Source organism: Mesorhizobium sp. M0408 (genome assembly GCF_040321495.1).
Lineage (GTDB): Bacteria > Pseudomonadota > Alphaproteobacteria > Rhizobiales > Rhizobiaceae > Mesorhizobium.
In genome coordinates this window covers 1-57,671 of the sequence record NZ_JAMYRO010000028.1, presented here as the reverse complement: position 1 = coordinate 57,671, position 57,671 = coordinate 1, and the positions used below count along the sequence as shown (strand labels likewise).

Here is a 57,671-nt window from a genome sequence, read left to right as displayed (position 1 = left end):
GACGGCGTTCGGCATGTCGCAGGTCAGACCGACTTTCGGAATTTCTCCGGGCCGAATGTCAGTTGCTTTTACCGCAAGCCAAATGGCCTAACCCTGTACGAGGGGGTGCTGGCGAATGAGGATCTGCGGGGTGGGACGACCGCCAATCATATGGTCGGAGGCTTGTGAACGACGCCGCGGTGGAGTTGCCGCGGGCATCTGGATTCGCCGGCGGCACCGATGCGGTTGGATTGGACTTAATCCAAGTTGGCAAGCGGTTCTACACGTCGCCGTTGCACGAACTTGATAGGGCCGCTTCTAGATGGCATCGTTTCTCGCAGTCTTGGTTTGTGCAATTCGTGGTGTCCCAATAGGCAAGACACTTCTCACCGGAAATCAGACGAGCAGAGGCCCCGCCTACGGCGCGCATCTGGCCGAATGCTTTGGCTTGCCAGCGGTACCCACTCATGTTCATCACACGCTGCAGCGCGGCATGCTGGCAGTCTCTGAGTTGAAATCCCGAGTGCCCCCGGCGGACCCAAACCCGTCTCGCGGCTATAACGAAGCCTATCAGGTGATCATGCAGTTCAAGATTATCCGGCGGGAGCTCTGGCTGAACGGCCCGTTCACCTCGAGCGATGCCCTCCGTGCCGGGGAAACCTACGGCCGGGCCTTCAAGAGCTCCACGGGCGTTGCGCCGCATCAGTGGCAACTCGGTCGTCGCATGAAGCGGGCGCAGACGCTGCTGACGGGCTCGTCGCTTTCGATCGCGGAAGTCGCTCTCGAATGTGGGTTTTCGAGCCAAAGCCATTTCGCCACCGCCTTTAAGGAAAATATCGGCGCAAGCCTGGGCGTTGGCGTCAGTTAGATCTTGGGGACGGAGTTCGAAAATTGACTCAGACAACCAGAGGCCGCGCCTACGGTTCGCAATTAGGCGAACGCCTCGGTTTGCCGGAGCCTCTCAGTCACGTCTATCGCACGTTGAATCGAGGTACGCTCGCTATCACGGAATTGCAATCCCGAGCGCCGCCGCGGGATCCAACCCCGTCGTTCGGCTATGACGATGCCTATCAGGTAATTATTAACCTCAAGCATATGCGGTTGGATCTTTGGTTGAACGATAGGTCCCCCTTGAGTGAGACCATGCATGCGGGAAAGACCTACCTTACCGATCTAAGACGGGAACCGCGGGTCCTCATACAGGATCCTTTCCACACCGTGAATTTCTACATGCCGATTACGGCCCTGAAGGCGTATGCCGAGCAGAACGACATGCCGATCTTCACAGAGTTTCTTCAATCTCCCACTGTTGGCCAGGACGATCCGGTGATGCGTCAACTTGCCGGGGCGGCGGCGGCAGCATTTGCCCATCGTCACCAGGCGAGCGGACTCCTGCTCGACACGATCCTCGATGCTGTCTGCGCCAATGTGCTCGGGCGGTATGGCACCTCGAAAAGCGCGGCATCAGTCCGGTTCCATGGTCTGGCGACTTGGCAGGAGCGTTGCGCGAAGGAACTCATGGACGAGCGCCTGGACGTGTCAATGACGGAACTGGCCGAGGAATGCGGTCTTTCGGTCGCCCACTTCGGCCGGGCCTTCAAGCGCTCCACCGGTATTGCGCCGCATCAGTGGCAACTCGGCCGTCGTATGAAGCGGGCGCAGGCGCTGTTGACGGGCTCATCGCTTCCGATTGCGGAAATCGCTCTCAAGTGCGGATTTTCGAGTCAAAGCCATTTCGCCACCGCTTTCAAAGAGAATATCGGCGTTAGTCCCGGGCATTGGCGTCGATCAACAGCCACCGGGATTGGCGACTTGGATACTGACTGAACGGCCAATTCGGCCAACGACCGTGCTTACGAAGCCCCCCGTACGGGAAGACGTCATATTTTCACAATCTGCATCCGTTTTTCGGAAGACAGGTCTGTCGTTCCTTCAACATGCTCGTCAAACTGTAGGCGCAGAAGCGGGGAGCGATGACAGGTCAAGCGATCGCCCGGACGGACAAGGTCTTGCTTGTCCCGCCGCATGTCGAAGTTAGCGCGCACGCTCCGATATCGTTCGGCAGCTTTCGCCTGGATCGGGCGCAGCGGCTACTCCTGCAGGATGGCGAGCCTGTTCGGATCGGCTCGCGCGCCCTTGATTTGCTGATTGCCCTTATTGACCGTGCCGGCGACATCGTCAGCAGGCATGAGTTGCTGGAACTCGTATGGCGAAACGTTGTCGTCGACGAGGCGGGGGTGAGGGTCCACATGGCTTCGCTTCGCCGGGCTCTAGGTGACGGGCGAGATGGGGCACGATACATCGTGAATATCGCCGGCAGGGGCTATAGTTTTGTCGCTCCAATAGCACCCAACGAACCGGATCCGCAGCCGCCTCCACCGGCGGCGTCTTTGGCACCCCGATCCACAGGCCGTGTGCCACCGCCACCTCGTTCGCTGATCGGCCGGGAAGCCGTCATCACCAGCCTGAGCGAACTCCTTTTGGCGCGCCGTTTCATCAGCATCGTCGGACCGGGAGGCATCGGCAAGACGACAGTGGCTGCGGCCATTGTCCAGAGGCTGCAAAGTGCATTCGACGACACGAACGTCATATTTGTCGATTTCGGCGCCATGACCGAGGGCCGCCTGGTTCCCGGGGCCGTTATCGCGGCGGTCGGCTGTGCAATTGGAGGCGCGGATCCAGTCACCGAACTGGTGACCTTCCTCGCGGACAAACGCGTGCTGATCATCTTCGACAGTTGCGAGCATTTGGTCGATCCGACGTCACTCTTGGCCGGCGAGCTCTTTCAGCGCTCGCCAGGCGTGCATCTGCTGGTAACTTCCCGTGAATCACTGCGTGTCGATGGAGAGACCGTCCATCTCTTGAGCCCTCTGGCCTATCCGGCCGACGAGTTTCCGACAGCGCCCGAGGCGCTGGCGACACCGGCGGTGCAACTCTTCATGGATCGGGCAGCGTACAGCGGGTTCCACGGAGAGTTAACTGACAGCGATGCGCCCGTCGTCGGTGAGATCTGCCGCCGCACCGATGGCATCGCGCTTGCAATCGAATTGGCAGCCAGTCGAGTCGGAACTTACGGCATCCGCGGCGTCGCCAATCTTCTGGCCGGCAATGCGAAATTGCGCTTGGCCGGCCGGCGCAATGTCGTTCCACGACACCAGACGCTCGAAGCGATGCTCGACTGGAGCTTCGAGCTGCTTGCAGAACTCGAGCAGCGGGTCCTCTCCCGCCTCTCCGTCTTCGTCGGACTCTTCTCGATAGAAGCGGCGTGCTCCGTTGCTGGCTCGGCCGGGGATGACGGTAAGGCGACAATGGTGTCGATAGCAAGCCTCGTCGACAAATCCATGCTCTGGGTCCAGCCGGTAGGTAAGGTCGTCTTCTATCGCCTTGCCGATGTGACCCGCGCATATGCAGCGACGAAATTGCAGGAGGTCGAAGAGCTTGAACCTATTTCCCGGCGCCACGCTCGTTACTTTGCCAGCCTGCTCAAGGGGGTTGCGCTCGAACATGGCGCCTATGCCGATATGCGACCATATGCACCACACATCAGCAATGTCCGAAAGGCACTCGAGTGGAGCTTTTCAGACCCGGAATCGCATGCTGTAGCGGTCGAGCTGGCAGCCGATGCTGTACCTCTATTTCTCGGGCTTTGGCTACTTTCCGAAGGTCGGCATTGGTCGCGTTTAGCATTGAGCGCGAGCGATGAAATCAAAGAACTCCCTCGGCGCGAATTGCGACTGCCGGAGGCACCGGCAGATTCTGCCCAGAACACACAAAACGATGCGCAGGAATTTCCTGACGCGATCGAGCCGGGACCGAATCTATTAGAGGCTGACGGCGGCGAAATGACGCGATTTCGTCTTTTGGCTGGTCTTAATAGCTTCCTGACGACGCTCGGTGACTTCGAAGGTGGGTTGGCTGCTGCAAAGAGGTGCGGCATCATCGCAGAGCGGATCGGAGCGCTCAGCGACCGAGTCATTGCCGAATGGATGCTCGCCGCAGCCTACCACCTCGGAGGCGACCAGGCCGCCGCCATGACACATTGCGAGCGCGGCTTCGCGCTTGAGGCCGAGATCGGCCACCCGGAGTTCCGTCTATTCGGCTACGATCATCATTTGCGTGCCGAACTTGCTTTGTCGCGCATCCTTTGGCTCAGGGGATCTCCCGCGCGTGCTTGCAGGCTGGTCCTGGAAGCCATGGAGGGCGCCGCGCTGTCGTCCCTGCACAGTAACTACAGCATGGCCGCTGCTAACGGCGTCGCGGTTCTGCTCTGGAGCGGCAATAGCCGGGAGTCGGGCACCCACATCGACCGCTTGATAGCGCATGTAGAGACACATCCCTTCAAGTTAAACGCAGCTGCTGCCTTGGCGTTGAAAGGAGAATGGCTCGTGATGGTTGGAGAACCTCTGGCAGGCATCGCCGCACTGCAAGAAGCGCTCAAGATGCTTAACCGGGAGCAGTTTCAAATGGTTGTGCCAGGCGCAGCCAGGGCTCTGGCCGACGGGCTCGCTCAAAGCGGCCAGTATCGCGAGGCGCAAACGATGATCGATGAGGTTACTTCTTCCGCGGAACGAATGGGGCAAAAATTCTGGCTGCCCGATCTGTATCGGACAAAAGGTGAGATCAACCTGAAAGCACCTTCCCCTGATGTCGAGGCGGCCGAGCAGGCTTTCCTCGTGTCTATCAAGCTTGCGGGAGAACAGGGAGCCATCGGCTGGGAACTAAAAGCTGCGATTCCGTTGGCGCGCCTATTAATAGGCCGGGAACGCGCCGCCGACGCAATCGCGCTACTCACCCCGATCTATGAGGCGCATTCGGAGAGAACCGGCACCACTGATCTCGCGGATGCCAAGAGCCTACTGGAATCTTTGCGATGATCGTCCCCGATCCGGCGCGGCGCACAAGGCCGGATCGAGAAGCGGTAGTTAAGGACGCCGGCTCCTAATGCCGGTCGACTTGCAGCAGAGAAGCATTTCAAACGATGGTAGGCGTGGCGCCCGCCATCGATGACGGTGGCTAGATCGCCAAACCGCCGGATACCTCGATGACCTGCGCAGTGACCCAGCGATTGTCGTCGGAGAGCAGCGAAGCGATCATCGGCCCGACATCGTCGGGAACTCCTGCTCGGCCGAATGCTGTCATTCCGGCGACCTGCTTGTTGAGTTCCGGGTTGTCACGAACCATGCCTCCGCTGAAATCCGTCTGGATCGACCCCGGCGCTACTGCGTTCACGGCGATACGGCGCGAACCGAGTTCCTTGGCCTGATAGCGGGTGAGAACCTCGATAGCTCCCTTGAGCGCACCATATGGGGCGCTGCCGGGAATGATGATGCGTGCGAGGCCGCTCGAAAGGTTCACGATCCGCCCACCATCGTTAATCAGCGGCAACAGTTTTTGGGTGAGAAAGAACACACCTTTGAAGTTCACCCGATAGAGCGTGTCCAGTTCGTCCTCGGTCGTCTTCTCCACTGAATTGTGATGCGAAATGCCGGCGTTGTTGACGAGATAGTCAAAGCGTTGGGCGCCAAGCCTCACCAGCGTGTCGCGAACTTTCTCTGCGAAGGCATCGAAGGTCGACGCTTGTCCGACGTCGAGCTGCAAGGCGATGGCCTTGCGTCCGATCGCGGCAATCTCTGCCGCTACAGCTTCCGCTTCAGCCCGGGCCAAATTGTAGGTGAAGATGCTGTCAACACCGCGGTGCGCGAGGCTGACCACTGTGTTGCGGCCAAGACCGCGGCTTCCTCCTGTTACAAGCGCAATTTTATTTTCAGGTTGCATCATTCGCCTCCACAATCGAGAGCCGGATCCGTTCCAGCGTTTTGCCCTGCGAGCCTAATTTCGATGGTTATGGCGGCGCCAGTAAATATTTGAAAAAAATGGCAAAGAAGAGAGCGATTTGCCAAATAATCAACATTTATAACGACGAAGAGATTTCAGTATTTTTCAATATATACGTTTTGGATTGATACAAAAGCTGTACATATATTCGCATTTGGCAGCAACGGGAGAAACACCATGAGCCTGCAGGAAAAAGTCGCGCTGGTAACCGGCTCGGGTCGCGGCATCGGTCGCGCAATTGCGGAACGCTACGCCGCGCGCGGCGCAAGAGTTGTGGTAAATTACGCGAACAACAGCGCGCTGGCCCAGGACGCCGTCGCAAAAATTGTGAGCGCGGGAGGCAAGGCCATTGCCGTCCAGGCGGATGTCGCCCGCGTCGATGACATTAAACACCTCTTCGATACGGTGCTGGACACCTATGGGCGGCTCGACATCGTCGTCGCCAACGCGGGTATCGAGCTGGTCGCCCAATCCGTCATCGACTTCACCGAGGCAGACTTCGATCGGCTATTCGCGGTAAACGCCAAAGGCGCGTTCTTTACGCTTCAGCAGGCTGCGCGCCACGTCGCCGACAACGGCAGGATCATCTACATAGGCACGAGCAATACAGCGTTCCCCCTGCCTGGCCGCGCACTGTATGGTGGGAGTAAGATCGCAGCTCAGTTTCTCGTCCAGGTGCTGGCCAAGGAGCTCGGCCACCGCGGCGTCGCGGTTAACTCGATCTTGCCGACCGCCATCGAGGGAGCCGGCGTTTTCACAGACGGCGTGCGTTCTGAAGTCCGTGAGTTCGTGAAGTCATTCCGGCCGATGCAACGGATGGGTACCGTCGAGGACGTCGCAGACGCTGCCGAATACCTGGCCGGTGATTTGTCGGGTTTCGTCAGCGGTCAACATCTAATGGTTAGCGGCGGCGGACCGGCGTGAACTGAGAACCTGCTGCTGACATCTGAGTGATCGATTAAGCTCGGGTTGTCCGCGATCGTATGAGCCACCGCAAGGTGGAGCAGCGGCTCCGATATACCGCTCGTTGAATCCAGCATTCGCAAAACGCGCTTTACAGCCTTTTGCAACGTTAAACTGGCGCCTTGATCGATACGGGTCGATGCTGAGGCCTGAATACAGATAGCAACAACTCCGCAGAAAGTGGGGATGATGTACAGGCTGGGCGAAACTGCGCGATATTTCGAGCACGAGTTAAGGCAGCCGCTTGTTTCGGCACCGCCCGCTCCGGCCAGCCTCCTTGCAACCGATCAAAAGGCATCCAGCCTGGCAAGTCATTTTGCGCACATCCGGGCGAGCAGGAGTGTTGGCGTGCACGTTGGCGATTCTGCGGTGAGAATAAAGCTGCCCTTCATGGACGTCGTGCTCTCACTGTCCGCATGTGCCTCCAATGGGGCAATGGACGTTCAAGAGTTCGCCATGCCCGCGACCTCGGATGCCATTTCGGCCGACCCGGTTTTGCAGCAGTTACTCGAGCAGTTCCGCCGCTCCGAGAGCGACGATGAGGATGGGCTTTATTCTGATGCCATCCGGCTTGCTCTCGCCGCCCGATGGCTTCGTCTGCGTTCAAACGGGCAGAACCAGCCTGTCGATGGATTGCAGCAGTGGCGGTTAAAGCGCGTGACGGCCTACATCGACCAGCATATTAACGAGGCCATCTCGCTTGCCGACTTGGCTCAAACAGCTGGCCTTAGCCGAATGTACTTTGCCGCGCGGTTTCGTGCAGCGACGGGCCTGCGTCCTCACGACTATATCTTGCGGCGGCGAATCGAGCGAGCCAAGGAACTGCTTCTACAAAACGAACAGTCCCTGGTCGACGTCGCCCTAGACGTTGGGTTTCAGACGCAAGCCCATTTCACGACTGTCTTCAAGCGCCTGGAGGGAACGACGCCGGGCCGTTGGCGGGTTGCAAACTATCAGCCCGTTCAATAGACGTGCAGTGTCCGTAGGATAAGTGGGGCTTCCGATTTGGAAGTACCAGGAGCAGAGAAACTGACGACCAGGCTGCGCACTTGAGGCCCGGCCAGGCGCGATTTGCCCGACAGCCGAACTATATGAGATCGGCGATGTCAACATGCGATTAGGCGCGCGCAAGGCGTCGCGGTGAAGGCTCGCGAGCTTTCCAGGTGGTTCACTGAACCGAAATTCCGGGGCATGCAGTTCCCAGCCTTCGGCCAAGCGTCGCGCAATGGCTCTCGTTGGTGAGCGAGGGTTTGCAGATCTTTACAACGGCTGTCGGCGGAGAACTCGCGCAGTAAGGAATCTGCTGCAATCCTTCGGGCAGTGCTTCGATGATCAGGACGGCGTCGTGAGGACGCCTCCGGTTGATTTCGGGCGCCTGCATGGTCCTGGATTTCTACCTCGGCCCAGGCCGGTGCAGATGTCAGCCGGGTCAGCGTTGAGGTTAATTCGATGATGCAGCAATAGGTGCTCGTGATCGCTGGACATAGCGAGGATTCAACAGTCATCCAGACAGACAAAAACAGGTGCCTACAGGAAATACGTTGGCCTGATCGATGTATATTTTATAGGTGTGCCAACGTGGTTGTCGTTGGGGATATCGCTTAACTCAGAAGGAACATGTCCAATGAACATCAAAGCTATTTGTCTCCGCGTAACATTTGCTCTTTCCGCTTTTGGTGGTCAGGCGTCGGCCGGCGCACTGGATGAGCCGGACACCATGGAACCATTCTTCACCGATTCCAGCATGAAAACCATGAAGCCCATGGAGGAATTCAAAGCGGTCTTCTTTGCCATGCCGGCTGAAAAGCAGGCACAAATGAAGGGTGAATGCGCACGTCAAGTTCAGCAGCCGTACACGGACTTCTGCGCGAATGTAAACACGCTCGGTGGTCACAGCTAAGACAGCGTTTGAGCCACCAAATAAAGGTGCGGCTGAGAAAATCGGAAAAATCGCCGTACAGCAAATAACTGCAACGAGATGGGCACCCATCTCGTTGCTGACTTAGGTCGACGATGGCGACTGTTTCGATAATCCTTTGGGTGTCGCTGGCGGTTGAAGGGCGGCTATGTCCCGCTTGCGGGAAGGTGTCGCGCTTACGCTGCGGTCCGCGTCGTCTCGTAAAGAAACCAGCTTCGGCGTTCGGTCTCGTCGATCCAGACTTCTAGGAGGCTCGTCGAGGCGACGTCGTTATAGGTTTCGCATACGGCATGCGCTGCCCGGAGGAACCCAGTCAGCCTGCGGTTGTCGTCGGCAAGCTCTGCCAGCATGTCCTGCGGCGTCACGTAGTCGGCGTCGTTGTCGAGCAGCCGCTGGATGCGGGCAATGTGTCCGATCGACCGCAATGTCGTGCCGCCGACCTTGCGGGCGCGCTCGGCCAGGGCGTCAGTCATTGCGAAGATCTGATCGCTCTGCTCGTCAAGCATGATGTGATAGTCGCGAAAATGTGGCCCCGACAGGTGCCAATGGAAATTCTTAGTCTTGAGGTAGAGGGCAAACGTATCTGCGAGCACGCCGGTCAGTGCGGCGGCGATGTCTGTCGTTGCCTGTGCCCCGAGATCGGTGGGCGAATGCAATGCGGCTGCGTTGCGGGTTTGGAACAGAATGTCCTGCATGGGTCTCTCCTTACATTGCGTACAGGGCCGGCGCCGCCGGATTCTGTATCGATGTGACGCAATAAACAATACTAGCCGCCAGCAGCCACAGATATCGGTACAGGGTTTATGTGGTTCATACATGAGGATGACAGCCTCGGCCGTCACCAACCCAACGTATGATTTTCGTAGCATTCATCTCCACATAGCGTGCCTAGCCAAATGCAGGACAGGTGCGGAGAGACGGTATGTCTAAGGCAGATGCAGACGATGCAACAGCGCTGGCCAACATGTCGCTTCTCGCAATGTCCAGGATCATGGCGGTTGCAGGCCACGACCTGAAGCAACCCCTCCACGTGGCTATGCTGTCGATGGCGCGTGCAGTCGAGGAAGGCGTGCCGGCAGCTGCCGCCTATCGGCTGCGCGTCGCACTCGACGCGATGATGCGTCTGAACAGCGAACTCAGCGACATAGCCCGGCTGTCGCAGATGGACGGCGCTCTGCAGCCAAACCACCGGGTAGTGCGGGTGGCTGATATTCTGTCACGAGTCGATCGAGACTGGCGTTTTTACGCGGAGGCGTGCGGGATCGATCTGCAGGTGTGTTCGTCCGATCTCCTCGTGGAAACCGATCCGGACATGCTGCACAGCATAATACGGAACTTTATCGGCAACGCCTTGAAATACAGCGGTCCAGGTGGCCATGTCCGTGTAGAGTGCCGGCTCCAGCGCGATCGGCTCAACATCGATGTGGAGGACGACGGCTGTGGCATTTCGGCTTCGCGGTTCGAAAGCATCTTCAACGCGTTTGACCGGGGCGACCAAGCCGGCCGAACCGAAGGCCTCGGCCTTGGCCTGACGATAGTGCGTCAGACCGCAGACCTGCTGCGTCACCAAGTCACTGTGAGGTCGGTCGAGAATAAGGGCTCGATCTTTTCGATCGAGCTGCCCCGTCACCTTCCGGACACCGGCGGGCTCGACCGTACGGAAACGATCTGAGGAGGTGCGAGCCATATCCTTCATTCGCGATTGCATCTTTCAAAAGGCAGAATCGACCTGCAATCCTCACTGGATATTTCGTCTGTGTCCGGCAACGCCATTGGCCTGGGGTGCAATAGTACATGGCGTTCTACTTGCGTTCCGGTTCACTGTATGACTCCCGTAAATCAGCGCTCCCGAGGCGACACATGAGCACGAGCGCGTGCCGCTTGGCCGCCGCGTTGCTGGCGCTGTGCATCTTCCTGTTCGACGTGCTGTCGCCGCTCGAAGGAGCGGTCGCGGTGCTTTACGTGCTGGTGGTGCTCATTGCGGCCCGCACCGCGTGGCGAAAAGATCTGTTCGCCGCTGCCGCCGGCGCCATCGTTCTGACGCTTGTTGCCTATGCCATTTCCCATGGCTTAGAGAACTACGGATCTCCGGCGCTGCGTGCGATCGTCAGCATCGCGGCAATTGCCATCGCCACGATGCTTGCCTTGCAAAACCAGTCTGCCATGGCGACCTTGGCAGCGCAGGCCCGATTGCTGAACCTGTCGCATGACATGATCTTCATGCGCGACATTGAGGGCGTGATCGACTTCTGGAACGATGCCGCCGAGCAGGTATACGGCTGGTCGCCCGCAGAAGCCTTCGGCCGCGTCGCGGACGAACTGCTTCGTACAAGATATCCGGCGGAACGCGCGACGGTTGAGGCCGAGCTCCTCCAGAACGGGCGATGGGAAGGGGTGCTCGAGCAGGAGACGCGATCCGGCGCTCGCCTCGTCCTGGACAGTCGTTGGGCGGTGCAGCGGGACCGGCTCGGGAAGCCCATGGGCGTGCTCGAAATCCATACTGACATAACAGAGCGCCAGGCTGAAAATGCCGCGCTGGTCAAGAGCGAGCGCCGCAATCGCCGTATGTTCGATTCAAGCCGGATCGGTGTCCTCGAGGAAGATTGGAGCGCGGTCAGAAAGGAACTTGCAAGCATCCAGGAGAAAGGGATTCCGGTTTCCGACTATCTCGCCGGCGATCCGGATTTCGTCGCCCGAGCCCGGCGGCTCATCAGGATCGTCGACGTCAATCCGGCCCTCTTGTCCATGGTTTTCGTGGAGGATCCCAACCAGTTTCTGACCACCGTGGACGATGTCCTGAGCCTTACCGACAGGACCTTCGTCGGTGCGCTGGCTGCCTTCGCGCGCGACGATGCGTTCTACGAGGGCGAGACTGAGATGGTCGGCAGCGATGGTGAGGTCATACCCGTGCTTTTCGCCATAACCTTTCCAGCCTCGGCGGACGACGGCGACAATGTTCTCATATACGTGGTGGACATCACCGAGCGCAGACACGCGCAGGATACGATCCAGCAGGCGCAGGCGGAACTCGCGCATGCCGCCCGGGTCGCCACGCTCGGCGAATTGACCGCATCGATCGCGCATGAGGTCAGCCAGCCGCTGATGGCAATTGTTACGAACGGCGAGGCGGGGATGCGCTGGCTCCGGCGCGATCCGCCCAACCTCGAGGAAGTCGAAACGGCGCTCGGACGCGCGGTCGCGGAGGGACGCAGGGCAAGCGGTATCGTCAAGCGCATCAGGGCCTTCCTGAAAAAGGCGCCGTCACACCGTGGCGAAATCGTCCTGTCGGCGCTGGTCGAGGACGCTACGGCGCTTGTCCAGCGTGAGCTTGCGAGAGCCAATGTTCAGCTGCAGGTCGATATCCAGGCCGGCATTCAGAATATGCGCGGCGACCGCATTCAACTGCAGCAGGTCCTGGTAAATCTCATGATCAACGCCGCACACGCAATGTCTGCGCAGACGAGACCGCGGCTGCTTTTCATCGGTGTTGTGCAGAACGCCTCGAAGAGCATCGAGATTACTGTACGGGATACCGGGCCAGGGGTATCGGAGGAGCATCGGCAACGGCTCTTCGAACCATTCTTCTCGACTAAGCAAGATGGCATGGGCATGGGTCTTGCGATATGCAGGACGACGGTCGAGGCCCATGGCGGACAGCTAGTGATCGATAGCCAGCCCGGCGTGGGTGCGACCTTTCGAGTGACCCTCCCGGTGACTGAAGGAAGCGCGGCAGGATAACCGGTACGATCAGGGCGATTTGGATGAAAGCTGGTCTGGCCCCCGCAGAACTTCCGCCGTTCGTCGCCATCGTCGACGACGATCCGGGCGTGCGCGACGCGCTCGACAGTCTGTTCCGATCGGTGGGAATGACGACCCTTGCGTTCGGCAGCGCGGCGGAAATGCTTCAGGCCGATCTGCCGCAATCGTCAGGCTGCCTGATCCTGGATGTCCGGCTGCCCGGACTGAGTGGACTGGACTTTCAAGTGCAACTCGCGAGGCATGGCATAGATCTCCCCGTCGTGTTCATGACTGGACACGGCGACATTCCCATGACTGTGCGCGCAATGAAGGCGGGCGCGGTCGACTTTTTGTCGAAGCCGTTCCGCGACCAGGACATGCTCGACGCCGTTACCAGCGCGATCGAGCGCGATCGCCTGAGACGGATTGAGCGCGCCGCGGCGGACGGCCTGCGCGCCGGCTATGACACGCTGACCCCGCGCGAGCGCGAGGTGATGGGCCATGTCGTTGCCGGACTGATGAACAAGCAGGTCGCGGGTGTGATCGGCCTGTCGGAGATCACGGTCAAGATCCACCGAGGCAATGTCATGCGCAAGATGGGCGTTCGGACGCTTGCCGATCTCGTTCGCAAGGCCGAGGCGTTGGGCATCTCCGGGCGTTGACGGGTGGGCAGCAAACCTCCGTATGATTTCCTTTCGGTTCAATCTCCCCCATTTAGAGGAGGAGCCTCGCATTGGAGATACCCTGCGGTGAGCAAACCGGCACCTTTCACCATGTCCAAGATAGCCGCGATTGCGATCGTCGATGACGATGAGGGAGTCCGAAGCGCTCTCACCAGCCTGCTCAGGTCCCTGGGCTACGAAGTCCGCAGCTATGCCTCGGCGCTGGAATTCCTCGGCGACGACGCGGCCGGCGATCCCGGCTGTATGATAACTGACATTCAAATGCCCGGCATGACCGGCGACGAACTCCAAGCGGAACTGATCGCACGAGGCCGGGTGTTTCCGATGATCTTCATGACCGCTTTCCCGACCGAGGCGACGCGCGCCCGGGTAGTGGCAGCTGGCGCTCTCGCCTATCTGGACAAGCCGGCCGATGGCGATGCAATCGCGCGCTTCACCGAACGCGCCTTCTCATAATTCGTCTCGGACTAGGCGGCGGCGCGAGCCGCCGCTTAGGCAGGCCTTGGACTGGCAGGATCCCGCAAGGCAGGTCGCATTGCGGCCTGAGACATACGCCAGGGATGCTGTTTCAAACCTTGGTATAAGCCGCCGAACCAAGCGTACGATTTTCCCGCGCCGCGCCTCTCCTTAGCTTCCCTCCTAAACAAGCACACCAACTGGAGGCAGCTACGAACGCAGGCATGCTCGAACCAGCGTTTCGGCTGAACCGTCGCGAACCGGTCGCGGGGGCCGCATGGATGACAATCGCGGCACTGCTTCCGGCCGTCGCATCGGCACAAATGACACCTCGGCTTTCGAAAGGAGAATTCGACATGGGCAGCGGTTACATCGCCACCAAGGACGGCCCTCAGATTTTCTACAAGGACTGGGGTGACAAGGGTGCCCAGCCCATCGTGTTCCATCACGGCTGGCCACTCAGCTCCGACGACTGGGATGCGCAGATGCTGTTCTTCCTTGCGAACGGTTATCGCGTCGTCGCGCACGATCGTCGCGGCCACGGCCGATCGACTCAGGTCGATACCGGAAACGACATGGACCACTACGCCGCCGATGCCTCGGCCGTCGCCGAGCATCTCGACCTCAGGAACGCGGTCCATATCGGCCATTCAACCGGCGGCGGCGAGGTGGCGCGCTATGTCGCCAAATTCGGCGAACCGCAGGGACGCGTCGCCAAGGCGGTGCTCGTCAGCTCCGTTCCTCCGCTCATGCTCAAGACCAAGGAGAACCCCAGCGGTACGCCGATCGAGGTCTTCGACGGCTTTCGCAAGGCGCTCGCAGCCAACCGGGCGCAGTTCTATGTCGACGTGGCGTCAGGTCCCTTCTACGGCTTCAATCGGCCGGGCGCTAAGGTTTCACAGGGCATCATCGACAACTGGTGGCGTCAGGGCATGATCGGTGGTGCGCTGGCGCATTACGAAGGCATCAAGGCCTTCTCCGAAACCGACCAGACAGACGACTTGAAGGCGATCACCGTGCCGACCCTCATCCTGCAGGGCGACGATGACCAGGTCGTGCCGTACAAGGACGCCTCGCTGCTCCAAGCCAAGCTGATCAAGAACAGCACGTCAAAGATCTATCCCGGCTTCCCGCACGGAATGTTGACCACCCATGCCGACGTGATCAACGCGGACCTGCTCGCCTTCATCAGAAGCTGAGTCGAGGGCGGGACGGATGCAATCATCCAAGCGTCCGTCCCGCGACAACGGGTTGCGCCGCTTCCGTTACACAGCAACACGGCGATCGGGGGAACCAACCATGAGTACTGCCAAGCAGAAATCCCAACATGTCGCATCTCTCGCGCGGCAGACGCCGCGTTTCGAAAGTCCCGAGGGCTCTGTCAGCCACGTGGATTCCAGCGATCTGCCGGTCCTGCGCCGGCTTTCGATCCGACGTCTGCTTCTCGGCGTGCAAGGCGTGCGCGAGCCCCATTGGCATGCCAATGCCCATGAACTCGGATACTGCCTGCACGGCCAGGCGCTGGTCACAATCGCCGGCAGTCATGCGCAGCGCGAAAGCTTCATCGTCGCCGCCGGCGAGATGTTCTTCGTCCCCTCCGGCGCCATGCACAGCATCGAGAACATCGGCGAGCACACCGTGGAATTCATTTTGGCCTTTTCACATGAAAAACCCGAGGACTTTGGCATGAAAGCCGCCTTCGGTATGATGTCAGATGCCGTGCTCGGCAATACCTACGATCTGGCTTCTGCCGCGTTTTCCAGCTTCGACCGATCTGCGAGAGCTAGCGAAATCCTCAGCATTCCCCGTCAGGCAAGCGTCGAGGACCAGGACCGCCACCTAAACGCCTATAAATACAGCATTGAGGCGACGCCGCCGCAGATCGATTTTCCCGCCGGCACTGCACGCACCGCCAAGGCTGCCCTCTGGCCGGTCCTGCGCGACATCGCGATGTATTCGGTGACCATCAGCCAAGAGGGAATGCGCGAACCCCACTGGCATCCGGAAACGGCCGAGTTGGGCTACATCGCATCGGGAACGGCTCGCATGACCGTCCTCGATCCCGACGGAAGCACCGACACCTATGTCATCAGGCCTGGCGATACCTATTTCGTCCCGCGCGCCTATCCCCATCACATCGAGAATGTCGGCGAGGGGACGGTTCATCTCCTCATCTTCTTCGACCAAGCCTCACCTGGCGACGTCGGCTACAGGTCGCTGATCAACGTATTTCCCCGCAGCGTGATCGCTGAGGATTTCGGGATGAAGGAATACGACCTGCCGGTCTTTCCCTTCACCGAGATCGACCCGCTGCTGGTGCCTCGCTGCAATCCAATTGATCCGGTGCCTTGAAATTTAACGCGCCCGCAGGCGAGCTTGAAGATTGCCCAGGAGAACAGGAACTGTCGGGCAACAAATCCAGGAGAAATCCATGAACGTCGTCATTGATCCCGCAAACTTGAAAGCGGATGCTTCGCGCCCGGCCTCTTTGCCATCGGAAAAGTCGAGCATGTCGCCCGTGCGTCGCGTGTTGTTCGGCGTCGCCGTGGTCGCGGCGCTCGGCGTTGGGGCAGGGCTCGGCTGGGAATACTGGACCGTCTGGAGGTTCGAGGAAACGACAGACGACGCCTATGTTCAGGCTGACATCGTCGCCATCGCGCCACAGGTTGCAGGATATCTTGCGAGCGTCGCTGTTTCCGATAACCAGCATGTCAAAGCTGGCGATATCCTGGCGACGATTGATCCTCGCGACTATCAGGCAGCCGTCGACCAGGCCAAGGCCAACGTTGCCGGAGCCGAAGCCACCATCGAGAGCGTTGAGGCGCAACTCGGAGAACAGCAGGCCCTGATCGAAGAGGCGAGTGCCACGCTCGATGCCGACCGGGCGACCGAGACCTATGCCGGGCAGAACAACAAGCGCTTCGGTACGCTCGCTGGCACCGGATATGGCTCGGTGCAGAATGCCGAGCAGGCGGCCTCCCAGACAGCTACGGCCTCGGCGGTGGTCGCCAAGGACAAGGCAGCGCTCGACGCCGCGCATGCTCAGGTCGGCACGCTCGCTGCGCAGCTCGCAGGCGCCAGAGCCACGCTGCAACGCAGCAAGGCCGTGCAGGCACAGGCCGAATTGAACCTTGGTTATACGGTGTTGCGGGCGCCCGTCGACGGAGTGGTCGGAATGCGCGAGTTGAGGGTGGGCCTTTACGTGCAACCTGGAACGCAGCTGCTCGCGGTCGTGCCGCTCGCAAACATCTATATTATCGCCAACTACGAGGAGACACAGCTTGCCAACGTGAAGCCGGGCCAGCCGGTAAGGGTCGACGTCGATACATTCGCGGGCACTCCGGTGCGCGGCACCGTCGACAGCATTGCGCCGGCGAGCGGACAGGAATTCGCGCTGCTGCCACCCGACAACGCGACAGGCAATTTCACCAAGATCGTGCAGCGCATCCCGGTGCGGATTGCGATCGACCGGACCGATCCGCTGGCTGGACGCCTCCTGCCCGGCATGTCGGTCACCATTACGATCGATGTTCGACAGACCCAGCGGGCGAAATAACCGGAGGATGGTATGGCTGGGTCGGATCAGGCAGACGCGTTACGGGCGATGATGCCGAAAGAGCGTGACGCCAGCTTCCGCGAATGGGTATCCGTTTTTGGTTGCATGGTCGGCGCGCTGATAGCCGTCCTCGACATCCAGATTACCAACTCGTCGCTGCCCGAGATCGAAGGTGGCATCGGCACCGGTTCCGACAACGGAACCTGGATATCGACCGCCTATCTGATCGGCGAGATCATCATGATCCCGCTGACCGACTATTTCAGTCGCGTCTTCACCGTTCGCCGCTTCCTTCTGACGAGCGTCTGGATGTTCCTCGCGTTTTCCGTCGCCTGCGCGTTCGCGACGAACCTGCCGCAGATGATCGTGCTGCGCGGCTTGCAGGGATTCTGGGGCGGTGTGATGATCCCCATGGCGTTCGCGCGCGTCCTGACCACGTTGCCGAAGCGCCAGCAGCCGGTCGGGCTTGCCGCGTTTGCGCTGACGGCCACATTCGGACCATCGATCGGCCCGACCATCGGCGGCTACCTGACTGAGAACTATGGCTGGCAGTACATCTTCTTCATCAATCTTGTTCCGGGCGCCTTGATGCTGGCGCTGCTCTATCCGACGCTCGAGCACCAGAAGATGAATCTCGGCCTGCTGAAGCACGGCGACTGGTGGGGTATAGCCTTCATGAGCGTCGGCCTCGCCTGCCTGCAGACCGTCCTCGACGAAGGCAACCAGGACGGCTGGTTCGGCTCCCCATTCATCGTCAGGCTGTCGATCATCGCCGCAGTGGCGCTTGCGATCTTCGTCGCAATTGAGCTGAAAGGCCGTAATCCCGCAGTCCAGCTAAAGCTCCTCGCGCACCGCAATTTCGCACTCGGCACGCTTGCCAATATCGGACTCGGTATTGCGCTGTTTGGTTCGGTCTATGTGCTCCCCGCCTATTTGCAACGGGTGCAGGGCTACAACGCCGAGCAGGTCGGCTTCGTGCTCGCCTGGGCAGGCCTGCCGCAGCTTCTGATCATCCCTTTCGTTCCTCTGCTGCAGAAGCATTTCGACGCGCGCGCCATTGTCTGCACCGGGCTCGTCATCTTCGCCGTCAGTTGCATCATGAACGCCCATCTCAGCGCGGACAGCGGTGCGGATCAGTTCATGTCGTCCAACATAGTTCGGTCGCTTGGCCAAGCGATCGTGCTTGCCCCGCTAGCGGGTATTGCTGTGATCGGCATCCCGAAAGAGATGTCAGGCGCGGCGTCGGGCGTCTTCAACATGATGCGGAGTTTGGGCGGCGCGATCGGCACGGCGGCGCTCGCTACAGTCATCACCAAACGCGAACAATATCATTCAAACATCATCGGCCAGTCCGTCACGGCTTATGACGCTACCGTTGAGCAATTCCTAGCGGAAGCACAACATAGGTTCCTGCAGCAAGGAACGGGCGATCCTGCCCTTGCCCGTCATCAGGCCGAGGCTCTGCTGGGCAGCCTGGTCGAGCAGCAATCCCTTGTCATGGCCTTTTCGGACACATTTCTCGCGCTGGGATGCACTTTGCTCGCTGCGGCGGTGGCGGTGGTCTTCACGCGCACCCGCGAAACGGTCGACTCAACCTGATGATCGTGCAACTCCGATACCTGCCGCGTGAAGCAGGTGGGGCGGATACGGGCTTTGTCGACAGCGTCGGCAATTGGGACGTCCTTGCAGCTCACGTACCGCGTTTGCTGCATGCCTTTGGCGCGCTTGTGGGGACCCACCAGCTTAGCTCATGCACTGCGACCTCGTTTTAGCAATTGCGCCTGCTGGACGTGACGCCGCAATCTCACCCTGCGATATTGAAATGGCAGCGGTGTTCTCAAAAGACGTGGGCGGCTCCTATGGCGAGTATCGCGGCAGCCCAGGCATCGGCATGGTCCACGCCGGAGAGCCCAAGCGCATTTGCCGTCCATCCCCAACGGCAAGAGCGATCCCCGCAGGAGCGCATCGCATTCCCCTCCCAATGCGAGTCTCCGTCCGACGGATGCGATCGGCCGATGCCTGAGCTACCGCTTCCTATGATGGGTTGCGGCCTGGCCTTGAAACAAGACAAGATAAGCCCGAGAAGAGCGTCGTCCATGCAGCTGATCTCGCGTCAAATCTCCTTGTCCCAGGAGCCGTCGGGCTCTCGCGCTCGCATCGTTCCGCAATCCCGACGCGACGGCCGAAGGCGCAATCAACGCCAATTCACGCCGCTCTAAGATCCAGGTCCCAAGAACCCTGGGTTCCGTCCTTTCTCCTGTGCGCAGTAGTGGAGAGTCTGGAACATTGCGACATAGAGCGCGGTCGAGTTGCTTGAGGGGTCGTCCCGAATGTGCGCTCATAATCCCGGCGCCGATCAGGACGACCGGTGCTCATGCGTGCGGCTCCTCTTTCGCGGGGACGAAGGCTCGCGCAGGGCAAAAGCTCCGCCAGCAACGCAGGCATGCCATCGGCGGCTCCGAAGGCGGGTCGATTGCGGAATGGCAGCTTGTTAGTTCTCCCTACCAAAGGCGACACTCTGCTTCCGGCCCAAAGCCGCCTGGCGGAAACGCGCTGTGAGATGACCTCTGCCGCCGGTAGTCGCCACCATGACCGGTGGGCGGCAAAGTGAAGTCGGCATCGTCGGCCATGACGGCATGACCGGAGTGGCCGTTATCCTCGGCCAGGACAGGTCTCCCAATGAAACCTATATCCAGGTCGCCGGCAATGGCTGGATCCTCCCGGTTGAATCCCTTCGCTCTGCGATTGCGGCGAGCCAATCCCTCCGCGAGTCACTGCTGCGCTATGCCCACGCGTTCCTTATCCAGTCCTCCCGGACGGCACTGGTCAACGGCCATTCGAAAATCGAGGAGCGGCTAGCCCGCTGGTTGCTAATGGTCCAAGACCGCGTCGAAGGAAATAGGATCTACCTGACGCACGAATTCCTGGCGACCATGCTTGGCGCTCGGCGTCCCGGCGTTACCACCGCGCTCCAGATGCTTGAATATCGCGGGCTGGTTCACGCCAAGCGCGGAGAGATCACGATTGTCGACCGCGTTGGAATGATACAACTCACACATGGTGCTTATGGCGAGGAGGAGCAAAGTCACTTCGGCCTGGCCTCCGCCTAATTGTCCTGAATCGGACAAACCCTTGCAGGCTGCCGAATTCCTGCCGTAAATCGTGTTGAGGGTTTTAGGGAGGCATTCTCGATGACCAGCACTTTTCACACAGTCACGGTTGAAAAGGCGGCAGAGGCCTATGTCCGTTCCAGAGGCAAGGCCCAGTTCCTGTCCATCGCACAGGCGATCCGCGCTATTAGAACTCTCATGCCCGCATGCAAGGCTACCGACCGCGACCTGGAGGAGTTGCTGGCAGCGGCATCCATCATTCACGGTGTGCCCGTCGCTTTCGATGCAAAAACAGCCGATGGCGTAGAGCCACGGCTCCATTCGTAGGCCATAGATGCCTGCGCTCGCGCAGAGGCCTACCTTGTCGGACGTTCGCCAGGCGATTGTCCGCTACCTTATCGACGGTGTCGTCAGGCCGTGCATTTCGATATCCGAGGTTAGCCACGCCGTAAGGGGAACATTTCCGCTTTGCGAACTTACGGATTGGGAACTTGGCGATCTTATTGCGCGAAGTGCCATCGACGCAGGATTCGCGATTGAGTTCGACGGGGATTCTTGAGACACCTGTTGAGGCATGTGTCGTCGACGATTTCGTGCGACAAGGGCACGATAGACAATGACCTCTCCGCCGCATCGGAATGCTAGCCTACCCATCGACTACATCAGGCAAAGTATCTTCGACGACGCTCAAATTTCGATCGAAAGCCTCGGTGTCGGATGCGTGAGCTCGGAGAGATCGCACGTTGTTCAGGATCGCCGCAACGGCCGCTTCTTTCTCGGGCGCTATGCTTGTTATCACAGCTTTGGCCGCCAACGCGGTAAAATCTATGGCGGCGTAAGCTGGTACGGCTGCAGCGTCGGTTACTTTCGGCCGTTCTTTTGCGATTGTGCGCCGGCCGCGCGGCGGAGCCATACGGCCGGCTTTTGCTGCGAATGTCGCGCCGCGCCGTACGCGGGTCTGCAAGAGGCCGGAGCGGTACGCAGGTGCTGTCGGCACAATCGTCGGGAGCGCAGGAGATGGAACCGCCGCAGAGGAGTCCAACGCAGGGCTTTTCGTCCGCGAAACGTCGGTAGAGGCGGGCAGGGGCATGAACGCGCGTTTGGCGAGCTGGCCGTCGGCGAAATAGAAATTTCGCGTGCCGAGGATCGGCAGTTCGCCGCGCGGCAATATGATGACCTTGTTCCTGTCGAGGGTGCGGATTTCATCTGGCCGCATCAGGGGCCGTCGCACTTCCTTGCGGTGCTCCGAGCGCGTGTAATAAGTGTCGAACAACGTTGCCTTGGTGCGCGTCACGTCCTTTTGCACGTCCGACGTTTCGCCGAGCTGCTCGGAAACGTAGCGCAGATCGTCAGCATCCTGCGCGCCGAAAAAGATCTGCACGCGAGCGGCGTTGATGAGCGTCTTGCGCCCTTCGTGGCGATAGATCTCGTCTACAGCCTTCAGCGACTGCACGAAAAACCACATCGAAACGCCGTTACCGCCGAGCACGCTCGCCATTTCGGTCACGTTCTCGAGCTTGCCGAGGTTCTGGAACTCGTCGAGCAGCACAAGCACCGGATGCTCGTCCGGACGCTGCATGGTTTCCGACATGAAGTTCATCATCTGCGTGATCAGGACGTTGAACAACGGTCCAAGCGACGTAATCTGCTCGCGCCGCACGTCGAGATAGAGGGAAATCCCGTCGCGCTTGAGCTTGCGAATATCGAACGTGCTGCGCGAGGTAGCTCGCATCAGGCGCTCGTTGAGAAAGGGGGCCATGCCGGTCCGCACGCCGGCGTAGATTCCGGAAAACTGCCGCTCAGACATCTCAAAATAGGGCAACAGGGTTTGCAGCGTGAAATGCGAACATTCGCGGCGGCGTTCCTCGCGCAGCGACCCAATGAATTCGAGGAGCGGCTGCTCGGCACCGTTCATGATCTCGAGGATTGTGGCAAAGGTCTTCTTCTCGTTTAGGATCGCAGGCGATTCCATGACGAAGGACGCAATGCCGGTAAAAAGGAGGCGGGCATCGTTGACCCAATAAGGGTCTGCATTTGAGGGTGGACGCGGAAACAGCGCCGCAGCGATATTGCGAAGGTCGATGTCGCGCTGGGCCGAATCCAGCGAGATGAAGTCCATGGGATTGTAGCATGCGGTATTGCCGTCCGGATCAGCCGGCGCAAAACGCACCACGCGGCTGATGGTCGAGCGGTAGCCTGCGGTCGCCGCATAGGTCTCGCCGCGCAGGTCGAGAACCACGAGCGAATGCGGCCAGGTCAAGGCGTTCGGGATGATGAGAGACGTGCCTTTGCCGGAGCGCGGCGGCCCTATGACGAAGCCGCCGACATCATCGCCATCAATCCACAATTTCTTACCGCCGATCAGCTTGCGCTGGGTCAAGCGGATCTTGCCTGAGTGCTGATCGCGGCGCGGCGACAAAATTTCGGCCAGCCTGCCGCCGGCTCGACCGACGAAGACGCCGCCAGTTTTTGTCAGGCCGGTTTTTGATACGTCGCTCATGGTCATGAAGCGAGAGTCATTGCGCTTTCTCGGACGCATGAGAAATAGGCCAACCAGTGGCGAGAGAAACCCTAATGCTCCTGCTGCAACGGCGTATTGGACCCGGCCAAAATCCCTCGCCATCGTGTCCGCCCAAGCCTGACGAACGACCGGCAACGGATTGGCGTTCAGCTGGTCGAACAGGACGTGGGAGCCGGTCCGGTACCAATCAGTCGCCGCATAGGCGACCGTGAAAAGCAGGACGCCCAAGGCCATCGCCATGAGCATCATGAAAATTGCTGTTGCGATTTTCTGCATGGGTGGCCCCGCTAGATCGTCTCCGCCTTGGTGAACTTGATCTCGCTGATGCCGCGCCGTCCGCCTTCGGTGCGGACCATCTGGACGACCACCGGAATGACCTCGCGCAGGTAGTCGAGGATTTCGCTTCGTGAGAGGCCTGAACTGCCCTGCATGACCATCAGTGCCAGCCGCTCGTAGGCGGACCGGGCGGAATTGGCATGAACGGTGGTGAGCGAACCCGGGTGGCCGGTGTTGATCGCCTGGAGGAACGCGAAGGTTTCAGCGCCGCGCAACTCGCCCAATAGCAGACGGTCGGGCCGCATGCGAAGCGAGGCTTCGAGCAGCTGTTGCGCGGAGACCTTGGCAAGGCCCTGGTCGCCCTTCGAGGTTATCAGGGTGACGTTATTGGGAGCCGGCAGCCTCAGTTCGCGGGTATCTTCGATCGTGATGATCCGTTCATGAGCCGGGATCTCCTTCAAGAGTGCATTCAAGAACGTCGTCTTGCCGGTCGACGTACCGCCAGAAACGACGATCGAGACTCGGTTGACCACCGCATACTGCAGGAACTCCATCGGCGATGTGTCGTGCAGCATTTCGACGAGGCGCTTTTCTTCGGTTGAAAGCGCCAGGCCGCTGCCCATCGCCGTGTTTTCGAATGCGCCAAGATCGTTGTAGGCAGCAAGGCTCATATCCATGATGACTTGCTTGCGGATCGAAACCGCGCCGCCTTCGGGAGCTGCGGGGGGCAAGATGCACTGGATGCGCTCGCCCGAAGGTAGAGCAGCCGACAGGACCGGCTTTTCTTCGTTGATGACCTGATTGGTCGCCGAGGCAACGCCGGTCGAGATATGCCTAATCCAGCCGGGCGTGACCTCGCGCTTGACGACGTGCTCCATTTCCTTCGCGCCGAGGCGTTCGATGAACAATTCACCCGGCCTGTTGATCGCAATCTCGGACACCGCATCTTCGTTCAAATAGGACCATATCGGCTCCAGATGAGCGCGCAGGACCGGGGCTCTCGCCCAAGGGTCGGGGAGGGGATGCACGGCGTTCATTTCACCGGGCTCCCATAGCCGGGATAGAAATGATCCTTCGGCGTGCCGTAGAGAGGCGTCGGATCGATCGCCGTCTTCGGCCGCCCGCCTGCCTTCAGGCGTGCAACTTCTTCCTGAACGGGATCGGCGTACAAATCCGAGAAATCGAGATCTCGCCGCACCAGCACGACGACCGATGTGCCCTGGTCGACGTAGACCGTCGGGCCAATGTTCTGCGTATCGCGAAACGCCTCTTGCGCGAGTTGCTGCAGGGCGGTCGATGACTTATCGAAGGCGATGCTGCGGGCGTCGCGCTGCGAGCCATTGCCACCATAAGTTACGGTCGTGGTCTCACCGGTTACCGGATCGACCGTCGACACCTGGCGCTGTTGTCCATTCTGGCTGCCATCGGAAAGCGAGGACAGATATTCAGAGACACCGCCAACGACGGAAAGCATGATGGCGTTGCCGTAGCGTTCAAGCCAGTGCGTATCGACACGGCCGCCCATGCCACCGCGGCCGAGCGCGTCTGCCCCGGGGGACTTGATATCAACGGAAATGCCGTCCGAGCGAATGACCCTGCTCCAGACGATGAAAACACGCTTTTGACCGCGCGCGAGCCCTGAGCGGTATTCCCCGGTCAGTCGCGAGCCCTTCGGAATGAGGATCCGCCTGCCGTCGAGCGAGAAGACATTCTCACGCACGACAGCGCGTACGGCGCCGGGAAGGTCGGTGTTAACAGCGGTTTCCAAATAGCCGCGAATGATCGTTCCTTCGGGGATCAACGCGTCGGTACGCCGGAAGGCCCTGGCTTTGACGATGCCGGAAGAACTTGCCTCAGACTGCGCCAGGAATGCCTTGTTGGGATCACTGTCGGCGCCGGGGACCGGGACGATCTGACCGTCGGGCGCGATTTCGACTTGCGTCGCTTGGGCGCCGGCATCCGTCGAGCCGGTTTGATCATTCGTCACCATCTGGTTCGACCGCAGGCGTTCCCACACCGCTTTTTCATGCTCGGCGGCCTCCGCTTTGCGGCGAGCCTCTTCGTCAGCCGCGGTCTTGCGTCGGGCTTCGTCCTCCTCGGCCTTGCGGCGAGCTTCCTCGGCCGCCATTTGCGCCTCCAGCGCGCGCCGCTGCGCATCGAGATCCGCGCCCTCCTGCACGGTCTGATCGACATTATCGGCTTGTTGCGTGCCGTTCTGGTCGGCGGCCGGTGGCGGCACCACGATCTGGTCGATCGTGCCGTCGGCAGGTTGCGGCGGTTCGTTCAAGGCCGGCGGGCGGAACTCGGGCGGGTTGAAGTTTTCCTCGCCATCGCTGCGAACATCGCGCGATACCGGCTCCCGGGGCCAGTTGAGCCATATCAGCGCGCCTACCAGCACTATGCCGAGGCCGACCAGTGCAATCCTGGTACCCACGCCCGCACCACGGCGCGCGACCGTCGGGCTCCCGTCCAGTTGGTTATAATCGATCTGGGACATCAGCGCCCTCCGCTGGATCCGAACAGGGTGGAACCGCGTGTCAGTTTCGTTGGACCGTAGACTTGCTCGACGGGATCGATGGCGTTGGGTCGCGCCCGGTTGTAGAGGCAGAGCGTCTTGCCATCGGCCCGCAAGGTGAATTGCCGTGCGACCTTGTCGATGACGGTGTATTTGCCCTGCGTGCGAACGTTGACCAGCGACTCCTGACGCTTGTCGTCGACAACGAAGATCGCCGGAATGTCGCCCTTGAACTCCAGAAACACCTTGGTGCCGTCGTCGAATACGGTGCGCGGCTTCAGGCTATCGTCGCCCTTGTAGGCGTAGTCGTAATTGAGATCGGCATAATTCAGATCCTTCAAATCCGGATCGGCGGCGCTCTCTTTGGCCTGTGAGAGCAGGCGCGCGTTGATATCCTCGTCCGGGTATTTGAACCGGACCTGGAAGGATGCCCGGTCACGGCTATTGTCAGTCGCCTGCAGCAGCAGGGAATAGACGCGCCGGTTGGTGACCACGTTGACGTTGGTCCACGCATCGCGCTCCAGCGGCTTCACGAAGAGGAATCGCGACCCGCGTTTGGGGATGATCGACCAGCCTTTCGTATCGCCAGCCGACACGGTTTCGATGACTTCGGTCGGGCTGAGCTCGACCATCGTGGAAATGCCAAGTGCGGCGCGCACCGACGTCACGTCGTCATTGTTGAAGGTGACATATCGGATGCGGCCGTCGCGCGCGGCCGCGCTGTGCATCGCGCCGAGCAGAAGGGCGGCCGACAGGGCGAGGCCCGCGCGCCATCTCATTGGAGGCTCCCCGCGGCCGGGACCGATTCCTGATCGCGGCGGTAATCCGTAACCTGAAATCCCAGCGGATTGTCGAAACGCCATTCGTTCTTGAGCGGCGTTGAGGTATAGCGGAATTTTATCACCGCCACCCAGTTGTCGGCCGTGGACGAATTGTCCCGCCGCGTCGTCGTGGCAAAGCGCACCGAGGCGGTGTTGCGATTGAGCAGGGAAACCGATTTGATCTCGACCGAGACAGTAACATTGCGGCCTAAAATCTTGTCCAGTGATTGCGGGTTTGCAGGCGTGAACAGCCATGTCAAATCCTTGGACGCGGCATCGGTGGAGTAGAGCTGCGCCAGGTCGTAATTCTGTTTCAGTTCACGGGAATCATAGGTTTCGCGGGCCCTGATGTAGCGCACCAGATTGGCCGCCGTGACGGCTTCGTTCTGGGACAAATCTCCAGGCTTGAGCGCGCGCATGATCTCGAGGTAGCCCGTCGATTTGTCGACCTCGACAACATATGGTTCGAACTGCCGGAGCGGCAGGATAAGCACGAGCGCCAACAGCGACAGCACAGCAACCAGCCCTGAAATGCCGCTGACGATCCAGGCCAATGTACGCGATCGACGCATGGACCGGTGCGTGTCGTCTTCCCAAGTCGCGCCCGCCCTGTAATAGCGCTTGTCGACGAGTTCGCTGCTGCGTTCAGCAGCTGTTTCCACTGGCATTATCACGTTACTATTGCCTCGTTTGCGCGACGATCCTGACCCAGAGCCGCGATTGGTGATCGTTGTGTTCTTGTCTAGGCCAGAGGCCTGGAGTTATCGCGCGCACCTTGCTGGATGGCGGTCCGGGTTGCGGCGTCCGCCCTGGCTGCTCGCGAAGATCGAAAACTGTTTGTCGCGAGCTGCCGGGCGCCCCGGGCGGCGCGGCCTGCGGCCCATCGCGCGCCGGAATAGCGCACGGCATTCCTGCCGAACGTCCCATATGAGTAGCGAGCGCCCATGGTGCTAAGATACCCGCCGCCATTCAAGATCGAAGCAATCGAAGGTATTTGCATGAGAACGTAGATGCCGATGATCGTCACCAGGACCAGAGGCAGCACCAGCGACATTTTGCTGTCCATGGTCGCCCCGCCGGACGTGGCGGTGTTCAGCGCCGCATTGACGAGCGAGAAGTAGAAACCGAGAAAGCCGTAGATCAGGATTTGCTGGATCATCAGGAAGGTGGTCAGCGAAAGAAAGCCTTCGCTCATGCGCGAGGACCATCGGTAAAGCCAAAGGATGATCCATATCGGCGCCAAGGCCAGCGTGATGAACAACATCACTTTGGCGGCGATGATCGCGGCAATGGCAAGCGCTGCGAAGATGATGGCCGACAGCAGAACGAGCAGCGACAAGAGCGCACCAAAAATGTCATAGAAGGATCCGCTGTAGACCTGATTGGCGACGTCCTGGGCCCCTTGGTAGAGGTTGTCGATAAGCGCTGGAATTGCCGCCTGGTCGCTAAGCTGATTGCCGGTGGCCCGCGACACGGCGCCGACGATCACCTTACCGACCTCGTCTGGAATGCTTTGCACGAGCTGATAGATCGTCGGGGAAAACGTGCCCCATCCGGTCAGCAGCAGATAGATGATGACGGCGCGGCCGAGCCGATAGGCCGCTTCGATTGGCGAAATCGACTCTCGCCCGCTCAGGATCGAATAACCCCACCACACGATATAGAGGGTCAGCATCAAGGTGAAGACGTTGCCCATCGCATTGCCCAACTGCATATAGACGGTGCGAACGAAGTCCTCGCCGATGTTGTCAATGCCACCGAGGATGCTTTCGGCAAGACCGTTCATGGATCCTCGTCAATGATGCTGGCGAACGGCGTTGAATTGACCGGCTTCAGCGCACCGCATTCGTCGGCGTCGGCATACGCCAAAGGCCCGCACGGCGCTTTCCGTTCGCGATTTGCGCATCCGAAAAGCACTGCGCCGAGCCCAATCACAACGCACATGAGCAGGACTCGCCGCGACAAGCGCTCAGCCTCCGCTCTTGCCGAATTCCGCGAACGGATTGACGGTGCGCGGTGTCATCATCTTCTGCACCTGGCTCTGGCGAAGAAGATCTCCCTTCAGCTTCTCATTCAGGGCCGCGACCGCACCGTTCTGGACGCCGATCAGTTCGTTGACGGCGCGCGCGTTTTCCAGCTGCATTCGTGTGTTCTGGTCCACCGAACCCTTGACGTCCTGCGACTGCCCGATCTGCCCGCTCGCTGACTGCAGAGACTGTTGGCGCTGGGTAACGCCCTGCGAAGCCTGGGAGGTCAATGCGCTTAGCAGCGAGGCCACATTGACGCTGCCGCCGTAGGCCGTGTTGACGGCGCTGGTCTCCTTGCCGGCAATCTGCTGGAGCTGCTTCACCAGCTGGAGCCCATTGATGACGGCGCCGGCGATTTTCTGGATTTCGGGCGACAGGCCACCAAACGAAAGAGCCCCGCCGTTCAGGATCGATCCGAACGACGGCGCCTGCGCAATCGACATGTTGCCGCCGAGGCCCATCTGTCCGATACCGAGGGAACCGTCACGACTGCCGCTGAGAGCCTGCAGGATCTCCTCGCTCTTTTTCAGGATATCCTTGTTCGAATCCATGATGGAGTTGGTATTGTCCGCATTCTTGCGGGCGACATCGAGATTGGCGCCATCGATGACGGCAATCTGTGCGTGGGCCGTGCTTGCCCAAAGCGTCAGACTGGCGGCAATTGCGAATTTCTTCATGTCAGCCTCCTATTGCTGTAGCGAATCGAGCACGCTGGCAGCACCAGCAGGATCACTGGTGATGATCATCGAGCGGCTGTCGGCTGAGCTTGCCCTCCGGTTCTCAAGTGCACATGGTAACCACCGGCCGCGATCGATCTTCGACTGTTCCAGTTCGGCGGGATCACAAGAGAACGGGTTTGGAGAGCCGCTCTTTGGCTGTTGCACCAGTTTGGCCGACTGCGATGCCTGAACGTTCTGCAACGATAGAAGTTGGCCCAGCAACGCCGTAAAATCCCCCGCCTGGGCGAGGTACTGGTTGGTGACATCGGCGTTGATCCCACGAGCCGACGAGTTCTGCTCCCATGCGTCCTTGTATTCGGTCACCTGGCCAACGTTGCCCGCCAGCGCGTCGATCGCCGCGGCGTTGGCGCCCATCTGCGATGAGCTTGCATCAAGGCCGCCAGCCGCCTTCCTCACCGTGCCCATGGCCGCGTCCTGAGCCGTGCCGCCTGCGCCGTCGGCCGGTACGATCGAGAATGGTGGCGGCGCGGCGGCCGGAGCCTTGCCGCTCCCTACATATTCGTTGAAGTAGCTGTTCCAGCGGCCGACACCGCCGGCCCATTGGTTTTGCTCGCCTGCGTTCGATCCGTTGTAGAAGGAGGCGAGACAGCTGTAATTCGTCGCCCCGCATTGCTTCACACCCATTCCGAGATATTTGACGCCGCCTTCGACATTCTGCTCGTTCACGTCGCGGTCCAGTCCCATGGACTTGCCTGTGCCCTTGGTCAGCTGCATGACGCCTTTGACGCCGGTGTGGCTCCCGGCGCATGTGTCGAAGCGCGATTCCTGATAGGCGACGGACAGTGCCAGGCCTTCAGGCACGCCGTATTTTTGCGCATAATAGCGGATCATCTTCACGTTGCCCGCGTCGCGCTGCAACGCTTCGGCAGGCGACCGGCGAAACATCTGTGAGCGGTATTTGTTCGAATAGGTGCAGACGACGCTTTTCTTCTTGTCGGTTTCGTCCTTCTTGGCCTCATCCGACTTCGTGCTGTGCTGCTCGTCCTCTTGCCGCTTGTCGAGGTTCGGCCCATCGATCACCGCGATCTGAGCGATAGCCACGCTCATGCCATCCGCCGTAGCGAGAGCCACGGCCAGACAAGCGCTGCTAAGCCGCTTCGTCATGCTCGTTCTCCCATCCGCAGAAGTATGGCAGCCACATCTCCGGCTCGTCGCCGAAGGTCTCCCGGAGCCGTGCGCATTCCTTGCTGTTGGCTTCGTTCGAGGACAAGACTTTGATGAGATCGGGCATCGCCGACAAATCGAGCTTGGCTACGATCGAGTCGCTGTCGTGCTTGACCAGGAAGGTGCGTGTTTCCTTGGCGGTGCGGCGCACGAACTCGAATTCCTTCGCTGTCAGCGAGAAGCGCTCCATGTAGGACTCCTTGCTCGCCTTCGGGTTGGGGAAGAAAATATTGGTCTTCGTTTGCTCGATCAGCGACGGCGAAATGGAGGAATTGACGACGTCTTCCGCTGTCTGCGTGCCAAAGCCGACGACGCCGTTGCGGCGACGAATGGTCTTCAGCGTCTCGTTGATGAAAGCGGCGAAAACCTCGTCGTCCAACAGCTTCCAGCCTTCATCGAGGAAGAGCATGATCGGCGAGCCGTCGATGACGTCCTCAAGACGGTGGAAGATGTAGAGCAACGCCGCCGAACGCAGCTTTCGGTCACTCAGGATCCTGGTCATGTCGAACCCGACCACCGGCTTCGAGAAATCGACCAGATCGACGGGATTGTTGAAAAGCCAGCCCTTGTCCTTGGGGTCGAGCCAGGGCTGTATTCGCGCGGCCAGATCATTCATGCCAGGCATGAGCGAGCCCCGCAGCACTTCCGGCAGCAGGTCGAAGGTCCGTTTTTCGCGTGGGATCTTGTAGATCATATCGACGGCGGCGTTGATGACGCGCATCTCCGCCACATCAAGCGCGCCGCCTTCCGGCGTCAGAATGTAGAGGAGCAAATCTTCCAGGAAAGAACGGTTTTCTGCCGTGTCCTCGAGCTGCAATGGCGCGAACCCGGTCGGCTGAGAAGGTTCCATCACCTCGTAACGACCGCCGAGCGCCCGAACGAAAATCTCAGCGCCGCGCATATAGTCGAAATAGACACATCGCGGCCGCGGCATGATGCGCATGGCCTGCGCCATCAGGAACGACAGCACGACGGTCTTGCCCGAGCCGGTCGGGCCGAACACCGTGAAGTGGCCGACATCGTGAACGTGGAAATTGAAATAGTAGGCCGTCTGGCTGGTCGTTTCGAGCAAAGCGATAGGGCGTTTCCAATGCAGCCGCTCACGTTGGCCGGACGGGAAATTGTGTCCTGAGAAAAGGCCGGCGAAGTTAAGTGACGAGATCAACGCACGTCGCGCGATGTAGCTGAAATTTCCCGGCAATTGCGCCCAGAAAGCCAGTTCCGTGTTCAGCGTCTCGCGAACCGGCACGATCGACATGCGCGAAAGCTCGGCCGTAATATCGGAAAGCGCACGGTTGAGCCCGGTCATGTCCGGTGCCAAGGCCATGACGCTCATGTGGTGTTGTCCGAAGACGACCTCACCGCCGGCCAGCTTGTTGGCGCCGTCGTGGACGGACTCCTCGACCGTCGTGCCCGCCTCGTCGGAACCCTCAACCTGGTTCGCGATGGTGTTGATCCGGCGCATCGCGGTTACACGGTCTTCGATCGCGAAACTCTGCGTCAGGACAAACTCATGTGGCAGGCGCAAGAGACCGTCCAATGAGCCCGGAGCGGTGAACGGTGGGTATTCCTTGATCGACACCATGGCGCCGAGTTTGGCGGCGTCCGGCCCCCGAAGTTCCAGCGCGGATTTGCCGAAAAATAGCTGTCGTGTCGCCAGTACATCACCAAGGCTCATGCGCGGCAAAGGCATTTCCACGTCGAGGCCGCCGGCCAGGATCTTCGCCAGAAATTCCGCCGGCTCGGAAAAGAAGCTGTCGCGGCGCTTCACGACGCCGAGAAGACGCGCCCCATAAGCCGTGAAATCCTTGACGACGCCGTCGAGAACATCACGCAATTCGGCCATCGCCTCTTCACGGGTTTCTTCGCCCGCGGTACTGATGCGGAACGCATTGAGCGCCTTGTCCACCCAGCCGACGCGGCCGACCATCGGTCGGCGTATGACCGTCAGATACGCTTCGTTGACGAAAAGGTTTTTCGCCCCAAGCTCATCCATGTAGCGGGCGTCGAGCTCGGCCACGAAAGGATTGTCAAAGTCGCCTTCGATCTCCGGCGTCACGTGGCGGCGGATGATCGTCGTGTAGACGGCAAAGCGAGAGGTCGAGAGATTGCGGAACGTCGTGTTGCGGTTGAACATTCGGCTGTTCAACTCGGCCTGGTCCATCGTCTGGAACGGCAGGCCACTGAGCTGGATGACGCCGACCAGAAAGCCGCTCTTCGTCACGATCAGATTGTCATCGGCATGGTGAAGGTAGGGGATGTGCATCGCCGCGGGCTTTTCGCGCCGGCGCTCACGGCCAAATTTCAGGTCGGCATCGAGGCTCATGGCGAATAGCTCCTCGCCCCCCAGAAAGTAAGGTTAGCCACCGCTCCGCGTTTGGAGACGCGCCGCTCGAAAATATGAAATATGTAGGGGTCGCGCTGGCACAGATATGCGCTGACCATATGCACCACGCCGAACACGCCAAGACCGAGCATGAAGCTGCTCGTGGCGATAAAACCGATCACCGCCAGGATGCCGTTCAAGGCAAAAACTTCATATCGCACCCCCCATTTCATAGGGGGGCGTGTCAGTGGCAGGCTGACAGGCTCGACATAGACCTCCTCGTCGTCCATGTCTCAGCTGCCTCCGGCGGTCGCGCGAACCGCATCCACAAGCTGGGCGGCGCCGAAGATCAGAGCGATGCCAATGATGATGGAGAATGCCATCATCCATGCCAGCCGGCCTGTCATGGCAAGGAAGCCGAGAAAACAGACCGCGATGATGGCGAACGAACGCGCTATGTTGCCCTGCAGAACTCCGACGAACCACTCCAGCACATTTTCGACTGGCGCTGCCGACTGGGCATACGCAGTGGCTGGCGCGAGCGCTATTCCGACCGCTGAGGCCAAGGCCAGTTTCAGGGCAAATATGCCGGCTTTCCTGTATTGCACCCTTGGCTCCTTTCAGTTGCCGAAATCCATGACATGACCATCCTGCCAAGCGTCCTCGCTTGCTGGCGGCGCGGCCGCGAGCGTCTCGGATTTGCTCAGCGCGGACTTCTTGACCACACCGCCGAACTTCCAGCGATTCAGTATTTTCACGATGTATTCCGCCGTCTCCGGATTCACCGGAATGCCCTGCGCCTTGTAGACGCTCTTGGGCCCGGCGTTGTAGGCCGCAAGCATCAGCAGCGGATCCCCGAATTCGTCATACAGTGACTTCAGATAACGAAGGCCAGCCCGGACATTTGCCTGTGTATCGCAACGGTCGCTCACCCCTAGATCGGCCGCCGTACCCGGCATCAGCTGCATGATTCCCAGGGCTCCGGCCTTTGAGGGACCCTGACTGGCGCCGAGATCGCTTTCGGCCCATGCAATTGTCTCGGCCAGATCGGCGTCGAACCCTTCCTCTTGCGCGATTGAACGCACAAGTTGGGAGACCTCAGCACGATTTGCGTTCTTACACGCTCCGGGCCTTTGCGCCCCGACCGCGGCAAGGGCTTGCGCCGGCGTTGCAAAGGCGATTGCCACGCGGTCTGATGCCAGGTCCCGGCCGTGCGCTTGCAACGGCCACGTGGCGCAAAAGAGGGTGAGCAGAAGAGCGAATCGAGTGTTCATACTGTCGCCAAGATTTAACACTTTACTATGGCTACACGCGGCCCTAGTAAAGTGTCAACGCGATATCGATCACAAGGACGAATTTCGATGAAACAGACGGCCCTTTGCACGGTCTTGCTGCTCCAGGGCACCGTGGCTTATGCTGCCGGCGCCGACGCCCCGAGCGCCTTCGCGCAACCCTCGGAGCACTACCTGCTCCAGTTTGCGAAGCCGGGCGAAAAGGTGTTCGTCTATGAACGCTACGATGGGAAAGGCGCGCTGTTTCAGCGCGATGCGGCCGCTCTCATCGGGCGGGTTAAGGTGCCGTCGGCGACCGAGCGCGTCGTCAACGGCGTGACGTATCGACTGCGCGGCCTTACCGGCTGCCCAAAACCGAAGATTGCGTACAAGACGCAGCTGTGGGACTGCACGAAAGCCGCGCAGGACTATGAAGAGGCAATCTACAACGATCGTGCAGCGGTCGTGCTTTGCAAAACACTTGTGCTGCAAAGCAAGAAGGGCGAGCCCGACGCTGTGTCGTGTTTCTCTCTCGTGGGTGCGGGAAATGCAAACGACCCGTACAACGTCGCCTACGACGACGACGAAATGGTTTTTTTCCACATGGCGGCGATCGGACGCAACAAGGACGGCAAGTCGCTGCGCCCCGATCTGGAGCATTCCGCCGACCTCGGTGGACAGTTCCAGGAATGAAAAAGGCGAGCTTCGCAGTGCTGGCGGCATTTGGTTTGTGTGCATCGGCACAGGCCCAGGATGCGTCGGAGTCTGCCGTGCCAACGCCCCTCGCAGTATCGAAATCGGCTCAACTGCTGACCGGAGATACCTGGCGTGACGGAGATCACCTTTTCCGCCTCTATGGCGTCCAGTCATGTCTTCGAGGCACATCAGCCGAAGAGCCAAATGGGAACAAAATCGATTGCGGGAACACCTCGCTGGCGCATCTGGCAGCGCTGTTTGATAGCGCGGCGGTTACGTGCCAGCCAATCGGCTACGCCCTGGACAAAGCGGTTTTTGTCGTGTGCGGTGCGCAGCTCAATGGCGCAACAATTGACGTTGGCACCGCGCTCATAGCGACCGGATACGCGTTTGCCGCAACGACAGCGAAGGGCAAAGCCGTCAATGAGAACTACCTCGTCGCGGAAATCAACGCTAAGATGAAACGTGCGGGTTTGTGGGGCACGACGTTTCAGCATCCTGTGCAGTTGCTGCTAAACAAGCGGTCGGAGAGACAACAATGAAGCACGACGATGATGCGCACAAATATTACTATCCCGTGGAAGGACGCACCGACGGCGCCATTGGCGATGCTATCGCTCTCATCGCGATCATCTTGGTGCCGGCGGGAATCTATGCGGCCTGGAATACCGTGGCCTCATGGATTTCAGCGCTCTTCTCCTAGGACTGCAGTTTCGCGAAAGTACCGAGCAACGCGCGAAAATCGTCGACATCAACCTCGCACCAGTCGTTCCCCAACAACCGCCGGAAATAAGCTGCCTTCATTTTCATCTCAACGACATCAGCCACCGGCGCAGCGGCCGCGCGCCGACGCGCGATAGCCTCTTCCGCCATCACCGAATCCAATCGCCGGCCGATCAGGGTCGCGTCCGGCCCTTCGGCTCTCATCCAGCGCCTGCCGAGACGTTCAACCATGGCAACTGCATGACGATGCGCCGCGAGCAGATTCGCGACCCCATCGGCCTCTTCCATCACTCCGTTATTACAGACCACTTGAATGGGCATCGACCGGCTCCATGCGAATGACAATTCGTAAATGATACCTGGGGAGGCGAGAAAAATCGGAATGGGTTCATCCCTCCGCTTCTCAGGCTCCCGAAGCCCTGGCTTCCCCTAATGTTCGTTCATGAGGTCACACTACCCTGCCACCAGACAAACGTTTCGGTTGGCCGGCGGTTTGCGAAACATCTCCCACGCAACTAACGTGTTCAGCCTCTCCAGCGGGTCACCCGTCATTCGATCTCTCCCGTGCCGGCCAAGATCGAGTTGATAAAAACGTTGATTGAGGACGAAGGCACGATAGGATACGAAGCCTAGCGAAACGGAACGAAACTAGAGCCTATAAGTTGTTGTTTAAGAACGGAAAGTTGTTTCTCCCTCCGCCGAGAGACGGGAGTGATTTCAAAGAATTATTCAAACGACTGGCGGCGGCGGGTGCGGGTCGACTGTTGGACAAAGACGGGTTTCCTGCTGGCCCATGGACGCCCGAACTCCTTGCAGAGGCGATTTCACTGATTGATTCCAACCGGGTTGGGGTCGATCTGCGAACGGTGCAGCTTTGGTTTCAAGAGAACGAGAAGGGAATTAGCACTGCCAACATTCGTTGGCTGGCGAGGATTTTTGGATGCGATGATGCGGTCGCAACTAGCGAATGGCAGATGGAGCTAGGTGAGGCGCAATCGCGGTTATCGGCCAAGAGACGAGAATGGAAGAGAGCCGGAAGCAGCGTTGCGCAGGAGATTCCAGATACGGCAGTGACTGCGACCATCGATGACGCGACAGACTCCCCGGTAGAGCTGATACTGGATACTGACCCCAAGGGGCCGAGCCGGCGCTTTAGTTTGGCAAGGGAATCGGAGGCATTTTTTAGTCGCGGATCTCCCCTGAATCTACCGGCGACGGTGTTTGCGGGCGTCACCGCTCTTGGGTTTTTGTCGTATCTTACGGGGATTCACAGCGTGACGTATGGCCGGGCGGATGGCGTCGTCAAGCAGGTTGGGTTTCTTTGGACAGCGAATTGGACATTCGTCTTCATGGTATTTTTGCCACTGTTTTTTGCCTTCGTGACCGAGCTGGTGACCTTTTGGAAAGATGAAGGCCGCCCAAAGCTTGTGGTGCAGGGCGACAAGATGGAAAGCGACGATGCCTGGGCACGCACCGTACAAGCTTCTTCGTATTCATATTGGGCGGTTTTTTTGATTTGTGTGGTGTTCGCCGGTCTTCTTCAGTGGATCGGCGTGTCTTTAATCCCGTTGCTCAAAGGGGGTGGCAACTATGCGACGGATTGGGGCTCGTTAGCGATTGTGCGCCCTGAGGTTATATCGGTGCCGGAAGCGGTCGTGTTCACGGGGCTCGCTTACCTGTATATGTGCCTCTGTTTTTATCTGTTCTTCGTAGGCCTGATTTTGCTTTATACGGTGATCCATGATCTTTGGAGTATTGGAGAAGCAGCGAGTAATCGGCCGGAGGTGGACTATCAACACGAGCTACATGAAGCCAGCATCAGGGTTATGCGTGCGATTTTTCGGTGTACTGTTTTGGGACTTTTGATCGCCATAGTCATGAAGCTCCAGAGTGCTTACCTGACATCGCGTGGAGAGAATATTGTGTCTTGGTTGGTCGGCGATATGTCTTCCGCCTTTTATGGGCGCAATGATGTGAGCGCCGGGATCATCTACCGTAGGCCGACTCATTACAGTAGCCTTCTTATCGCTATTTCGACCTGTGTGGTATTTGTGTACGGCTCCATCCGTTTAGGTGTCGAACGTCGGTTTTGTATGCCTTTGTGGAGGATCTCAGCGATCGTAGCGTTACTCGTGGCTGGCTACTTGCTGATCGATGCATTTGCTGGCTTTTCGATCCTTCTGGGCGTTGGAGTGCTGTTCGCGATATACGGCCTGTTTGATCCAAGGTTGGGGCGAGGGCAAGCGAGTAAGTTAGGAAACAATCAGAGTGTATCATAGTTGGCTTGATCGTTGGGATGAGCGGCGGGCGCGACGCGGTGAGGAAGGTAAGAAACCATCGGATTTCGCCCTTGACGCGGAACTCGCCTTTCCAGGTGCGAAGAAGATAACAAGTATCGAGGAATTCTGTGCCCTTGCGGACCAGGCCGTGGCCGATCCAGCCTTTTTCGATGACCCGAATCTGAGTGATCAGGGGTTTGAAAGGCTAGATGGGTGGCTCAAATTTCCATCGGACATTTCTACTGATATCGAACAGAACAATGTCGTCTCGGCGAAAATCACAGAAAGCGGGTCGTTCGATCAGGCGATGGTGATTTTTCACCATTGGAATGCAAGCTCCCGGAATCGTCAGATTGCCAACTTCTTCTCCCAGCGTGGCACCGCGGTTGTCGAGATTGCTATGCCTTATCACTTCGAACGCAGCCGTCCCGGCTCCGTGCACGCCGACTATATGCTTAGCCCTAGTCTCGGTCGAACGATCCAAGCTGTAAGGCAAGCAGTGTTGGATGGGCGAAAACTCATACGTTGGTTGAAGATCGAAGGCTATCGAGAGATTTCGGTTCTCGGTATGAGCTTAGGCTCCTGGGTTGCGGGGGTGGTCGCGGCGCACGATCCGGCTGTATCAAAAGCCTCGTTGTTTCTGACGGCCGGGAGTCTGGCGGATATGGTTTGGACGGGTCGCGCGACACGATTGATACGTGATAGCCTTGAGCCTGAGATTGAGCTGACCGATCTCAGAAGGGCCTGGGGTCCACTTAACTTGGAGAATTATGCACATAGTTTGGCGCGGCCTGATCTCGATCTTCATGTTGTGTTGGCTAAGAGAGACAAAGTGGTTTTGCCAGAGCTATCGGAGAGGTTCATGCAGAGGCTGAACGACGCCGGAGCTAGGCCAAATATTTTGAAATTAAACTGTGGTCACTATTCGCTCGCCATGCCGCCTTACATTTTGTTGGCCGGTTTGAGCTTGAAACGGTTTCTGTCGCGTGCTGACAAGTCGGCCCGGCGAGCATGAGTTTGGCTTTGGCCGGTCAGTTCATCAGCAAATTCTCTGGCAGGCATCACGACACAAAAGTGATGAATGTGGGGTCGCCACCTACCGGGACCGACCCCTGGAAGTGGGCCGACAAAGGCGCGGGCAGGACACCGGCAGTCGAAAAGGCCACGACACCCTTCTTCTCTACGCGCGCCGGCAGGTTTGACGGCTTGTTCTCATATGGTTTCGACCGTCAAGGGAAAGCTCTTCATCAGTAGCATTCCCCGGCGCCGGCACAGTCATCCATGTCAAAGTCCCGTTATCATCCCCGCCGCTAACAGCCGACGATGACGCCAGCGGCCCGACAGCCGCGGCGGGGGGCGCTAGTCGGCCGCAGGGCCTGACCGGCAGGGGCATAGGAGCGGCGCCGGCCGGCGCGAATTATAGGCCCTTTAGGAACACTCGTGGGGCGGCTAGGTGTCGGCTCTGCCAGGCGGGATCTTTTCGGAAAAGAGGAAGGTCGTTGGATCAAGTTTCAACGCCTTGGCGATCGCGGCAATCGTGTCCACGCTGACGTTGCCGCTCGCCCGTTCCAGTTTCGTGAAAGTCGCCTCCGCCACACCGATGAGTTCGGCCATCTCATAGCGGTGCAAAGTACGTCTTTGCCGCTCAAAATCGATGATGTGCGCCAGCCGCTTGCGGATCGCATTGTCGTCCAACCGATGCGCCCATTCCGGAACTTTCTTACCGCCGGCGAGCATTCCTGCAAAAGACAATTGCAAGCCGTTTGCCATAACCTGCAGCGTCGTCAATGTGACATTATTTTTCTGACGCACAGTCTGAATGTAGGTTCGATAGGCCAGTTTTTCGCCCTCGGCGGTCCGAAACAGTTCCGCCATGTGCATATGGGATAGGCCGCGTTTGGCTCTCTCCCGCTCAAGCGTCAGAGCAATGTTGGCGCGCAACGGGTTGTTGACCACGCCTCCGTCGTCTCGTTTCATAAATCGATGTAGTCGCACAAACCTGCCTTTTCGACCTGTCCTTTTTCGCGCGGATCATCCATAGTAAACTGTCAAATCTGCAGCGAGGAAAAGGCTATGACCATACTCAAATTCCTACTGGGGGGTGCCGTCGCCATCGCGGGCGCCGCAGCTCTTCCATCCCAATCAAAAGCGTCGGAATGGGGCTGTCAGGTCCTCCTATGTCTTTCCGGCGAATGGCAAGGCACCCCCTCGTGCCACCCGCCAATTTACAAGTTGATTGCGGCGATGGAAGCCCCGGGTTTTAATTGGCCGACCTGTCCGCAAGCCAACTCCAGCGCGGCGAGATTTGAGAAGTATGAGGATTGTCCGTCTGGCTGGCAAGCAGTTGGCAGCTCCGAATCCGATCGGCCGGGCTTAGGTCAAGAACGAAACATCTGCCGCATCGCGGCCGGTAGGCTCTCCTTGCCCGTCGTTTTCAAAAACAACGCCCTCGGCAGACATCATGGAGACGGATCACGTCAGGTCCAAATCGAAATCGACGGTAAGGTGGTGACGGCAAAAATCCAGACCGCGGGGAACGATCGAGGGCATTCCCTTGGTAATGGCCCCACCTACTACACCATCCCTCGACCGATGCGCGGAAAGCCCTGGTTCATCGAGTATGATGACGCGAACGGCATGCGCCAGAAAAGCTGGTTCGATCTCAACATGCCATAAGCCAGGAGATCACCAGGCCAAAACCCAAGAGCCACAATTCAGGGAGGTTTGTAGTGTTCAAGGCGCTTCTCCTATCCACAGTGATTGTGAACACAGGCGCAGTGTTGACGGCGGCTGCTCAGAGCGACAAGCCGCGATCAAGCGTGGACAATCCTATGTGGCCCGCTTCACTGAAGTGGGACTGCAAGACCGCTGCCAAGATTGTATGCGAGCGTGATGGCGGTTGCTCAGTGACTGAGGAACGCTCTGGATTTGTGCTGAACTACGGCAGCAACGAAGCCGAATTCTCAGCTGGCAATGTCAGGATCAAGCGCCACTATCAACAGACCGTGCAGGCAAGCCCTTTGCAGCAGGAAGTTAAAGTCGAACTGGCCGACAATCGCGTTCTTTGGCTGACGGCCGTGGACGCCAGCCGCACTTATTCGGAAGCGTGGGTCGGCGCACTGAGCGAGTTGAAGGGTGGCGCGGTACTGATGCAATCCGAGGGGGTATATTGCATGCCGCACAAGTGAGTGCGCCGAGAGGGGAAAGGTAGCGAAGGCCGATGGTCTGGCCTCAACCGCCAGCCACTGGCGGTTCAGAAAAGCCCCGGGGACAATCGTCGGACCCTTGCTGCTGAGGCGCTTCGGAAGGGCCGGCTGGGGAGTATTCCGCTGCACCGCTAGGCCGATCCTTCGAAAATCGCGGCGGTCATCGTTCACCTGCTTTCCGAGTATGCCAGCATGTCTTCGGCTAGATCTTTTACGGTTCCATCACTGAAAGTGCACCGTGCGATGGCAAGCGCGGTGCCAGTAAGCGTCCTCGCGAGCTTGACACGCTGATGTACGGGCTTGCCAGTGCTCAGGTGCGCCAAACACTCATTCTCGGATGAGGCAAATTACTGAAGCGCTACCGTCGGGCAGGCGGGGCGAAGATCGGAAGCAGCTTAGCCGCTCCTGCATCGTGGGCGTAGCTACCCAACGTGGTTTCTACTTCGAAAAATCTGTATAGGGGCTCTTGTAACCGAGAGCATCAAGTCACATCTGACGACAAAACTTTGCGACTGAAGGAATTTCCAGTAATTCAATGCACCCGGAGGGGAGGGGACCAACAAGTGGCTGACTATTTTGAAATCGATTTTCTTGGCGTAGAAACCAAGAAGAGCGGCGACGCGATTGCGCTTCGCTACGAAAAAGACGGTGCAACGTTCATCCACGTCGTTGATGGCGGCTATGCCACCACCGGTGAAACCCTGCGCAACCATGTGCTGGCACACTACGACAATCCCAAATTCATCGACCATGTAGTTGCCACGCACAATGATGGCGACCACGCCCGCGGCCTGGTGGCGGTCCTTGAGCATTTTGAGGTCGGCGTCCTGTGGATGCTCCGGCCATGGATGTATGCGGACGAGCTTATTGGACGGTTCGAGACCTACACCAGCATCGATCGTTTGCGGTCCACTCTGCGGTCGGCCTACGCCAACTTGGCTGCGCTTGAGGATATCGCGGTCAAGAAGGGCATAGAGATCCGCGAGCCCTTCCAGGGCGCGTGGATCGGCGCATTCCACGTGATGGCGCCGACCCGGGCACGGTTTCTCGCTCTGATCGTCACGTCCAACAAAACGCCGGAGGCCAAGGCCGAGGAGGTTACGGGCGGCGGGATCTTCACGACGCTTCTCGAGAAAGCGATCACGGCCGTCGCACTGATCAGGGCTGCGTGGGGGGCCGAAGCGTTCCCGGCAGAGGACACCAGCAACGAAAACGAGATGAGCGTGGTGCAGTACGCGGAGATGTGCGGCGAGAAGATCTTGCTTACGGCGGACACCGGCCGGGACGGATTGGCGGAAGTCATTGATTATGCGCCTGCTGCAGGGCTCTCGCTCCCTGGCATCAGTCGCTTTCAGGTCCCGCATCACGGCGGGCGCCGCAACCTCACGACTGATTTGCTGGATAAGATCCTAGGTCCACGCCTCGAAAACCCTCCTGCGCAGGGCCATTTCACGGCGATCATCAGCTCGGCAAAAGAAGACGAGGATCATCCGCGAAAGGTGGTCATGCGCGCCGCGATCCACCGCGGCGCGAACCTGCACATGACCGAGGGCAGAGACATCCGTTCCTCCTCCGCCGGTGCACCCGCCCGGAGTGGATGGAATGCGCTCACGCCCGCAAGCTATCCTGACGAGTACGAGGAATAGCCATGGCGATTCCTCTCACCACTGACATCGCGCAGATGTTCGACGGCTATGGTCGCCAGGCCCGACTGTTCCCGGGCCTGCTGACGATCTTTCCGCCTTTGCTGGCAGTCATGGCTTGGTTTCCCTGGCTGATCGTGTCGAGTGTCGCAGCAACTTTGCTCACGATTGCGACGTCATGCGGCCTGCTCTACGCGCTCGGGTCATGGGCCCGAACCAAGGGGCGACGGATCGAGCCTGGACTGCGCAGGCGGTGGGGCGGATGGCCTACGACCATCCTGCTGCGGCACACTAGCGAGCTCGACGTGCATACCCGCCGTCGCTATCACGCCTTCCTGGGCGCTGCCGTGCCGAACATTCCGGTTTTCCCGACCGCCGAACAGGAGGCGGCAGATCCCGCCGCCGCCAATGCCGTTTACGATTCGGCCGTGATTTGGCTCAAGGAACGGGCGAGGGGGAAGGAGTTCGCAATGGTGAACCGCGAAAATGCCCAATACGGCTTTCGCCGCAACCTGCGCGGGCTCAAGCCGATCGGCATCACCGCCTGTGCCATCACCCTGCTGGCTTCACTAGGCGCCATCATCTACAGCAACCCCGGCTTCATTGACCTCGTGCAGGCGCACGCATGGCGTTCAGCGATCGCAATCCTGACCCCGCTGGGTCCGGCGGTGCTGTCCGCCATGGTAGTGAACGCGTTTGCGATACTGATCTGGATCTTCGTGGTCACGAACCGCTGGGTATGGGAGGCTGGAATCCAGTACGCCACGGCCTTGCTCTCGACCTGTGACAAAGTCCAGCTGCAGCAAACGCCTGCGGTACGGAATGCCGCGAGCACGGGCAACTGAGTCATGGACCTCAGGATTTTCGATGTCGAGCACGGACAGTGCTCGCATATCGTCACCAGCACCAACAGGCACATCCTGATTGATGCCGGCCACAACTCAAGCACCAATTGGCGGCCTTCGACCTATCTTCCGCGCCGGGGCATCTCCCACATCGACAAACTCATCATTTCGAATTTCGATGAGGACCATGCGAGCGACCTGCACAACCTGGTGGAGACCGTCAGCATAGGAACGCTGATGAAAAATCCCTCGGTGTCGCCGCACAACCTCCGGCAACTCAAGGAAATCGGTGGCATAGGCCGAGGCATTGATGCGCTCGCGGATTTGATGGCGAGGTACACTGCGTCCGTCAGCAGCAATATCGACTACGGCGACTTCAAGATCCGCAGCTTCTGGAACCGTTATCCGGCCGAATTCGAGGATGAGAACAACCTCAGCCTGGTCTCGATCATTGAAAGCCATGGCATAAGGATTTGTTTTCCGGGCGATATGGAAGTTGCTGGGTGGGAGCGTCTGTTGGCTCGCGAAAGCTTCCGCGCGGCCATGGGCGAGGTCGACATCTTGGTCGCCTCCCACCATGGCAGACGCAACGGATGCAGCGAGCGCCTTTTCGATGAGACAGGCCTCTCCCCGTACTTTGCTGTCATCTCCGGCAGGGAATACGCATCGCAGGACACCGTGCGCTGGTACCGCCATCGTTGCCGCGGATTCGAGCTGAACGGGGAACGACGGCATGTCCTAACCACGCGAAGGGATGATCGGGTCCGGATACAAACAAGCCCGCAAGGGGCAGTAGTCGACGTGTTCTGACCTGTGGCAGGACAATATATCCTTCGTGTCGTTTCGCTTTGCAAAACGGAAGCGCCCCGATCTGTCTCGCGGCGCCCGTGAAACGCTCCAGTTGATATCCTGCGCAGCCCGCCCCTTCGCAAGCGGGAATATTACCATGAAGGCGCTAGCCGCGACGTGAAGCGATGCCACAGATAGTCTGCGGCCTGTTCAGCTGTCATCCGTTTCACGTTGATTGACCTTTCGAATTCGGACAGTCCCATTGCCATCGTCGCTGCGAAATGCAGGCCGTCTTCTTGGTCGATCGTCAAAAGCTCGTTGAAGCTGTTGTCGTTGCTGCGTAGGCCCTCGGAGAACTGAATGCCGTTGTCCGAGAAGGGACCGCCCATCCAAACCCTGCACGCACATTTGCTGCCGCCGTCGACGAAAAGCTCCGCGCGGAAGTCGGTGGTAACGGCCTGAAAATCGGTCTCGATGCGCGGATCTTGCTGAGCAAGGTTGAGATTCTTTTCGAACAACGCCCGGATGATTTCAAAGCCCTCTCGGATGAAGCGCCGTTTTTCGGCGTCGGTAGGAATTCGTTTGAGGTTCGGGAGGATAGTCGTCAGGCGCGACCCGCCCGCGCTGTCCTGTCTGTCAGGTCCCGGGAAATCCTTATGTGGGACACTTCCGGCGAGGCCCGGAAAGTTCGGTCGAGTTAGAGGCTTCGCACGGTTGCTATCGATACCGGCCAGCAAGGTTGCCCGAGCCGTTTCTTCTGGCATGTCGATGATACGGATTTGAACGAGCGACGTCAGGAGACCAATCGGTTGGCAAGGGCGCACCAGTACAGGAACCAGCTTACGGTTCAGCCCCTGTGGGTCGCTTGTAAAGGCCGCAGCCCATTCCGGAGAGGTGAACTGCGATTTCAGGTAGTCGGGTGACAAGACCAGAATTGTGCGGACTGCTTCCGCGGCCGCCCGTTGCATCTCGAGCACAAAGTTGCTTCCCGGCCGGAAATCCCAAGCCTGGATGGTGACAGTTAATCCGGCCTCCTCGAGCACGTAACCAATCCATTCGGCCCAAGCCGTATCGGCATGCGTATAGCTGATGAAGAAGTCAGTCATGATGATTCCAGCCTATTCTCGGGCGACTCATAGAAGCATGGATTGCGGGTAATGCGAGAGATCCCATCGCGTTCGTCGGGGCACGGGTTCAGGGGGTCCAAACCCTAAAAGGACAATGTGGCGCTGCTCTTAACCTCAAGGGATTATGGAGGGCCACGAGTGCTGTGAGCGGCGTCCTTGGTCCGCTTTCGCAAACGTCGCGCGCGGTAGCGTTCGCTCTCAACAAAAGTATGCTCATGGGTGCGGAGCTTCGAAACCAACGCCTGCAAATTAGGGCTTTTGTCGATCGAATTCAAAATGCCGTCGATGCTGTGTTGGAGGAACTTACCGCTTCGACCGGCAAGAATTCCGTCGGCCTCGATCCCACAGGCGATCTCCGTAAGGTTCAGGACTTCCGCTAAATGATCCTCTTGGTCGTCAGGAGAGGCTTTATCAAAGGCCCTCCACTCCTCCCGCATCGATTGGACGACCGCAAGATAGATAGCGGCTGACGTGGCACGACGGTTCGCCCTGGCTTCCCAGAATGAGAATAACAACGTTACCACTGCGACAGGAAGGCCCGCGATGGTAATCACGTCAGCGATGGTCTGAATTTGGCTCAAGCTAGAAAGCTCTATGAGCGCTTCTTATCCCCCGACGCACCACCACCGGCGCCGGTTTGTGTAGCGCCGGCGTTGTCGGTGCTCGAGCCAGACGGTTTCGAGCCCCACTGGTCGAGGCGATCAGTCACCCTGGCGTTCGATGTTGTCCTGGTCGTATGTGCATCGCCGATTTTAGTGGTTGATAGGTTCGAAGGCTTTTTCTCTTTGTTTCACATTTAAGCCTCTGTTTTCGCGAGTTGGGTGTAAAGTTTTTCCAGGGCTACAGCGCCGAGTCGCCATTTAATAAATGCTAGACTAGCACAGCTTTTTCAGCAGAGCAGGGGACATGGGCAATCCAAAGCGTCTTGCGGTTTTTCTCGACGGCACCTGGAATACGGTCGGAGACAACACCAACGTCTGGCGCCTGAAGTCTCTTTGTGATCCCGATGATCCGGCACAACTGGTCTACTACAGCACGGGCGTAGGTACGCAACTCGGGGAGAAAATCCGTGGTGGCCTGTTCGGCCTTGGGATCGACCATGAAATTTCCGAAGCCTACGAATGGTTAGTCGATCACTACAATAAGGGAGACAAGCTCTACATTTTTGGTTTTAGCCGCGGCGCCTACACCGCCCGGAGCTTGTCCGGGCTCATATCCAAATGTGGACTGCTCAAACCGGGCTCTCCAATCTCCATAAGGCAGCTCTACGATCGCTATCGGCGGCGAACCGACAAGACGATTCGTGAACTGCTTCAGGTTCTCGAGCGGGCAGGAGGAGATGCGACCGCTGTCCAACTCGAGGAGCGCTGGCTTCTGCGGTATTCCAATCCGATCAATATTGATTTTGTTGGCATCTGGGACACCGTGGGCTCCCTCGGAGTGCCGATCGGCGCAAAGCGCAATATTGCGAAATACAGGTTTCTTGATACGCATCTCAGGCTCAGCAACCTCAATGCTTATCATGCGCTGGCGATCGATGAGCATCGCGCTTCATTTGCGCCGACGCTCTGGACCAGGACGGTGGCGGCCGGTGCTTCCAATCCAGCACCAGCTCGAGCGATCGAGAACGTGGAACAGCGATGGTTTGTGGGTGCGCATGCCAACATTGGCGGGGGTTACCCAAGTGATCTGCTGGCCCAGATTCCATTGAAGTGGCTGATGGCCAAGGCCGAGTTCCATGGACTCAAATTCCGATCGCAGGTCGATGTAGACCAGGGCAATGCTCTCCCAACAGTTGCCGACTCCTACGCCGGCTTTCTTGGTGGAATTTATCGCTATTTTACAAAGCCCTATAATCGGCCGATAGGCGCACCGCCGCTTGCGGGCAGCGACGCCACGACTTCAACGATCAATGAGACGATCGACGGCAGTGTTTTCGACCGTTGGCGCGCGCAGCTTACCTACAGACCCAAGAATTTGCAGGACTGGGCCGCCAGAACAGGTGTTGATCCGGCAACCATCAACCGCTCAGTGCCGGCGGCTGACCCGCTTCGTGGCGAGCCTATTCCTAGGTAAGCATTTATTCGCGGCTCAGGCGGCACAGAGCTTTGCTCTTGGCGGTCTGCAGCGCTGGAATGATGCACGAAGAGAGGGTTTTTTGTAAGCCGCTACACGCTAAAGTAGCATAATCTATCTTATGGAACTATTGCAAATTCGTCTGCCCAGCGGTTTCTCTGCGACCGGCGCTCGACATATAAGGCCACAACAGCGGCGTCCAAGACATCCGGCGGAAATCGTCGCGCCAGACGCCATCCTCGCTGAATGGGCACACATTGAGAAGCGGTTGGGCGGCAGCGGCGGCACCATAGAGGCAAAATGCAACATCCCGCTTATCCAAAGCGAGAACGACCTAATCCTCGTCGACATCGGCGGGGGCGGTAAATTCCAGCCAACGGAGGGACAACTGGAAACCGCACTTTCGGCCGCAGGACACAACCCTGCCGCCGTCACCAAGGTGCTGCTCACCCACGCGCATCCAGATCATCTGTGGGGCATGCTAGGCTCCACGGGCAAGCTGCGCTTTCCGAATGCCACCTACTACATCGGCGCAGCGGAGTGGGACTTCTGGATGACCCCGGACTACGCGTCCTCCATGCTCGAAGTGCTACATCCGTTCGCGCAAGGCTTGCAACGGGATCTTTCCGCGATCCGCGAGCGTGTAATGACCGTGAAGGATAAGGACGAAGTCTTACCGGGTATTCATGCGATAGCCACGCCGGGACATACTCCCGGACATTTCTCCTATGCGCTTACCGGATCTGAGACGCTTGTCGTGACCGGAGACGTCGTTACCAACGAGATCGTTTCGTTCGAGGATCCGGCCTGGCGCTTCGGCAATGACACCGACAAGCAAGCCGCTATCGCCAGTCGCCAACGCTTTGTCGACCGGTCGGCGACAGATCGCTTCCGGCTCCTTGGCTACCATTTCGCCTATCCTGGGCTTGGCGCGGTCGAGAGAATCGGCAGTGCATTTCATTTTGTCGCGAATGCGCAATGAAGGCGATCAACTTTCGGAAGGCTCCTGAAGTCCTGGCGCTTACATCGTCGTTCCCGAAGGTCTGCATTCCGGCGTGTAACCAAACGTCGGCAACTGGCGCTCCTTGTCCTGCTGGTGCAAGCGTTTCCCCACCCCCGCACCGTACTGCGGTCGGATTCAGGCATCTTGCCGGAACTCACGATAACCGTCATCCTTGCCAGCCCGACGGCCAGCGTTCCGACCGGCCGTCACGGAGTGCCCGCCCTTGCAAGAAGACGACGCCGGAAACGCATTCCACGAGGCGATCCTCGCTTCGGTGGTTCGCTCATCGCTCGACTGCGTGATCGTCATGGACGAAGCCGGATTGGTTGTTGAATTCAACCCGGCGGCCGAGAAGACCTTCGGCTATTCGCGCGCTGAAGCGGTCGGCAGCCAGATCTCGGAGCTCATCGTCCCGCCGCATCTGCGCAAGGCGCACGCAAACGGGCTTGCGGCCTATCTTGCGGGTGGCATCCCGCTGTTGCTCGGGCGTCGTACAGAGCAGACTGCCATGCGAGCGAACGGCACCGAGTTTCCGGTGGAACTCACGATCACCGAAGCCCGGAGCGGCAAACGTCGTTTCTTCACGGCGAGCTTGCGCGACCTATCGCAGCGCCACGCTGCCGACGCCGCTCTGCGTGCCAGCGAAGCCCGATTGGCGGCGTTTATGAAGCATGCTCCCGTAGGCATGTACCTGAAGGATACCGACGGGCGCTATCTGGTCGCCAATCCGGAAATGGGAAAGGTCTTCGGCCGGCCGGCCGAGAGCGCAATCGGATTAAGCGCGGCCGACATTTTCGGGCCCCAGGAAGCCGCGATGATCGCGGAAAACGATCGCCGCGTCCTGGAATCAGGACAGGCGATTGCAATTGAGGAATTCCTAAGCAACGCGGCCGACTATGCCTGGAGCCTTGTCGTCCGCTTTCCCGTTCTGGGAGCCGATCGGCAGCAGGCGCGCATCGGCGGCTTCGATATCGACATAACCGAGCAGAAGCGCGCAGCCGAGCGCCTGCAGCAAAGCGAGCGGCGCTTCCGAGACCTCACGCACCATCATCCGGTTCCGGTCGTGTTCATAGACTCGCGAACGAGGCAGCTGATTAACGCCAATCCCGCCTTCCGCGAGATCATGGGCATAGGCCCGGAGGACGAGGACAGCTTCCGGCAGCACCGCTGGTTCGCCACACGGGAAGACTATCGGCGCCTCAAAGCCCTGTCACGTCAGCAGCCGCGCGCCGACGGCGTGGAGGCTCAACTTCGGCGTCTGGACGGCTCCACGTTTCCCGTGTCGCTGAGTTGGCGCCACATCGAGATGGACGACCGACCGGTGATCGTCGGCAGCATTCTTGATCTCACCGCAACCAAGGCGGCTGAAGCCGAACTGGCGCGGTCGCGCGAGGCATTGGCTCAGAGCGAGCGGCTCAACGCACTTGGTTCGCTGCTTGCCGGCGTTTCGCACGAACTCAACAACCCCTTGGCGGTCGTCGTCGCACAGGCCCAGTTGCTGGAAGAATTTCTAGGCGGAACCGCCCACGCACAGCGGGCCGGCAAGATCAGACTCGCCGCCGAGCGCTGCGCGCGCATCGTGAAGACCTTCCTGGCAATGGCGCGACAACGCCAGCCGGAGCGCCGCAGTATCGACGTCAACGATCTGATCCGCGCAGTTCTCGATATCGCCGGCTACGGTTTGCGCACGGCAGGCATCGAGGTGCAATGCCGGCTCGCCGAGGGCCTGCCGGCTCTGGAAGTCGACCCTGACCAGATGCATCAGGTGTTCTACAACCTGATCGTCAACGCGCAACACGCCCTGCAGGAGATACCGGCACCGCGGCGGATCGAGATCGAAACGTCGCTTGAAGGCAATGACCTCCAGATCGTGATCGCCGACAATGGCCCCGGTGTGCCCGCCGAGATCCGGAATCGCATTTTCGATCCGTTTTTTACCACCAAGGCTCAGGGTGCGGGCACCGGGATCGGGCTCGCCTTCTCGCTCAGCGTGGTGCAGTCGCACAATGGACGGCTGGCCCTGCTTGACCGTGCGGACGGCGCGCATTTCCGGTTGCTGTTGCCGGTGGAGGCCTGCACTTCGTCAGATTCAGTCGAAGGTGTTGCGGCGCACTCGGTCGCGGGCATCGGGTGTACCGCCCTTGTGGTCGATGACGAGCGGGAAGTTGGAGAAACGATGGCAGAACTACTAGAGGCTGAAGGTTTTGCCGTCAGGATCGTCGAGGACGGCGCCGGCGCCAAGGCAGCGCTGATGAGTGCTGTTTTCGATGTGATCTTTTGCGATCTGCGGATGCCGAACATCGACGGCCCCGCCTTGTTCGACTGGGCCTGTCAGGCAACCCCGGGCATAGCGGAGCGATTCGTTTTCGTTACCGGGGACACGCTCGGCGGCGCTGCGGCGCGCTTCCTTGAACGGGCCGGTCGACCAGTTGTCGAGAAGCCATTTTCGCGCGATTCTATCCGCCGGGCACTAAGCTCGTTGGGAGACGTTCCGCGCTAGCCAACGACCCTCTTTGCGCGCTGGCGCCTTCGGACAACACCGCAGCGTCAGCGAACACGCATCGCAGTCCAGCTTGCTCGCGCAATACCGCATAAAGGCTTTTTCTTCGACACTGCGTTGGCGCATGGGCTCGGATTATATCGCGATGGAGCGTCCTACGTCTCAATCGGGTCGACTCAAAGCCGTAGCGCGAAGGTCAGGTTTGGAGAAGCGCCGGGAATGGCAGCTCCTGGCGCTACCCGGGCGGCGGGCGATTCAGCTGCTCTGAAGGCCGAGGTGAGCGTCAAAGGGCCGACTCGGGTCAGTGCTTGCCTTAGAAGTTCTCCGAACGAAGGGCAGAGAAGGGTCGGAACGTTGCCATTCGTCTCATCGATGGGAACGAGCAAGTGGCGCCATTTCTTGACGTTCCCCGGTCCTCCGAAGCCGACCTTCGCGCTCCGGCTGGAGTCGACCCTTCTCTGCCCTTGGGTCGAGAAAGCTCTCGGACAAGTCGTGCCCCATTTCGGAAGTTTGTTTGTGCCACAACGCCAGCCCCAACGATCTGGAAAACCGATCGTAACGCTACGCGACCCGGTTATGCAGAGCCAAGAAGGCAGCCGTTTCCTCGAAGAACTGGTCGAAGGCGGGAGTGCCTTCAATGAGCACGTGGTTATTTCCCTGCATTTCGACAAACATCGCCCCCGGAATGAGCTTGGCCATCAGGTGGCCCTCCTCGATCGGCGCGACGCGATCGCCCACGCAATGCAGCACGAGCGTTGGGACTTGGACTCTCTTTGCCAACTCGGTCGCGTCAACTTCGCTGTTCATTTCCCAAAGTCGCAGCGCGGCTTCGGGGCTCGTGGCAATGCGCTGCAGTTCGTCAAAGCTCGCCACAATTTCCTGTGGGGCGTCGGGGATGAACGTCGAAGTAAAGAAGTGCCTGAAAACGGGATTCGGCGAGCCCCAGCCGTTGCGGATCATCATCGCCCCGGCTTCATATAGCTTCCTTTGATCGAGATCCGGTCGCATTAGCCGGCCTCGGAGAAATCCGCCCAGCAGGATGAGGCATGTCACCTGCTCCGGGTGCTCCACAGCATAACGCACGGAAAAGGCGCAGCCTTGCGAAATGCCGAGGAGCGCGAACCGATCCAGCTGTGCAGCGGTCGCGACTGCGGACATGTCGCCGGCCATTGCATCTTCCGATACTGTCTCAACCTCCCAGTCCGAGAGGCCGTTTCCGCGTTGGTCGAACCGCACGAGGTGGCAAAGCTTCGCGAACTTCGCGAGAATCGGACGCCAAATGGGTGTGTGCCATTCATACTCAATATGGTTCAGCCAGTTCGGACCCTTCAGCACAGGCGCTCCCTGGCCAATGCTGGCCCAAGCGATCTGCGCGCCGTCCGACGCCGTCGCAAACTGCACCCGCTGATGCAGCGCCGCTTCGACCGGTCTCGTCGTCTGCGGCGACGCGTCGGGCGTCCAATGCCAGACACGAATAGGTCGGGAGATGTTCTTCACCCGCTGGTTGCCCATATCACGGAAGGGCACCTGGATCCGATCCGCGACTGCCTGATGCACAATGTCCGACACGCACACGCCGCCCGGCTTGGCGAGCCCCTCAAGCCGGGAGGCCACGTTTACACCGTCGCCGAGGACGTCTCCGTCCTCGAAAATGACGTCACCGAGATTGATCCCAACACGGTAAAGGATTCGGCTGTTCTCAGGTTCACCAGTGTTTCGCTCTGCCATCGACCGCTGGATTTCGACAGCGCCCTCAACCGCCTCAACGCTCGCGAACTCTACGAGCAGGCCGTCGCCCGTGGTCTTGACGATATTGCCCCCATGCGCCGCGATCCTGGGCCTGACGACCTCACCAATATATACCTTCAGGCGCGCAAGCGTGCCGGCTTCGTCCACCTCCATCATCCGGCTGTAGCCGGAGACATCCGCGGCAAGGATCGCCGCAAGCTTCCGCTCGCTAAGGTCGGCCAAGTCAACCATACCGCAGCGTACGGGTCTGGCAGCCCTTTTGTCGAGCTGCATTCCTAGCCACCCGCTTCGATCTGCTGCAGCGTTGAGCTTCCGAGGAACGCACGAGATCAATCGAGCTTCAAACCCATGGCCAGATGTCCGTTCATCGCGCGCCAATTGAGAACACAGCCGGCACTACCGCATTCCATACCAAATGAGCCCTACCGTACCGAATGAGAATAGAAATCACGGTGAGGTCGACTTGCGGCTCGATCGCGCCATTAACGGACTAAGAGTGGATTCTTAGCCCGCACTTAGGGTCCGTACAGAAATTTTCGAATCGATTAGGTTCATTAGGCCGCGGCAATTGGCCGAATCCCGTCAAGGAACTGAAGCAGTTATTGCCATACGGGCCCTTAGTAGCCCCGCTCAAGATTTACGAGATTGGTGATGTCATTGCCCAACTTGATCTGCTCGCACAGACCTGCCACCTGCGCTATGCCCGAATCGACCCAATAGCTTGCCACATGTGGTGTGATGGTCACCTTCGGATGGGCCCATAGCGGACTCGCCTGGTCGAGCGGTTCCGAGGTAAAAACATCGAGGCAGGCGCCTGACAGTTGCCCAGCGTCAATGGCGTGCAGAAGTGCAGCTTCGTCGACGTGTGCTCCGCGTCCGACATTAACGAGGTAGGCGCCGCGCTTCATCAGACGGAAAGTTTCGGAATTAAGTATTCCTCGAGTTTCGGTGGTCAGCGGCAGCGCGCACACGACGAAGTCTCGTTCAGCCAAGGCCTCCTTAAGCGCCGGGGCACCAGCGTAACAGGCCACATCGGCGATTTGCTTAGGGTTGCGGGACCATGCCGCCGTGCGATATCCCAGCTCGGCGAAGAGTCGCGCGGCCCATCCACCGATACGCCCAGCCCCAAGGATAACGATGCGGGTCTCGCTGGTCTTCCGTGGCGCGATCGGGCGCCATCTCTTCTGGGTCTGTTGGAGAGCATATTCAACGACATGGCGTTGCCGGCACAGTACTCTGAGAACAATGTACTGCACAACCTCAGAGGCAAGTTCGCGGGTCGCCAAACGTACGACGCCAACGCCCGCAGGCAGCTCACCCAGTTGCAAGCCGTCTATGCCCGCCCCGAGATAGGCAACTGCACGCAATCGCGTCATACCTTCAAAAAACCTGCGCGGCGTACCCTTATCGATCAGCACCAAGTCAATGTCGCCGGGATCGCCGTGATGGGGCCATAACCGGAAGTCGAGGCCCGAAACGCGCGCCTTGAGAGATCGCGCCCACTCCCCCGCGTCGATATAGTCGGGGTAATCATTCACCATCAGTAAAGTGAGTGCTTTCACCACTACCTCCTAAACACTCTGTTCGACGTACATCAGCCGGAATGGATCGAAGCGGCTATCCGGGCACGCCAGCCATGCGCATCGCCTCTGCGAAGTGATCACGATCTTCTTGACGACGGAATGGGTTGTTGTCGAGCAGAAGCTGAATGCATCCTTTGGCTGCTTGCTCAACGCCCCCCGGCCTTGCTTTCAGCCTCGCTACTGCTTTTTCCGCCCATAGCTTTGCCTCGGCAAGCCTATCAAGCTTGGCAAGTATAGCTGCGCCGAAAAAAGTCGAATCGATAAAGTAGTCGGGGACTCTGATCCGCGCGGCTAGGGCCTCGGGATACCGCCTTGCGGTAAATAGGGCAGTCGCCTGAAAGGCGATATACCAATCGGGGTATCGTGGATTGAGACGCATTGCCGCTTCGCCGCAGGCAACCGCCTTTTCCCCTTCTCCATACATTGCGAGCATGTAGCTGGCATTGGCGAGGCTGTCGGCATCGTTAGGGTTGAGCATGATGGCGCGATCCACATGTTTCTTCATGCGCTCATAGTCGCCCCGATAGAGGCAAGGCCATGCCAGCGCGATGTGGGCTTGATAATCGGCTTCATCGAGCGCGAGGGCCCGTTTGGCGCAATCAAAGGCCATGTCATAAGCGCCTCTACCTTCTGCCGCAATTAGCAAATCAAGCGCTTCCATCTGGTAGGTCACCGCTAAACCGGAATAGGCGCGCGAAAAGCTTGGGTCTGTGGCAGCAGCCTTTTCGAAGTGTTGGCGCGCTTCAAGATTGTTCTGACCCACCGTCCACAAGAGATGTTTGCCGCGCAACCAATGGTCATAGGCGATGAGGTTTTCAGGGTGCTTACGCTTAGCGCGTTCCAAGGAATCGTCTTCGAGGCCCACCGCCAGCATGCCCACGATCCTCTGGGTTATCTCGTCCTGAACCGCAAACATATCGGCAATTTCTCGATCATAGCGCTCCGCCCAGATGTGGCTGCCGGTCTCAGCGTCGATGAGCTGCGCGGTTATGCGCAGACGATTCCCGGCGCGACGAACGCTTCCCTCGAGTACATAGGTCACGCCCAAGTCGCGTGCCACGTCGGGGATCTTCATCGTCCGTCCCTTGTAGGTGAACGAGGAATTGCGGGCGAGGACGGACAGCGACCGAAAGCGCGAAAGTTCGGTAATGATGTCCTCTGTGATGCCGTCGGAGAAGTACTCCTGCTCTGGATCGCCGCTCATATTGACAAACGGCAAGACGGCGACCCACGGCTTATCGGGTAGCGACAGTGCGCGACGCACCAAGGCAGAGGTATCGGCTGGGCGCACTCGGCAAACGCGCACCAGCTGCTCGATGTTCTTCAGCGCCTGCTCGCCCATATCCTCGAACTGCAGATCGAGCCGGTTGCCCAGGTGGTCACGCACTGTGCCCGACACCGCTATGCCACCGGCCGGCGCGACGCTCTCAAGCCTAGCCGCAATATTCACTCCGTCTCCGAAGATGTCCTCGCCCTCGACGATGACATCGCCCAGGTTGACCCCGATCCGCAGTCGGATCGCGCGGTCCTCTGGCATGTCGGCGTTGCGCGCCTCCAGCCGCCGCTGGATGTCGACCGCACAGGCAACGGCGTTAACAACGCTGGGGAACTCAGCCAGAACCCCATCGCCGGTCGCCTTGAAAATCCTACCCATGTGTTCGGCGATCTTTGGATCGACCAGCTCGGCCCGCAGCGCCCTCAGCGTAGTCAGCGTGCCCATCTCGTCATGGCCCATGAGCCGGCTGTAACCGACCACATCGGCAGCGAGTATGGCGGCCAAACGGCGCTGCACGGCGCTCTCGACCACGCTCGGACTCCTCCCACGTGTGACGGCTCCGCTTTGGAGCCCAATCAACTACACAATACCAGCGCCTTATGTCAGGGCAATCGGGCGCTCGGATATGACCCCTCCCATCGGCAAGCCATTAGAAGCTACGACACGTACGGGCGGAATGACAGCTCAGGGTCAGATCGCGTCATGCGACGCTCGCAACTGAACGACCGCCAAAAGGGTCGAACTCGGTCGTTCAGAGCGATTTGGATGGTTTTGGCGGCGAGAGCAGCCGGCCATGAAGAGATCCCGAACTTTGAACGAAGTTGTCGGCCGGGCGCGCCTGATACGGCCCCTCCTCTCGAACCCGACCTTCGACCCTGAAACGGGGATGGTGATACACGCCCGTCCTTCTGGTATAGTGGCACGATCACCCAGCGGAGACGTTGCCATGTCTAAGCACTTCGTTCATGGGGCAGTGGTCGCATTGGGGCTGTTCGTCACCAGCGCAAGCGCCGAAACCCTGAAGCTTCCTGACAATCTGGCCGGCTTTAGTTCTGATATTGGCGAAAACTACTTCGTCGAAAGCGATGCACGGGAGGCCTATTTCCCTCTCGCAAGCAACTTTCTGACGCAGAAGACACAGTCCTATTGCGGTGTCGCCAGCATCGTCATGGTGCTGAACGCGCTCAATGTACCGGCGCCTTCGGTTCCGGAGTACGAGCCATATCGCACTTTCACGCAGGACAATGTCCTCGATGAACGAACGGACGCCATTCTCGCCCGAGATGTTTGGCGAAGAAAGGTATGACCCTCGATCAGATCGGTGGAATTCTTGCGACGCAGCCGGTCAAGGCAGAAGTCCATCATGCCGCCGACAGCTCAGTCGACGAGTTCCGCAAGCTGGCGAGTTCCCATCTCGGCCAGTCGAACCATTTCGTGATCGTCAACTACCTCCGCAAGGCAATCGGACAGGAGAAGGGCGGCCATATCTCGCCGCTAGCAGCCTATGATGGGAAATCAGACCGCTTCCTCATCCTTGATGTCGCACGATATAAATACCCTCCAGTGTGGGTGAAGACATCTGAGCTTTTCGATGCCATGAACACCCAGGACTCCCACAACGAGAACAAGACCCGCGGCTTCGTCCTGGTATCGGCGGCTTCTGTTCAATAGTGATCACCGCCTTCAACGCGATCATCCAGTCTGTGAGCGAGGGGTCACGCGCATTGATGCGGGGCCCCACAAACCATCCCGCCCCCGCCCGCCGATGAACCCGGTGGGTGCCGACCCGGCATGCGCTCGCCCCGGCGGCGGTGGTCTCACACGCTGGCGTTCTAGGGTCAAACTCTACCAACTGGCTGCCGCCAATGGCCGAGATGGATGGTTTGTTGCTGTTCGCCTCGTCCACTGGAACGAGTAAGGTGCGCCAGTAGCAGGCAGTCAAACGTGTGTTCTGGAATGACTGCAATTGGCGCGACCGCGCCCGTTGAACGCGCTGCCCCTTCCACCAACTAACGGCCAAGGCTATTCCCGCCGAACCGAGGGCGTGTCATATAGCGTAGCACGCTCCAGCTCGCTGAGCAGGGCCTCGGCCTCTCTGACGTCGGCGGTTTCGGAACCCTCGGTGAACCAGTCGCGAACGGGTGTCAGAAAACTGTGGGCTTTCTCCCCGGCGCCTCGCTCTGCCCACAGGCGTGGGGGGGGGGGGGGGGGGGGGGGGGGGGGGGGGGGGGGGGGGGGGGGGGGGGGGGGGGGGGGGGGGGGGGGGGGGGGGGGGGG

The 57,671-nt window shown here is 59.4% G+C and carries 52 protein-coding genes; 31 read left to right on the top strand and 21 right to left on the bottom strand.

The window, feature by feature from the left end:
• Positions 1–301: 301 nt before the first annotated feature.
• The 3 genes from NKI67_RS26580 to NKI67_RS26570 all read left to right on the top strand — a co-directional run bounded on the left by NKI67_RS26580 (position 302) and on the right by NKI67_RS26570 (position 4,853).
• Positions 302–847 (top strand): helix-turn-helix transcriptional regulator, encoded by a 546-nt coding sequence (locus NKI67_RS26580; protein ID WP_352647710.1) that lies wholly within the window; start codon positions 302–304, stop codon positions 845–847.
• A gap of 23 nt (positions 848–870) precedes the next feature.
• Positions 871–1,806, top strand: coding sequence for a helix-turn-helix transcriptional regulator (locus NKI67_RS26575; protein ID WP_352647708.1), 936 nt, complete (start codon positions 871–873; stop codon positions 1,804–1,806).
• 146 nt (positions 1,807–1,952) lie between these two features.
• Positions 1,953–4,853, top strand: a complete 2,901-nt coding sequence (locus NKI67_RS26570; protein ID WP_352647707.1) for an ATP-binding protein — start codon at positions 1,953–1,955, stop codon at positions 4,851–4,853.
• Between the two features lie 139 nt (positions 4,854–4,992).
• Here NKI67_RS26570 and NKI67_RS26565 read toward each other — a convergent pair whose 3' ends face one another.
• Positions 4,993–5,757, bottom strand: a complete 765-nt coding sequence (locus NKI67_RS26565; RefSeq protein WP_502909362.1) for an SDR family NAD(P)-dependent oxidoreductase — start codon at positions 5,755–5,757, stop codon at positions 4,993–4,995.
• Positions 5,758–5,991: 234 nt separating this feature from the next.
• On the opposite strand from NKI67_RS26565, the gene NKI67_RS26560 reads away from it, so the two are divergent.
• The 3 genes from NKI67_RS26560 to NKI67_RS26550 all read left to right on the top strand — a co-directional run bounded on the left by NKI67_RS26560 (position 5,992) and on the right by NKI67_RS26550 (position 8,677).
• Positions 5,992–6,738: an SDR family oxidoreductase gene (locus NKI67_RS26560; RefSeq protein ID WP_352647705.1), complete on the top strand. Its 747-nt coding sequence runs from the start codon at positions 5,992–5,994 to the stop codon at positions 6,736–6,738.
• 225 nt (positions 6,739–6,963) lie between these two features.
• Entirely contained in the window at positions 6,964–7,746 is a 783-nt protein-coding gene (locus tag NKI67_RS26555) for a helix-turn-helix domain-containing protein (RefSeq protein ID WP_352647703.1), read from the top strand.
• A 655-nt stretch (positions 7,747–8,401) separates the two neighbouring features.
• Positions 8,402–8,677 (top strand): hypothetical protein, encoded by a 276-nt coding sequence (locus NKI67_RS26550; RefSeq protein ID WP_352647701.1) that lies wholly within the window; start codon positions 8,402–8,404, stop codon positions 8,675–8,677.
• 194 nt (positions 8,678–8,871) lie between these two features.
• On the opposite strand, the gene NKI67_RS26545 is transcribed toward NKI67_RS26550, so the two are convergent.
• Positions 8,872–9,390: a Dps family protein gene (locus NKI67_RS26545; protein WP_352647698.1), complete on the bottom strand. Its 519-nt coding sequence runs from the start codon at positions 9,388–9,390 to the stop codon at positions 8,872–8,874.
• 296 nt (positions 9,391–9,686) lie between these two features.
• Here NKI67_RS26545 and NKI67_RS26540 point away from each other — a divergent pair, with 296 nt between their 5' ends.
• From NKI67_RS26540 to NKI67_RS26495, 10 genes are all read left to right on the top strand, one after another.
• Entirely contained in the window at positions 9,687–10,367 is a 681-nt protein-coding gene (locus tag NKI67_RS26540; RefSeq protein ID WP_352647696.1) for a sensor histidine kinase, read from the top strand.
• Positions 10,368–10,489: 122 nt separating this feature from the next.
• Positions 10,490–12,433 (top strand): PAS domain-containing sensor histidine kinase, encoded by a 1,944-nt coding sequence (locus NKI67_RS26535; protein WP_352647694.1) that lies wholly within the window; start codon positions 10,490–10,492, stop codon positions 12,431–12,433.
• A gap of 23 nt (positions 12,434–12,456) precedes the next feature.
• Positions 12,457–13,095, top strand: a complete 639-nt coding sequence (locus NKI67_RS26530) for a response regulator transcription factor (protein ID WP_352647692.1) — start codon at positions 12,457–12,459, stop codon at positions 13,093–13,095.
• 87 nt (positions 13,096–13,182) lie between these two features.
• On the top strand, positions 13,183–13,572 hold the full coding sequence (locus NKI67_RS26525) for a response regulator transcription factor (protein ID WP_352647690.1): 390 nt from the start codon (positions 13,183–13,185) through the stop codon (positions 13,570–13,572).
• Between the two features lie 323 nt (positions 13,573–13,895).
• Positions 13,896–14,771, top strand: a complete 876-nt coding sequence (locus tag NKI67_RS26520; RefSeq protein ID WP_502909363.1) for an alpha/beta fold hydrolase — start codon at positions 13,896–13,898, stop codon at positions 14,769–14,771.
• A gap of 100 nt (positions 14,772–14,871) precedes the next feature.
• Positions 14,872–15,924, top strand: a complete 1,053-nt coding sequence (locus NKI67_RS26515; protein WP_352647686.1) for a cupin domain-containing protein — start codon at positions 14,872–14,874, stop codon at positions 15,922–15,924.
• Positions 15,925–16,003: 79 nt separating this feature from the next.
• The gene (locus NKI67_RS26510; protein ID WP_352647684.1) at positions 16,004–17,128 is read left to right on the top strand and encodes an HlyD family secretion protein; all 1,125 of its coding nucleotides are present in this window, start codon (positions 16,004–16,006) and stop codon (positions 17,126–17,128) included.
• Positions 17,129–17,140: 12 nt separating this feature from the next.
• On the top strand, positions 17,141–18,727 hold the full coding sequence (locus NKI67_RS26505; protein ID WP_352647682.1) for a DHA2 family efflux MFS transporter permease subunit: 1,587 nt from the start codon (positions 17,141–17,143) through the stop codon (positions 18,725–18,727).
• Positions 18,728–19,716: 989 nt separating this feature from the next.
• The gene (locus NKI67_RS26500) at positions 19,717–20,238 is read left to right on the top strand and encodes a Crp/Fnr family transcriptional regulator (protein WP_352647680.1); all 522 of its coding nucleotides are present in this window, start codon (positions 19,717–19,719) and stop codon (positions 20,236–20,238) included.
• An 81-nt stretch (positions 20,239–20,319) separates the two neighbouring features.
• On the top strand, positions 20,320–20,565 hold the full coding sequence (locus NKI67_RS26495) for a hypothetical protein (RefSeq protein WP_352647678.1): 246 nt from the start codon (positions 20,320–20,322) through the stop codon (positions 20,563–20,565).
• 319 nt (positions 20,566–20,884) lie between these two features.
• Here the strand turns inward: NKI67_RS26495 and NKI67_RS26490 are convergent, their stop codons facing one another.
• The 12 genes from NKI67_RS26490 to NKI67_RS26435 all read right to left on the bottom strand — a co-directional run bounded on the left by NKI67_RS26490 (position 20,885) and on the right by NKI67_RS26435 (position 33,902).
• Positions 20,885–23,035 carry a type IV secretory system conjugative DNA transfer family protein gene (locus NKI67_RS26490; protein WP_352647676.1) on the bottom strand — a complete coding sequence of 717 codons (2,151 nt, stop codon included), beginning with the start codon at positions 23,033–23,035 and terminating at the stop codon, positions 20,885–20,887.
• A gap of 11 nt (positions 23,036–23,046) precedes the next feature.
• Positions 23,047–24,072: a P-type DNA transfer ATPase VirB11 gene (virB11, locus tag NKI67_RS26485; protein ID WP_352647674.1), complete on the bottom strand. Its 1,026-nt coding sequence runs from the start codon at positions 24,070–24,072 to the stop codon at positions 23,047–23,049.
• Entirely contained in the window at positions 24,069–25,532 is a 1,464-nt protein-coding gene (virB10, locus tag NKI67_RS26480) for a type IV secretion system protein VirB10 (RefSeq protein ID WP_352647672.1), read from the bottom strand. The genes virB11 and virB10 overlap by 4 nt, the downstream gene beginning before the upstream one ends.
• Positions 25,532–26,329: a TrbG/VirB9 family P-type conjugative transfer protein gene (locus NKI67_RS26475; RefSeq protein WP_352647670.1), complete on the bottom strand. Its 798-nt coding sequence runs from the start codon at positions 26,327–26,329 to the stop codon at positions 25,532–25,534. The genes virB10 and NKI67_RS26475 overlap by 1 nt, the downstream gene beginning before the upstream one ends.
• Positions 26,326–27,039: a VirB8 family type IV secretion system protein gene (locus tag NKI67_RS26470; protein ID WP_352647668.1), complete on the bottom strand. Its 714-nt coding sequence runs from the start codon at positions 27,037–27,039 to the stop codon at positions 26,326–26,328. The genes NKI67_RS26475 and NKI67_RS26470 overlap by 4 nt, the downstream gene beginning before the upstream one ends.
• Before the next feature lie 74 nt (positions 27,040–27,113).
• The gene (locus NKI67_RS26465; protein ID WP_352647666.1) at positions 27,114–28,157 is read right to left on the bottom strand and encodes a TrbL/VirB6 family protein; all 1,044 of its coding nucleotides are present in this window, start codon (positions 28,155–28,157) and stop codon (positions 27,114–27,116) included.
• A 183-nt stretch (positions 28,158–28,340) separates the two neighbouring features.
• The gene (locus tag NKI67_RS26460; RefSeq protein WP_352647663.1) at positions 28,341–29,075 is read right to left on the bottom strand and encodes a type IV secretion system protein; all 735 of its coding nucleotides are present in this window, start codon (positions 29,073–29,075) and stop codon (positions 28,341–28,343) included.
• A gap of 9 nt (positions 29,076–29,084) precedes the next feature.
• Entirely contained in the window at positions 29,085–30,242 is a 1,158-nt protein-coding gene (locus NKI67_RS26455) for a transglycosylase SLT domain-containing protein (protein WP_352647662.1), read from the bottom strand.
• Positions 30,226–32,628, bottom strand: coding sequence for a VirB4 family type IV secretion/conjugal transfer ATPase (locus tag NKI67_RS26450; protein ID WP_352647660.1), 2,403 nt, complete (start codon positions 32,626–32,628; stop codon positions 30,226–30,228). The genes NKI67_RS26455 and NKI67_RS26450 overlap by 17 nt, the downstream gene beginning before the upstream one ends.
• Positions 32,625–32,918 (bottom strand): VirB3 family type IV secretion system protein, encoded by a 294-nt coding sequence (locus tag NKI67_RS26445; protein WP_352647658.1) that lies wholly within the window; start codon positions 32,916–32,918, stop codon positions 32,625–32,627. Before NKI67_RS26445 ends, NKI67_RS26450 begins: the two co-directional genes overlap by 4 nt.
• Positions 32,919–32,921: 3 nt before the next feature.
• Entirely contained in the window at positions 32,922–33,236 is a 315-nt protein-coding gene (locus NKI67_RS26440) for a TrbC/VirB2 family type IV secretion system protein (protein ID WP_352647656.1), read from the bottom strand.
• 12 nt (positions 33,237–33,248) lie between these two features.
• A complete protein-coding gene (locus NKI67_RS26435) occupies positions 33,249–33,902 on the bottom strand; it encodes a lytic transglycosylase domain-containing protein (RefSeq protein ID WP_352647654.1) in 654 nt (217 codons plus the stop codon).
• 87 nt (positions 33,903–33,989) lie between these two features.
• Between NKI67_RS26435 and NKI67_RS26430 the strand changes: the two genes are divergently transcribed.
• From NKI67_RS26430 to NKI67_RS26420, 3 genes are read left to right on the top strand one after another with little or no spacing between them, the layout of a single operon-like run.
• Positions 33,990–34,592, top strand: a complete 603-nt coding sequence (locus NKI67_RS26430) for a hypothetical protein (protein ID WP_352647652.1) — start codon at positions 33,990–33,992, stop codon at positions 34,590–34,592.
• Positions 34,589–35,137 (top strand): thermonuclease family protein, encoded by a 549-nt coding sequence (locus NKI67_RS26425; protein WP_352647649.1) that lies wholly within the window; start codon positions 34,589–34,591, stop codon positions 35,135–35,137. The genes NKI67_RS26430 and NKI67_RS26425 overlap by 4 nt, the downstream gene beginning before the upstream one ends.
• A complete protein-coding gene (locus NKI67_RS26420; protein WP_352647647.1) occupies positions 35,134–35,298 on the top strand; it encodes a hypothetical protein in 165 nt (54 codons plus the stop codon). Before NKI67_RS26425 ends, NKI67_RS26420 begins: the two co-directional genes overlap by 4 nt.
• On the opposite strand, the gene NKI67_RS26415 is transcribed toward NKI67_RS26420, so the two are convergent.
• Positions 35,295–35,639, bottom strand: a complete 345-nt coding sequence (locus NKI67_RS26415; RefSeq protein WP_352647645.1) for a hypothetical protein — start codon at positions 35,637–35,639, stop codon at positions 35,295–35,297. The genes NKI67_RS26420 and NKI67_RS26415 overlap by 4 nt on opposite strands.
• A gap of 344 nt (positions 35,640–35,983) precedes the next feature.
• Between NKI67_RS26415 and NKI67_RS26410 the strand changes: the two genes are divergently transcribed.
• Positions 35,984–37,597 (top strand): RcgA family putative transporter, encoded by a 1,614-nt coding sequence (locus tag NKI67_RS26410; protein WP_352647769.1) that lies wholly within the window; start codon positions 35,984–35,986, stop codon positions 37,595–37,597.
• Positions 37,587–38,612 (top strand): alpha/beta hydrolase family protein, encoded by a 1,026-nt coding sequence (locus NKI67_RS26405; protein WP_352647643.1) that lies wholly within the window; start codon positions 37,587–37,589, stop codon positions 38,610–38,612. Before NKI67_RS26410 ends, NKI67_RS26405 begins: the two co-directional genes overlap by 11 nt.
• 434 nt (positions 38,613–39,046) lie before the next feature.
• On the opposite strand, the gene NKI67_RS26400 is transcribed toward NKI67_RS26405, so the two are convergent.
• Positions 39,047–39,553 carry a helix-turn-helix domain-containing protein gene (locus NKI67_RS26400; RefSeq protein WP_352647641.1) on the bottom strand — a complete coding sequence of 169 codons (507 nt, stop codon included), beginning with the start codon at positions 39,551–39,553 and terminating at the stop codon, positions 39,047–39,049.
• Between the two features lie 117 nt (positions 39,554–39,670).
• Here NKI67_RS26400 and NKI67_RS26395 point away from each other — a divergent pair, with 117 nt between their 5' ends.
• The 5 genes from NKI67_RS26395 (at position 39,671) to NKI67_RS26375 (ending at position 44,101) form a co-directional block, all read left to right on the top strand.
• Complete coding sequence (locus NKI67_RS26395; RefSeq protein WP_352647640.1) at positions 39,671–40,273, top strand: hypothetical protein; 603 nt, start codon at positions 39,671–39,673, stop codon at positions 40,271–40,273.
• Positions 40,274–40,326: 53 nt separating this feature from the next.
• Positions 40,327–40,785 (top strand): hypothetical protein, encoded by a 459-nt coding sequence (locus NKI67_RS26390; protein ID WP_352647638.1) that lies wholly within the window; start codon positions 40,327–40,329, stop codon positions 40,783–40,785.
• Positions 40,786–41,366: 581 nt separating this feature from the next.
• A complete protein-coding gene (locus NKI67_RS26385; protein WP_352647636.1) occupies positions 41,367–42,449 on the top strand; it encodes an MBL fold metallo-hydrolase in 1,083 nt (360 codons plus the stop codon).
• 2 nt (positions 42,450–42,451) lie between these two features.
• Entirely contained in the window at positions 42,452–43,291 is an 840-nt protein-coding gene (locus NKI67_RS26380) for a hypothetical protein (protein WP_352647634.1), read from the top strand.
• Positions 43,292–43,294: 3 nt separating this feature from the next.
• Complete coding sequence (locus tag NKI67_RS26375; RefSeq protein WP_352647632.1) at positions 43,295–44,101, top strand: ComEC/Rec2 family competence protein; 807 nt, start codon at positions 43,295–43,297, stop codon at positions 44,099–44,101.
• A 131-nt stretch (positions 44,102–44,232) separates the two neighbouring features.
• Here the strand turns inward: NKI67_RS26375 and NKI67_RS26370 are convergent, their stop codons facing one another.
• Both NKI67_RS26370 and NKI67_RS26365 read right to left on the bottom strand, forming a co-directional pair.
• Positions 44,233–45,186, bottom strand: coding sequence for a toll/interleukin-1 receptor domain-containing protein (locus NKI67_RS26370; RefSeq protein ID WP_352647630.1), 954 nt, complete (start codon positions 45,184–45,186; stop codon positions 44,233–44,235).
• A 143-nt stretch (positions 45,187–45,329) separates the two neighbouring features.
• Entirely contained in the window at positions 45,330–45,788 is a 459-nt protein-coding gene (locus NKI67_RS26365) for a hypothetical protein (RefSeq protein WP_352647627.1), read from the bottom strand.
• Positions 45,789–46,113: 325 nt separating this feature from the next.
• Here NKI67_RS26365 and NKI67_RS26360 point away from each other — a divergent pair, with 325 nt between their 5' ends.
• From NKI67_RS26360 to NKI67_RS26350, 3 genes are all read left to right on the top strand, one after another.
• On the top strand, positions 46,114–47,283 hold the full coding sequence (locus NKI67_RS26360; RefSeq protein ID WP_352647625.1) for a T6SS phospholipase effector Tle1-like catalytic domain-containing protein: 1,170 nt from the start codon (positions 46,114–46,116) through the stop codon (positions 47,281–47,283).
• A gap of 121 nt (positions 47,284–47,404) precedes the next feature.
• Positions 47,405–48,265 carry an MBL fold metallo-hydrolase gene (locus NKI67_RS26355; RefSeq protein ID WP_352647623.1) on the top strand — a complete coding sequence of 287 codons (861 nt, stop codon included), beginning with the start codon at positions 47,405–47,407 and terminating at the stop codon, positions 48,263–48,265.
• Positions 48,266–48,509: 244 nt separating this feature from the next.
• On the top strand, positions 48,510–50,786 hold the full coding sequence (locus tag NKI67_RS26350) for a hybrid sensor histidine kinase/response regulator (protein ID WP_352647621.1): 2,277 nt from the start codon (positions 48,510–48,512) through the stop codon (positions 50,784–50,786).
• A gap of 561 nt (positions 50,787–51,347) precedes the next feature.
• On the opposite strand, the gene NKI67_RS26345 is transcribed toward NKI67_RS26350, so the two are convergent.
• From NKI67_RS26345 to NKI67_RS26335, 3 genes are all read right to left on the bottom strand, one after another.
• Positions 51,348–52,808: an alpha/beta fold hydrolase gene (locus NKI67_RS26345; RefSeq protein ID WP_352647619.1), complete on the bottom strand. Its 1,461-nt coding sequence runs from the start codon at positions 52,806–52,808 to the stop codon at positions 51,348–51,350.
• Positions 52,809–53,152: 344 nt separating this feature from the next.
• The gene (locus NKI67_RS26340; protein ID WP_352457236.1) at positions 53,153–54,097 is read right to left on the bottom strand and encodes an NAD(P)-dependent oxidoreductase; all 945 of its coding nucleotides are present in this window, start codon (positions 54,095–54,097) and stop codon (positions 53,153–53,155) included.
• A gap of 55 nt (positions 54,098–54,152) precedes the next feature.
• A complete protein-coding gene (locus NKI67_RS26335) occupies positions 54,153–55,925 on the bottom strand; it encodes an adenylate/guanylate cyclase domain-containing protein (RefSeq protein WP_352647617.1) in 1,773 nt (590 codons plus the stop codon).
• A 415-nt stretch (positions 55,926–56,340) separates the two neighbouring features.
• Between NKI67_RS26335 and NKI67_RS26330 the strand changes: the two genes are divergently transcribed.
• Together NKI67_RS26330 and NKI67_RS26325 are read left to right on the top strand one after the other, a co-directional pair.
• A complete protein-coding gene (locus tag NKI67_RS26330; protein WP_352647614.1) occupies positions 56,341–56,700 on the top strand; it encodes a phytochelatin synthase family protein in 360 nt (119 codons plus the stop codon).
• Positions 56,697–57,065, top strand: coding sequence for a phytochelatin synthase family protein (locus NKI67_RS26325; RefSeq protein WP_352647610.1), 369 nt, complete (start codon positions 56,697–56,699; stop codon positions 57,063–57,065). The genes NKI67_RS26330 and NKI67_RS26325 overlap by 4 nt, the downstream gene beginning before the upstream one ends.
• The last annotated feature ends 606 nt before the right edge of the window (positions 57,066–57,671 follow it).

Bases quoted from the DNA above. Each gene is read 5' to 3' on its own strand.
- NKI67_RS26580 (WP_352647710.1), top strand. From the start codon at position 302: ATGGCATCGTTTCTCGCAGTCTTGGTTTGTGCAATTCGTGGTGTCCCA.
- NKI67_RS26570 (WP_352647707.1), top strand. From the start codon at position 1,953: ATGACAGGTCAAGCGATCGCCCGGACGGACAAGGTCTTGCTTGTCCCG.
- NKI67_RS26565 (WP_502909362.1), bottom strand. From the start codon at position 5,757: ATGATGCAACCTGAAAATAAAATTGCGCTTGTAACAGGAGGAAGCCGC.
- NKI67_RS26560 (WP_352647705.1), top strand. From the start codon at position 5,992: ATGAGCCTGCAGGAAAAAGTCGCGCTGGTAACCGGCTCGGGTCGCGGC.
- NKI67_RS26555 (WP_352647703.1), top strand. From the start codon at position 6,964: ATGATGTACAGGCTGGGCGAAACTGCGCGATATTTCGAGCACGAGTTA.
- NKI67_RS26550 (WP_352647701.1), top strand. From the start codon at position 8,402: ATGAACATCAAAGCTATTTGTCTCCGCGTAACATTTGCTCTTTCCGCT.
- NKI67_RS26545 (WP_352647698.1), bottom strand. From the start codon at position 9,390: ATGCAGGACATTCTGTTCCAAACCCGCAACGCAGCCGCATTGCATTCG.
- NKI67_RS26540 (WP_352647696.1), top strand. From the start codon at position 9,687: ATGGCGGTTGCAGGCCACGACCTGAAGCAACCCCTCCACGTGGCTATG.
- NKI67_RS26535 (WP_352647694.1), top strand. From the start codon at position 10,490: ATGGCGTTCTACTTGCGTTCCGGTTCACTGTATGACTCCCGTAAATCA.
- NKI67_RS26530 (WP_352647692.1), top strand. From the start codon at position 12,457: ATGAAAGCTGGTCTGGCCCCCGCAGAACTTCCGCCGTTCGTCGCCATC.
- NKI67_RS26520 (WP_502909363.1), top strand. From the start codon at position 13,896: ATGACACCTCGGCTTTCGAAAGGAGAATTCGACATGGGCAGCGGTTAC.
- NKI67_RS26515 (WP_352647686.1), top strand. From the start codon at position 14,872: ATGAGTACTGCCAAGCAGAAATCCCAACATGTCGCATCTCTCGCGCGG.
- NKI67_RS26510 (WP_352647684.1), top strand. From the start codon at position 16,004: ATGAACGTCGTCATTGATCCCGCAAACTTGAAAGCGGATGCTTCGCGC.
- NKI67_RS26505 (WP_352647682.1), top strand. From the start codon at position 17,141: ATGGCTGGGTCGGATCAGGCAGACGCGTTACGGGCGATGATGCCGAAA.
- NKI67_RS26500 (WP_352647680.1), top strand. From the start codon at position 19,717: ATGACCGGTGGGCGGCAAAGTGAAGTCGGCATCGTCGGCCATGACGGC.
- NKI67_RS26495 (WP_352647678.1), top strand. From the start codon at position 20,320: ATGACCAGCACTTTTCACACAGTCACGGTTGAAAAGGCGGCAGAGGCC.
- NKI67_RS26490 (WP_352647676.1), bottom strand. From the start codon at position 23,035: ATGCAGAAAATCGCAACAGCAATTTTCATGATGCTCATGGCGATGGCC.
- virB11 (WP_352647674.1), bottom strand. From the start codon at position 24,072: ATGAACGCCGTGCATCCCCTCCCCGACCCTTGGGCGAGAGCCCCGGTC.
- virB10 (WP_352647672.1), bottom strand. From the start codon at position 25,532: ATGTCCCAGATCGATTATAACCAACTGGACGGGAGCCCGACGGTCGCG.
- NKI67_RS26475 (WP_352647670.1), bottom strand. From the start codon at position 26,329: ATGAGATGGCGCGCGGGCCTCGCCCTGTCGGCCGCCCTTCTGCTCGGC.
- NKI67_RS26470 (WP_352647668.1), bottom strand. From the start codon at position 27,039: ATGCCAGTGGAAACAGCTGCTGAACGCAGCAGCGAACTCGTCGACAAG.
- NKI67_RS26465 (WP_352647666.1), bottom strand. From the start codon at position 28,157: ATGAACGGTCTTGCCGAAAGCATCCTCGGTGGCATTGACAACATCGGC.
- NKI67_RS26460 (WP_352647663.1), bottom strand. From the start codon at position 29,075: ATGAAGAAATTCGCAATTGCCGCCAGTCTGACGCTTTGGGCAAGCACG.
- NKI67_RS26455 (WP_352647662.1), bottom strand. From the start codon at position 30,242: ATGACGAAGCGGCTTAGCAGCGCTTGTCTGGCCGTGGCTCTCGCTACG.
- NKI67_RS26450 (WP_352647660.1), bottom strand. From the start codon at position 32,628: ATGAGCCTCGATGCCGACCTGAAATTTGGCCGTGAGCGCCGGCGCGAA.
- NKI67_RS26445 (WP_352647658.1), bottom strand. From the start codon at position 32,918: ATGGACGACGAGGAGGTCTATGTCGAGCCTGTCAGCCTGCCACTGACA.
- NKI67_RS26435 (WP_352647654.1), bottom strand. From the start codon at position 33,902: ATGAACACTCGATTCGCTCTTCTGCTCACCCTCTTTTGCGCCACGTGG.
- NKI67_RS26430 (WP_352647652.1), top strand. From the start codon at position 33,990: ATGAAACAGACGGCCCTTTGCACGGTCTTGCTGCTCCAGGGCACCGTG.
- NKI67_RS26425 (WP_352647649.1), top strand. From the start codon at position 34,589: ATGAAAAAGGCGAGCTTCGCAGTGCTGGCGGCATTTGGTTTGTGTGCA.
- NKI67_RS26420 (WP_352647647.1), top strand. From the start codon at position 35,134: ATGAAGCACGACGATGATGCGCACAAATATTACTATCCCGTGGAAGGA.
- NKI67_RS26415 (WP_352647645.1), bottom strand. From the start codon at position 35,639: ATGCCCATTCAAGTGGTCTGTAATAACGGAGTGATGGAAGAGGCCGAT.
- NKI67_RS26395 (WP_352647640.1), top strand. From the start codon at position 39,671: ATGACCATACTCAAATTCCTACTGGGGGGTGCCGTCGCCATCGCGGGC.
- NKI67_RS26380 (WP_352647634.1), top strand. From the start codon at position 42,452: ATGGCGATTCCTCTCACCACTGACATCGCGCAGATGTTCGACGGCTAT.
- NKI67_RS26375 (WP_352647632.1), top strand. From the start codon at position 43,295: ATGGACCTCAGGATTTTCGATGTCGAGCACGGACAGTGCTCGCATATC.
- NKI67_RS26370 (WP_352647630.1), bottom strand. From the start codon at position 45,186: ATGACTGACTTCTTCATCAGCTATACGCATGCCGATACGGCTTGGGCC.
- NKI67_RS26360 (WP_352647625.1), top strand. From the start codon at position 46,114: ATGGGCAATCCAAAGCGTCTTGCGGTTTTTCTCGACGGCACCTGGAAT.
- NKI67_RS26355 (WP_352647623.1), top strand. From the start codon at position 47,405: ATGGAACTATTGCAAATTCGTCTGCCCAGCGGTTTCTCTGCGACCGGC.
- NKI67_RS26345 (WP_352647619.1), bottom strand. From the start codon at position 52,808: ATGCAGCTCGACAAAAGGGCTGCCAGACCCGTACGCTGCGGTATGGTT.
- NKI67_RS26330 (WP_352647614.1), top strand. From the start codon at position 56,341: ATGTCTAAGCACTTCGTTCATGGGGCAGTGGTCGCATTGGGGCTGTTC.
- NKI67_RS26325 (WP_352647610.1), top strand. From the start codon at position 56,697: ATGACCCTCGATCAGATCGGTGGAATTCTTGCGACGCAGCCGGTCAAG.